This window comes from Novosphingobium fuchskuhlense (assembly GCF_001519075.1).
GTDB classification, from domain to species: Bacteria; Pseudomonadota; Alphaproteobacteria; order Sphingomonadales; family Sphingomonadaceae; genus Novosphingobium; species Novosphingobium fuchskuhlense.
Genome location: NZ_KQ954246.1, coordinates 57,672 through 113,874, shown reverse-complemented (window position 1 = coordinate 113,874; position 56,203 = coordinate 57,672). Strand labels below are relative to the sequence as shown.

Genomic DNA, 56,203 nt, shown 5'->3' with positions numbered 1-56,203 from the left:
TTTCAACGGCACCACCTGGTTCGATCGCACCAACTATTTCGAGACGGTGCCCAAGGCCTCGCTCGACCGCGCGCTGATGCTGGAGAGCGACCGCATGGGCTATCTCCTCGGCGCGGTGACGCAGGAAAAGCTCGATAACCAGCGCGGCGTCGTCCAGAACGAGAAGCGGCAGGGCGACAACGATCCGTTCGGACTGGTCGAGTACGAGCAGTCCGAAACGCTCTATCCCGCCGGCCATCCTTATCACCACAGCACGATCGGCTCGATGGCCGATCTCGACAGCGCCAGCCTCGACGACGTGAAGGGCTGGTTCCGCGACCACTACGGCCCGAACAACGCGGTGCTGGTGCTGGCGGGCGACATCGATCCGGCCACGGCGAAGGCCAAGGTCGAAAAGTGGTTCGGCGGTATTCCGGCGGGCCCTGCGGTCCAGCCGGTCGCGGCCCCGGTCCCGACGCTGCCTGCCCCGATCGCCCGCACGATCCAGGACCGCGTCGCGACCACCCGCATCTACCGCATGTGGGCCATTCCGGGCCTCGACAATCCAGACTACCTGCCCCTCCAGGTCGGCGCGCTGATCCTCGGCGGGCTGGCCAGCTCGCGGCTCGACGATGCACTGGTGCGCACCAGCCAGGTGGCGGTCAGCGCTTCTGCCAACGCCAGCATCTTCGCGCAAGCAGGCCAGTTTGTCATGCAGGCTGATGTGAAGCCGGGCACGGACCCTGCCAAGGTTGGTGCCGCGCTCGATGCGCAGCTTGCGCGGCTGATCCAGGATGGACCGACCGCTGACGAACTGGCCCGCGCCGCCACCAGCTTCACGGCCGGCCAGATCCGCTCGCTTGAATCCGTCGGCGGCTTCGGCGGGAAGGCCTCCACGCTGGCCGAGGGTCTGCTCTATGCCGGCGATCCGGGATACTACCGCAAGGAACTGGAGGACGCCGCGAAGCTCACCCCTGCCGCAGTGCGCGATGCCCTGGCGCGGTGGCTGAAGCGGCCCGCCTTCGCGCTGACGGTCGTCCCCGGTGATCGCACCTCCGGTGGCGAGGCGCGCGGCGGAGACGACGCCCTGCCGGCTGCCGCAGCAGCCAAGACGACTGTCGTGGCAGCAGCTGCGGCGCCCGTTTCGGCCGCCGCAGCGGCAGACCGCAAGTCGATCCCGCCGGCCGGAGATGTCCCCGCGCTGGACTTCCCGTCCATCGAGCGGACCAGCCTCAGGAACGGCATCAAGGTCGTCTTCGCCCGTCGCAGCGCGGTGCCGGTCGTCTCGGTCCGGATCTCGTTCGATGCCGGTTATGCGGCCGATCCGCAGGGCGCGCGCGGCACCACCGCGCTGCTGCTGCGCTTGATGAACGAGGGCACCGCCAGCCTCGATTCCTCCGCACTGGCGCGCGCCAAGGAAGCGCTCGGTGCATCGATCAGTGGTATCGGCATGCCCGATACAACCGCGTTCGAGCTCAATGCGCTGGTCCCCAACCTCGCTCCTTCTCTGGAACTCCTCGCTGAGTACGTCCGCCATCCGGCGCTAGATCCCGCCGAACTCGAGCGTGTCCGGACGCAGCAGCTGAGCGCAATCAAGAGCGAGCTGACCAACCCGGCCGCCCTCGCCACCCGCATGCTCTACCCCGCGATCTACGGCCCGGCGCATCCCTACGGCTATGGCCCCACCGGCACCGGCGACGCGGACGTGGTGAAGAAGCTGACGCGAGCGGACCTCGCCGGTTTCCACGCCCGCTGGCTGCGGCCGGACCGGGCGACGATCTATGTCGTGGGCGATACCACGCTCGACGCTGTCGTCCCGCTGCTCGAGAAGAGCTTCGGCACCTGGCCGGCAAACCGCATGGCCCCGCCGGTGAAGGATTTCTCTGCCGCGATCCCGGTTCCTGCCCCACGCATCATGCTGATCGATCGTCCCGGCTCACCGCAGTCGTTGATCGTCGGCGGCGCGGTTCTGGCTGCCAAGGGCACCGACGACACTGTCACCCTGCGCATCGCCAACGATGTGCTGGGCGGCGATTTCCTCAGTCGCATGAACATGAACCTGCGCGAGACCAAGGGCTGGTCCTACGGCGTCGACAGCGCGATCAGCGACCGCGCCGACCGGCTGATCTTCCGCATCATGGCCCCCGTGCAGACCGACCAGACCGGCCCCTCGATCCACGAGCTTCAGGGCGAGCTGACGCGGTACCTCGGCCCCAAGGGGACGACGGCAGAGGAGACCGCACTCGCCACCCAGGGCAGCGCGCGCGAACTTCCCGGCGCGTTCGAAACCTCGGGCGCGGTGCTGGATGGCATTGCCAAGATCGAGACCTACAAGCGCCCCGACACCTGGTACACCACCCTGCCGACCCGCTACCGGGCGATGACCCCGGCCGATCTCGATGCGGCCGCGCGCAAGGAAATCGACCCGGCCAAGCTGGTCTGGGTGGTCGTGGGCGACGCCGCGAAGGTGAAGCCGCAGCTCGACGGGCTGGGTCTTCCGGTGCAGGTGATCAAGGGGGAGTGAGCCTCCTCGAGGACCGGTGCCGCCCCTGTGGGCGGACCGGTCTTCTGCCCCCCGGTTACGAGGGCTTGGCGACCGGCATCACGCGGAAGGTCACGCTGTCCATCACCGCCACGGCTTTGGCGCTGTCGCGGTCGAAATAGAAGAGCGCCGGCGCCTCGAACAGCACGAGCTGCAGCTGGCCGTGCACGACTGCGGCGGTGGCGATGCCCTTGTAGATTAGGTTGCTGCCGTCGCGCACATATTCATAGCGGATGCGCACAGCATCATTGCCGCCCAGCTTCGCCGGCTCGACCGCGGTCGTCTTGAAGACCACCGCATTGCGCGCCACGCGCCAGGTCCGCTCGACAAGGTCGGGCAGATCGGTCAGCTGCATCGTGTCGGCGAACTTGGGAAGCGGGTTGTCCTTCTTGTTGAACTCGTAAAGCAGCGGCTTGCCGCTCGCGATGTCGCCCGCGACATAGAGTTCGTTGAGCGTAAGCCCGTCGAGCGTCCACTCTTCCGACCCCTTGATCGGGCCGTAGGTGACACGGTTCCATTGCGTCGGCGCCGTGATGACCATCGATGATTTGCCCACGATGATCTGATCGCCAACCTTGACCAGCTTCCAGGCCAGCGCCGGGGTCGCGGCGGCCAGCACCATCGCACCAACCAGAGCCAAACGGACGCGCATCTTCATGCCTTGTCTCCAATCATCATGGCCATCATGGCCCGGTCCGGCGCGGCCGGATTGCGTTCGATGTAGCTGCGCAGATCGGCCTTGCCCTCATCCACACGGCCCAGCTTGATCCGCACCAGTCCGCGCCCGCGCCATGCCTCGGCGGGCGCATCGGACGCGGCAATCGCATCGGCGTAGAACCCTTCCGCCTTTTCGAGGTCGCCGGGCTTGGCGTGGGTGCGATAGAGATCGCCCCGCGCCACAAGCAAAGCGGCAGATCCGGTCTGCTGCGCCAGACTGCCGATCAGCACGTCGCTCGCGCCGAAATCGTTGAGCTTGATCTGGTCGTCAAGGAACCCCGGAAGCCAGCGTGCCAGCGCGGCGCGATACGGTTCACGGCCTACTTCGGCCCCGGGGGCCTGCTTCGCGGCTTCCGCCTCGGTATAGGCAATGCGCTCCGACAGCGAAGGATGGCTGCCGTCGGCCTTGTCATCCTTCAGGGTATGAGACTTGCGCTTGCGTTCAATCGCGGTCGCATCCCACTCCGCACGAAACAGCTTCCACGGTGCGGAAATCTCGCTGAGCGAATAGCCGGCTGCGGACAACCGGGCCAGGCTGTCGATATCCGCCTCGCGCTCCATGTCGCGCGAATAGCCCGAGAGACCGCTGACAATGCCCGGTACGGCGAGCAGTCCGATCCCGGTCAGGGTCAACCACAGCGCTGTGTTGCCCTTGCTCTTCAGCTCCTGAAACCACAGCAGCGCGTGCCGATGTTCGTAGTGGGCAAATTCGTGCCCCAGAACGGCAGCGAGCTGGGCTTCGTTGGTCAGGTGCAGCAACATGCCGCTGTTGATCTGCATCATCCCGTTTGGCGCCATCGAAGCGTTCGCCTCCGGCGTGCGGACAATATAGAGCCTCGCCGCACCGCAGCGCGCTTCGCCTACCGTGCGGCAGAGCACGGAACGGATATAGGCGTGGAGATCCGGATCAGTAATAAGCTGCGGCGAGTTCCTGATCCGCCGCTCTGTCTCGTCGACCTCCATCCACAATCCTCGTTCCTCGTTGCCTTCCGGGGAATAGGGGATCGCGTGGACCGGCGTAGTGACCGGAACGCGGGGAGCAACAGGCGCCTGCTCGGCCAGCGCGGGATGTGCGCAGGCCAGAGCGGCACTCGCCGCGAACAGCAACCGGAAGCGAGTGGCACGCACCGCCGTCACTCACTTCGGAGCGGCAGCGGAGGCACCCGGAAAGGCAGGCTTGCTGCCCGGAAAACCCGCCAACAACTGGCCGACACGCTTGGCCGCGCCCTCTGTTTCGCGGGGATCGCCGCCCATTGCGATGTCGGTATTGAACCAGACGATATCACCAGTCTTGAGGTCGACAAGTCCGGCATAGCCGACATGGATGCCCGTGGGCACATACGCCCCCCACATCGCGGCGAAGATCATCGCGGTCTTGCGGCCGGCGCTGCCGTAGGCATCGTGGGTATAGAAGAACAGGCCATATTCGGCGCCTGTCGCCTCGGCAAACTTGGCCATGCCAGGCCCCAGCGTCCAATCCAGCCGCCAGCGCTTGCCGGGGTTCTCCTCCGTGCGCTCCTCCCGCTTCGTCGGCAGATGGTCGCCTGCGATCCCGTGCGTCATGACCGCGCTCGACACGGCGAGGAAGAGCGCCCTGTGCGAGTCGATAAGCTCGGCGTCCGTGCCCTGCTGATCGCCGAGAAATTCGAGATTGAGGCCCTGTGCGGTGGCCTGCGTCTTCATTTCCGAAGCAATGTTGGTCCGCGCCGTCTGCGTCCATTCGACGTTGGGTTCATCCTGCCCGGCGGCACGCAGCGTGCCGACCTGAACCTCGGGCCGGAAGACGACGATCTTGGGCGTATGGTCGGTCGGGAAAGCGAAGCCTTCCTTCAGGACCGAGCCCGCCTGTGCGGTACCCGCCGCAAAAAGAAGCCCGGCGGCGATCAGACCGCCAACCATTGCACGCATCAGCCTTGTCAGCATCTCTGCTCCCCCGTCCTGAGGAAAAGCTAAACGAACCGAGATGCTTGGCAAGGCGGAATGCATCCAGAACGGCAAGTCCGTGCCAAGACGAAGCCTGTCAGCCGAGCTTCGCCTTCAGCACTTCGTTGACCAGCTGCGGGTTGCCCTTGCCCTGCATCGCCTTCATCGTCTGGCCGACGAAGAAGCCGAACAGCGCTTCCTTGCCGGCCCGGTACTGCTCAACCTTGTCGGAATTCGCGGCGAGCACGGCATCGACCGCTGCCTCGATCGCGCCGGTGTCGGAGGTCTGCATCAGGCCTTCGCGTTCGACGATCACGCCCGCCGCATCGCCGGTTTCGAGCATCTTTTCGAGCACCTGCTTGGCGATGGAACCCGAGATCGTGCCTTTGCCCACCAGTGCCAGCAACGCGCCGCCCGCCTCGGGGCTGACAGGGCTTTCGAGGAGGCCCTTGCCCAGCTTGTTGAGCGCGCCAAACAGTTCGGACGTCAGCCAGTTCGCCGCCTGCTTGGCAACCTCGCTCTCGGGCTTGCCCTGCTGCGTGGCGGTCGCCGCGAGCAGTGCCTCGAACCAGCGCGAGGTCTCGACTTCGGCGGTCAGCACCCCGGCATTGTAGGCCGAAAGCCCCAGCACCGTCTCGTAGCGATGCCGCTTGGCATCCGGCAGTTCCGGCAGGCTGGCGCGGCATTCCTCGAGGAACGCGTCGTCAAGCTCGATCGGCAGCAGATCGGGATCGGGGAAGTAGCGGTAGTCGTGCGCATCTTCCTTGCTGCGCATCGAGCGCGTCTCGTTGCGGTCCGGATCGTAGAGCCGGGTTTCCTGCACGACCTTGCCGCCATCTTCGATGAGGGCGACCTGGCGCTTGGCCTCCTGCTCGACCACGGCCATCACGAAGCGCACGGAGTTGACGTTCTTCGTCTCGGTCCGCGTGCCGAAAGGCTCACCCGGGCGGCGCACCGAGACGTTGACGTCCGCGCGCATCGAGCCCTGGTCCATGTTGCCATCGCACGAGCCGACATAGCGCAGGATCGTGCGCAGCTTAGACAGGTACGCACCCGCTTCCGCAGGCGAACGCATGTCTGGACGGCTGACGATTTCCATCAGCGCCACGCCCGAGCGGTTCAGATCGACATAGGACATCGTCGGGTGCTGATCGTGCATCAGCTTGCCCGCGTCCTGCTCGACATGGATGCGCTCGATGCCGATGGTCTTGGTGCTCTCGGGGTTCTTGTCGTCGAGCTGCACCTCGATCGCGCCCTCGCCCACGATGGGGTGGTAGAGCTGGCTGATCTGGTAGCCTTGCGGCAGATCCGCGTAGAAGTAGTTCTTGCGATCGAAGCGAGACCACTTGTTGATCTGCGCGTTGATCGCGATGCCGGTGCGCACAGCCTGGCGGATGCATTCGCGGTTGGGCACGGGCAGCATGCCCGGCATCGCCGCATCGACGAGGCTGACCTGCGTGTTGGGCTCTGCCCCGAACGCGGTGGCCGCGCCCGAGAAGAGCTTCGCCTGCGTGCTGATCTGCGCATGGACTTCGAGGCCGATCACGACCTCCCATTCGCCGGTTGCGCCCTGGATACGATAGTCGCTCATCTTACCACCACTTCGCCGGACGCGCGGTGAACCCCGCGCGGGCTTCGATCGCGAGACCCGCATCGAGCACGCCCTGTTCGTCGAACGGGCGGCCGATCAGCTGGAGCCCTAGCGGCAGGCCCTGCCGGTCGAGCCCGGCGGGCACCGACATGGCGGGCAGGCCGGCCAGCGAGGCGGGCACGGCAAACACGTCGTTGAGGTACATCGCCAGCGGATCACTCACCATCTCGCCAAGCCCGAAGGCCGCAGTCGGCGCGGTGGGGGCGAGGATGACATCGACGGTCTGGAACGCGTCCATGAAGTCGCGGCTGATCAGCGTGCGGACCTTCTGAGCCTGCGTGTAATAGGCATCGTAGAAGCCTGCCGAGAGCACATAGGTACCGATCAGGATACGGCGGCGCACTTCCGCGCCGAACCCGGCGGCGCGCGTCGCGGCGTACATGTCCTGCAGGCCCGCGCCCCTTGCCGATTCTTTGGGCGGCAGATCGCGCAGGCCATAGCGTACGCCGTCATAGCGCGCGAGGTTGGACGAGGCTTCGGCGGGGGCGATGATGTAGTAGGCGGGGAGCGCATACTTGGTGTGCGCGAGATTGATGTCGACGATCTCGGCACCCGCGTCCTTGAGCCAGGCAATGCCTTCGTCCCACACGCGGGCGACATCGGCGTCCATCCCGTCCATGCGGTATTCGCGGGGGATGCCCACCTTCTTGCCGCGCAGGTCGGCGTTAAGGCTGGCTTCCCATTCCGGCACCGGCATGTCGAGGCTGGTCGAATCCTTGGGATCGAAGCCGGCCATCGCTTCAAGCATGATCGCGCAGTCGCGCACATCGCGCGCCATCGGTCCCGCCTGATCGAGGCTGGAGGCGAAAGCGACGATGCCCCAGCGCGAGCAGCGGCCATAGGTCGGCTTGATGCCCGAGATACCGGTAAAGGCGGCGGGCTGGCGGATCGAACCGCCAGTGTCGGTGCCCGTCGCTGCAGGGGCAATGCGCGCCGAGACCGCAGCAGACGAGCCGCCCGAAGAGCCGCCGGGGGCCATCTGCGCATCACTGCCTTCGCGGCGCCACGGAGAAATGACGTTGCCGAACGCACTCGTCTCGTTCGAGGAGCCCATCGCGAACTGGTCGAGATTGAGCTTGCCGAGCATGCCCGCGCCGGCATCCCACAGCTTCTGCGAAACGGTCGATTCGTAAGGCGGCACAAAGGTGCCGAGGATGTTCGAGGCGGCGGTGGTCTTCGTGCCCGTCGTCGCGAACAGGTCCTTCATGCCGATCGGCACGCCAGCCATCTTGCCCAGCGCCTTGCCGGCCGCGCGATCCGCATCGACAGCGGCGGCCGCTTCAAGCGCCTTCTCGGGCGTCAGCGTGATGAAGGCATTGAGCGCAGGCTGCGCTTCGGCGACGGCTGCGTTGAACGCACCTGCCACTTCGACGGCAGTAAAATCGCCTTTCGCCACGCCTTCGCGGATCGCGGCGACGCCAAGGTCAGTCAGTTCGCTCATCACTCGATCACCTTGGGCACGCCGAAGAAGCCGTGTTCACCGGCAGGCGCGTTGGAGAGCACCTTGTCGCGGACATCCCCGCCGGTCAGCGGATCGGCACCGATCACATCGTCGCGCAGGCGCTGCTTGTTGGGGATCACCGCCGTCATCGGCGCGATGCCTTCGACGTTCACTTCGCCGAGCTGTTCGACCCACGCGAGGATTCCGTTGAGTTCGGGCACCATCGCCGCGATCTCCTCATCGGTCACCTTGATGCGGGCCAGCGAGGCGATCCTGGCCACCGTGGCGGTGTCTACGGACATGGCATTCTTTCGCTAGGAACTGGGCCGGAGAGAGCGGGGCCGCTCCCTCCGGCGAAGTAAGGAACGATCAGGGCTGCGGCATGCTTTCAGCGCCGGCACCGCCCCGCGGGTCGCTGCCGAGCTGCTGCCGTTGCTGGAGCTCCTGGCGGCGCTGCTCGAGCTCGGCCGCGCTCTTGAAATCGAGCAGTTCGACTTCGAAGGTGAGGTCGCTGTTCGCGGGGATCACCACTTCGCCGGTCGAGGGGTTCTTCTGCTCCTGCGCGCCATAGGCCATGGCCGCTGGGATCATCAGCTTGTACTTGCCGCCGCGCTGCATATTCTGCAGCCCCTTGCTCCAGCCCGGGATCACACCGTCGACAGGAAAGGCAGCCCGCTGGGCGCGCTCGAATTCCTTGCCGCTGGCGAGGTGCCCGACATAGTTGACAAGCACGATGTCGCCCGCCGTCGGGGACGGGCCCTCACCGGCCTTGAGCGTTTCAATGACAAGGCCCTGATATCGCACAGCCCAGGCCGCACTCGCCGCAATCAGCAGGGCGAGAATCACGCCGATCCAGATGCGGGTAAGCGATCCCTTGCCGACCGGCTGGAGCGGAACGCGGGTGATTTCCGACATGTCTTCCCCTTTTGCGGAGCCGGCGGAACGGCTCCATGTCATGCCCTGCGCGGACGCCGGCACAAGGCCGGACAAGCGAAAGGGCGCCGCAGATACGGCGCCCTCTTGGCCCAGCCGGACCCTTATCGCAAGAGGCTAAGGGGCAGCATCAAGCGCCCCCGCAGCAGCTTACTTGCCGCCGTCGCGCTCAAGCCGCTTGCGCTCCATCTTGCGGGCGCGGCGGACAGCGGCAGCCTTTTCACGGGCGCGCTTTTCCGAAGGCTTTTCAAAGTGACGGCGCAGCTTCATCTCGCGGTACACGCCCTCACGCTGCAGCTTCTTCTTGAGCGCGCGAAGGGCCTGGTCGACATTGTTGTCGCGAACGAGAATTTGCATAAACCGCTACACCTCAATGCTGATGGCGAGAGCCCGCACGGAGCGGGAGTCACCTTGATTTGTTTCAGGAGCCATCCGGAGATGGCAGAAATAGAAAACGCGCCGAATCCGAACGGATCGGCTCTCCCGCGGCGCCCGCTACCAAAAGCGCCCCACCAAGGCAAGCAATCTCGTGCATTTGAGACAAGGCTGCGTTAGGGGCTTGCCCAATGACAACCGCTATACCTCTGCTTTCCAGTGCCCCCCCGGGTCTTGCCGTCGCCGCGGGCGGCGCGCTTGGCGCATGGCTCCGCCACCAGACCGGCCGCCTTTTCATGGCAGCCTTCGGCCCCGTCGCCGCAAGCGCCTTTCCCTGGGCGACGCTTACGGTCAACGTGCTGGGCAGTGCCGCCATGGGCATCCTCGTCGGCTGGCTGGCGCGCCATGGCACCGGGGGTGAGCCCTGGCGGCTGCTGCTCGGCGTCGGCGTGCTCGGCGGCTTCACGACGTTCTCCTCCTTCGCGCTGGAATTTGCGCTGTTCGTCGAACGCGGTGCGCTGGGGCTGGCGGCAGCGTATGTCACGCTTTCGCTGGTGGCCGGCTTTGCCGCGCTGTTTGCAGGCCTCTGGCTGATGCGGGTGGCGGCATGAGCGGCACCGACATGAACGGCAGCAGCAACGCGGATGATGTCCGCCAGTTCACCGTCGGCAAGGACGATGACGGCGTACGGCTCGACCGCTGGTTCAAGCGCAACCTGCCGGCGGTCGGTTTCGCCACCGTCTCCCGCTGGGCGCGCACCGGCCAGCTGCGCGTGGATGGCAAGCGCGCCGATGTCGATACGCGGCTCGAAAAGGGCCAGATCCTGCGCGTGCCGCCGGGAGGCAGTGCACCTGCCGGGATCAAGGGCACGCGGGTCAGGAAACCGCTGAACGAGGACCAGATCGCTCTTGCCGAAAGCATGGTGCTCACGCAGGACCGCGCCGCCATCGTTCTCAACAAGCCGCCGGGCCTCGCGACGCAAGGCGGCAGCGGCACGCACGAGCATGTCGACGGCCTGCTTGACGCCTATGCAGAGGAAAAGAGCCCGCGCCCGCGGCTTGTCCACCGGCTCGACAAGGACACCTCGGGCGTCCTGCTCATCGCCCGCACACCCGGCAGTGCGGCGTTCTTCTCGAAGCGCTTTTCGGGGCGCAGCGCGCGGAAGATCTACTGGGCGCTGATCACCGGCGTGCCCGATATCAAGGACGGCCTGATCGAACTCCCCCTCGCCAAGCAGCCAGGCACCGGCGGCGAGAAGATGATGGTCGACGAGAGCGAGCACGGCCAGTCTGCCCGCACCCGCTACCGCGTGATCGGCCGCGCGGGCAATGCCGCGTGCTGGGTCGAACTCCAGCCACTGACGGGGCGCACCCACCAGCTGCGCGTCCACATGGCCGCGATTGGTCATCCCATCGTCGGCGACGGCAAGTACGGCGGGCAAGCTGCGTTCCTGACCGGTTCGATCAGCCGCAAGATGCACCTTCACGCGCGCCGCCTGCGGATCGAGCATCCCGAGGGCGACCTCCTCGACGTGACCGCGCCTCTGCCCGATCACTTCGCGGCAACCATGGCACAGCTGGGCTTCGAGGAAGCCGACGGCGACCTTCCGCTGGAACCGGTCAAGCTGATCCCGGACAAGGTGATCGAGAAGCGCGCCGCCAAGGCCCACGCCAAGGAATACCGCAAGGAACGCCGCGGTGAGCGCCACAAGCGCATCGATGCCCCGCCCAGCGGCCGCGCCGCACCGAAGCCGCGCGCGGGTGTGAAGAAGGGCCCGGGCAGCAAGGCACCGACCGGCACCGCGCTCGCCCGCGCCTCGGCCGGGCGCGCCTCGGCTGAACGCAATGCGGCCGAGCGCAGCGCCAATGGCGGCAAGCCCGTGCGCCGTGCACCGGCGCCGGGCAAGAGTGGCGGCGGCAAGCCCCCCGCCGGCAAAAGTGGCACTGGCAGGGGTGGGACAAGCGGGGCGCCGCGCCGGAGCCCGAAGGCCTGATGCATCCCAATCCCGCCTTCCGCAGCGATGACCGCGTGCTCCATGCGGCGCTGATCGAGGAAACCGGCTTCGGCATGGTGTTTCTGACCACGCCGGACGGCCCGCGCGTGGCCCATGTGCCGCTACTGCTGACGGACGCGGGCACGCTGCGCTTTCATCTTGCGCTGGGCAATGCGCTGACCCGCCACCTCGATGGCGCACGGGCGCTCGCCGTGGTGAACGGACCGGACGGCTATATCTCGGCACGCTGGTACGGCGAGCCCGATCAGGTGCCGACGTGGAACTACCTCGCTCTCGAAATGGAAGGCCCCGTGCGGCGGATGGACCGGGACGGCCTCCACGCGCTACTCGATGCGGTTTCCACCCACCATGAGGCGCGCGTGACCGAAGGCATGCCGTGGACCATGGACAAGATGGCTCGGAACAAGCGCGAGCGCATGATGGACATGATCGTCGGCTTCGAGCTGACGGTCGAGGCATGGCGTCCCACGGTAAAGCTCTCGCAGAACAAACCTACCGAGGAGCGGGCGCGGGTGGTCGAGGGGCTGAAGGGCGAAGGCAAGCTCGCCCTCGCCGCACTGATGGAGCAGTTCGGCCAATGACCCTGCGGCTTGCCATCTTCGATTGCGACGGCACGCTGGTCGACAGCCAGGCCGATATCTGTGCGGCGATGGACGCAGCGTTCGAAGCTGCGGGGTTCACGCCGCCCGACCGAAATGCCACCCGCCGGGTCGTCGGCCTCTCCCTGCCCGAGGCCATGCGCCGCCTGCGCCCCGACGCCACGGCAGACGACCATGCGATGCTCGCCCAGCTCTACCGCGATGCCTTCCGCGAGCGCCGCATGGCAGGGCAGGTGGCCGAACCGCTTTATGACGGCATTGCCGGCCTGATCGAAGAGCTGGCGGGCGCAGGCTGGCTGCTCGGCGTGGCCACCGGCAAGAGCGACCGCGGCCTCGCGCATTGCCTTGATTCGCACGGCCTTGCCGGGCACTTCATCACCTTGCAGACGGCGGACCGCCATCCGTCGAAGCCCCATCCCAGCATGATCGAGGCCTGCCTTGCCGAAAGCGGCGCGGCCGCCAGCGAGACCGCGATGATCGGCGATACCGCGTTCGACATGGCCATGGCCGTCAACGCAGGAGTCCGCGCGATCGGTGTGGACTGGGGCTATCACCACCCGCGCGAACTGGTCGAGGCCGGAGCCGAGGCAGTGGCCGGTTCGATCGCCGAACTGCGCCTGCTGTTGAAGGGCATGGAATGAACGAGACCACGGGGAAGGATCCCGCCGCCGTGCGCTTTGCAGTGCTGCAAATGGTGCGGCTTGCGGGCGCCATGCTCGCCTTTGCGGGCGTGCTGATCATTTCCGGAAAGATCGGCTGGATGCCAAAACTGCCCGAAGCTCTTGGCTATGTGCTGGTCGGCGCCGGTCTTGTCGATTTCTTCGCGGCGCCCGTGTTCCTCGCGCGGCGCTGGAAAAGCCGTCCGTGAAGCGGTTCTACAAGGCCGTCACCGTCGCCGCCGGTGGCACCGGCTTCCGGGTCATGCTGGATGGCCGCCCCTTGCGCACCGTCGGCGGGCGCGCACAGATCGTCCCCACCGCTCCGCTGGCAGAGGCGCTCGCCGCCGAATGGTCCGGCCAGGGCGAGGAGATCGATCCCGCCCGTTTCGTTTTCCGCGATCTCGCCGACTACGCGCTCGACGTGATCGTCCCCGGCAAGGCGGCGGTCGTCGACGAGCTTATCCCTTACGCCGAGACCGACACACTGTGCTACCGCGCAGAACCGGACGAAGCGCTCGGCATCCGCCAGCGCGCGGTGTGGGATCCGCTGCTGACCGCCGCCGAAGCGCGCTGGCAGGTGCAATTCGTGCGCGTCGCCGGGATCATGCACCGCCCGCAGCCCGATCAAACGCTGGCCCGCCTGCGCGAGGATCTGGAGAGCCGCGACGGCTTCACCCTCGCCGCCGTGAAGACCACCACCTCGCTCGCCGCCTCGTTGGTGCTGGGGCTGATGGCTGTCGAACCGGGTGCGGATGTGGACGCGCTGTGGGATGCGGCCAATCTTGAAGAGGACTGGCAGGCCGAGCTCTGGGGCAAGGACGAGGAAGCCCAGGCCCGCCGCGCCCGCCGCCATGCCGCCTTCGCGGCTGCGGCCCGCTTTGCCGCGCTGGCGCGGGGCTAGCCCACCCAGTCCGCGACCTCACCCGCTACCTTGTTGGCGGCCTGGTTGAGCGCGGGTCCGATCGCATCGGGTTCTGGATCGACGCCGGACACCGTGCTTTCGAACCGCCGCGTCTCGATCCGGCCGTCAGGTCGCCACTTCATCGCATCGAAGCGCACCACAGCCGAACGGGTCCGGACATCGAAGCCCATGGCGAGCAACTGGCCACCGATGCGGGTGCCGACGGTGCCGCGTTCCGTCTCGATCACCAGACCCTTGCCCCGTGCGCGCAGCGTATCGGCCAGGAGGTGCTGGAACGCCCGGCTGGGCCGCTCGACCCACTGCGCGCCCTTGATATAGGCCACGTTGGCCGCATCGATCTGCACCGGAACGCGCAGCACCGAGACCGAGGCTGCCGCCGAAGGTTCCAGCACCACCGTCGCCTCGCGCAGCGTGCCGCTGCTGGTCGCGCCTGCGGACGGCGCTGCGTCCGACGTGAGCGTGAGGAAGGTGGCGGGCGGCTTGGTGTTGCCGATCCGCACGCAGCCGGAAAGGGCCGTGAGCAGGACGAGCGACAGGGCGCCAAGGACTATGGGGGTGCGAGTCGTGCGGGCGTTCATGGCTTGTAGTCCGGCAGTTTGGGGCTTCCCACGACGCTGGTGATCCCGCGCTCGCCGATCTGGTCGGTCATCGCCCGGATCGAGCGCGAGGTCGCCTCGATATCGCGCAGCGCGGCCTCGAAGGCGGGCAGTGTGCGGTCGTTGAACTGCTTGGCGGCAGGCTTGGCCTCGTTCATCGTCGCCTGCAGCGAATCCGCCGCCGCCTGTGCGGATTTGAGCGTGACGCGCAGCTGCTTGGCAAGGCCATTGGCCGGATCGTTGATCGAGGCATCGGTCGAGCTGGCGAGCCGGTCCACCGTGGCCAGCGTGGTTGTCGCCTGCTGCAATGTCAGCTGCAGCTCCTCCAGCGACTTCTTCACCTCGGGCGAAGCGCTCGCCAGATTGCCGGTCAGCTGGTCGGTATGCGCAAGGATATTGGCAAAAGCCTTCTGGTTGCGATCCGAAAGGACCATCGTCAGCCGTTCGGTCAATGTCGCAATTCGTTCGAGCAGCAGCGGCGTGGTCGAAAGGATCTCGCCCAGCCCGCTGCGCTTGGTCGGGATCACCGGTGCGCCCCCCGGCCCCGGCTCTGCAATCGGCGGTGCCCCCTTGATCGCACCGGACAGCTGGATTGTCGAAACCCCGGTGAAGCTGCCCTGCAGGCTGGCGGTCGTCCCCTGCAGGATCGGCACCTTGCGATCGACCTTGATACGCACGCGGACGAAGCTGGGGTCCTTTTCCCACAGCGTGATTTCCTTCACCTGCCCCACCGGGACACCGGAATAGGACACCTCCGACCCCTTGGCGACGCCATCGACCGATTGCTTGAAGAAGATGTCGTAGTCGTTCTGCTCGTGCTGGCTCAGCCGCGCGATCCAGATCAGCAGCGCCGCGAGCCCCGCCATGAGGAGCAGGGTGACGGTGCCCACCCAGATGTGATTGGCGCGCGTTTCCATCGGCTATCCCTATGCCTGATCACCAGCAGTGCCAAGAGCACCGTTGCGCTTGTTTGCCGCTCCCGCAGCGATACCATGGGCGTCGCTGCGTTCACTGGCAGCCTTGGCGGCACGGCCACGCGGGCCGTTGAAATAGGACTTGATCCACGGATGGTCGGTCGCGATCAGTTCAGGGATCGTGCCCACCGCAATCACCCGCTTGTCGGCGATCACCGCCACCCGATCACAGATTTCGTAGAGCGTATCGAGATCGTGGGTGATCAGGAAAACCGTGAGGCCAAGGGTCTGCTGAAGGCTGCGGATCAGCTGGTCGAACGCGGCCGCACCGATGGGATCGAGTCCTGCCGTGGGCTCGTCGAGGAACAGCAGCTCGGGATCGAGCGCCAGCGCCCGCGCCAGCCCAGCGCGCTTCTTCATGCCACCCGAAAGCTCGCTCGGATATTTGCTCGTCGCCTCCGCCGGGAGGCCCGAGAGCAGCACCTTGTAGCGCGCGATCTCGTGTCGCAGTTCGTCGGTGATCTCGGGATAGAACTCGCGCAAGGGTACCTCGACGTTCTCCGCCACTGTCAGCGTGGAGAACAGTGCGCCGCCCTGAAAGAGGATGCCCCAGCGGCAGCGGATATCGATGTCGTCATCGTCGCGCGCATCGGTGATCGGGCTGCCGAGCACCTCGATCGTGCCTTCCTCGGGGATCTGCAACCCGATGATCGAGCGCATCAGCACCGATTTGCCGGTGCCCGACCCGCCGACAACGCCCAGAATCTCGCCCCGCCGCACATCGAGATCGAGGTTTTCATGGATCACATGATCCCCGAACGCGTTCTTCAGCCCCCGCACGCGGATGGGATGGAGATCAGCCTCGCTCCCCGGCTCGGGCGGTGCGGCGCAGGCGGTCAGGAGCCCGTCACTTTCGGTCATTGGCGGCTCATCCCCAGCCCACTTCCGAAAAGAACACCGCGAAGAAGGCATCCAGCACGATCACCATGAAGATCGCCATGACCACCGCCGCCGTCGTGCGCGTGCCGACCTCTTCGGCGTCGCTCTTCACCTGCAGACCCTGATAGCAGCCCGATGTGGCCACAATCAGGCCGAACACAGGCCCCTTGATCAGGCCCACCCACACGTCGTGCAGCGGCACCACTTCCTGAATGCGCGCGAGGAAGGTGAAGAAGGGAATGCCCAGCGTGAGCGACGACAGGGCCGCACCGCCGATGATGCCGATGGCCGCCGAATAGATGCCCAGCAGCGGCATCATCAGCATCGTCGCGACCAGACGCGGGATGACCAGCGCCTCGATCGGGGAAACGCCGATGGTGCGCATGGCATCGATTTCCTCGGTCAGCCGCATCGTGCCGAGCTGCGCCGCGAAGGCCGAGCCGGAGCGACCCGCAACCATGATCGCGGTCATCAGGATGCCCAGTTCGCGCAAGGACAGTCGCCCGACGAGGTTCACCGTGTAGATCTCGGCGCCGAACTGCTGCAATTGCACCGCGCCTTGTTGCGCGATCACGATGCCGACAAGGAAGCTCATGAGCCCGATGATGGCGAGCGCATTGACGCCCATCAGCTCCATCTGGTGAACCAGCGCCCGCAACCGGAAGCGGCCGGGATGGCGCAGCAGCACCCCGCTTGCCAGCACGATCTGGCCGAGGAAGCCCAGCACGAGGAGCATCCCCTGCCCCAGCCCGGTCATCACCACGCCCACATGTTCGGGCACGCGCAGCAGCACGGGCAGGCGCGGCGCCTCGACCGGAGCGGTGTTGTCATCGACCGCGCTGATGGCCGAAATCAGCCGGTCCGCCTCAGGCGAAGCGCCGATGATCGCTGCGCCGAAACGCTGCGAAAGGCTCCACGCCGTCCACGCGCCCACGGTATCGATGCGGGTGGCGCGGCTGAGGTCGATCGCGGCGAACGGCCCTTCAAGGGCGCGCAGCCGCGTATCGACCGCGCCCAGCGCGGCAACGGTCAACGGGCCGGTCAGCACCAGCGCGGCGCTGCCTTCGGCGCCGGTTTCGGTCATAAAATCCGCTGTGGCCCGCATGTCAGGGGCTTACATGCGGGAAATCGGTAATGGCCGCAAGCGCGCCGCGAGCAGACCGCAGTCCTTTCGCGGGCTTGCAGGCCGCCCTGCGGGATGGCAAGGCCCGCAGCATCATGACCGAAGCGACGATGGAAGAGCAGGAGGGGGCCGCCGGCACCCTTGCCAAGACGTTCGAGCCTGCCGGGCTCGAGGCCAAGTGGTATGCCCACTGGGAAGGCCGCGGGCTGTTCCGCCCCGAGCGCCCCGATGCCGCGCCCTTCACCATCGTGAACCCGCCGCCGAACGTGACGGGCAGCCTCCACATCGGCCATGCGCTCGACAACACGCTGCAGGATGTCGTCATCCGCTACGAACGCCTGCGAGGCAAGGATGCGCTGTGGGTGGTCGGCACCGATCACGCCGGCATCGCCACGCAGATGGTGGTGGAACGCCGGATGGAAGCGAAGGCGGACAAGCGCACCAATTACACGCGCGAGGCCTTCATCGAGAAGGTGTGGGAGTGGAAGGCCGAAAGCGGCGGCACGATCACCGGCCAGCTGCGCCGCCTCGGCTGCTCGATGGACTGGAGCCGCGAGCAGTTCACGATGGACCCGCACTTCACCAAGGCGGTGGTGAAGGTCTTCGTCGATCTCTACAATCAGGGCCTGATCTACCGCGACAAGCGGCTGGTGAACTGGGACCCCAAGCTCAAGACCGCGATCTCTGACCTCGAGGTCGAGGCGCGCGAGGTGAAGGGCCATATGTGGCACTTCAAGTATCCCCTCGCGGGCGGCAAGACCTATACTTATGTCGAGCGCGATGCCGAGGGGAACGTCGTGCTCGAGGAAGTGCGCGACTATATCGCTATCGCCACGACCCGGCCCGAGACGATGCTGGGCGACGGTGCGGTGGCGGTGCATCCCGATGATGCGCGTTATGCCCCCATCGTGGGCAAGCTCTGCGAGATTCCGGTGGGCCCCAAGGAGCACCGCCGCCTGATCCCGATCATCACCGACGAATACCCGGACCCGAATTTCGGTTCGGGCGCGGTGAAGATCACCGGCGCGCATGACGAAAACGACTTCGGCGTCGCGCAGCGCAACGGCATCCCGATGTACCGCCTGATGGACGAGACGGCGGCGATGCGGAGCGATGGCGCGCCTTATGCCGAAGCGGCGGAGCGGGCGAAGGCAATTGCGGCGGGCGGCGGCGCAACCATGGCGGAAATCGACGCGCTCAATCTAGTGCCCGAGGCCTATCGCGGGCTCGACCGCTACGAGGCGCGCAAACGCGTGGTCGCGGATATCGACGCCGACGGCCTGATGATCAAGGTCGAGGACAAGGTGATCATGCAGCCGTTCGGCGACCGGGGCGGGGTGGTGATCGAACCGATGCTGACCGACCAGTGGTATGTGAATGCGGGCGAACTCGCCAAGGCGCCGATGGAAGCCGTGCGCTCGGGCGCGATCGAGATCGTGCCGAAGACCTGGGAGAAGACGTTCTTCAACTGGATGGAGAACATCCAGCCGTGGTGCGTCTCCCGCCAGCTGTGGTGGGGGCACCGGATACCGGCGTGGTATGGCTCGGACGGCCAGTGCTACGTGGCCGAGACCGAGGAGGAAGCACAGGCCAAGGCCGGCGCTGGCGTCGCGCTCTCCCGCGACGAAGACGTCCTCGACACCTGGTTCTCCTCAGCGCTCTGGCCTTTCACCACGCTGGGATGGCCGGAGGCGGATGCGCCGCTGGTCAAGAAGCACTACCCCAACGACCTGCTCATTTCAGGCTTCGACATCCTGTTCTTCTGGGATGCGCGCATGGCGATGCAGGGGATTCATTTCATGAAGGAAGTGCCGTGGAAGCGGCTCTACCTCCATGGGCTGGTGCGCGCTGCCGATGGGCAGAAGATGTCGAAGTCCAAGGGCAACGTGGTCGATCCGCTGGGCCTGATCGACAAGTACGGCGCGGATGCGCTGCGCTTCTTCATGTGCGCCATGGAAAGCCAGGGCCGCGACGTGAAGATGGATGAGCGCCGGGTCGAGGGCTATCGCAACTTCGCGACGAAGCTGTGGAACGCCGCGCGCTTCTGCATGGCCAACGGCATCAGCGGCAGCACTTCGGTGGCTGCGCCAGCTGCGACGAGCGCGGTCAACCGCTGGATCATCGGCGAAGTGGTCGAAACCGTCGCCGCGCTGGATCAGGCGATGGCCGACCTGCGCTTCGATGCCGCCGCGAATGTGGTCTACCATTTCGTGTGGGACCAGTTCTGCGATTGGTACATCGAGCTCATCAAGGGCAGCTTCGACGATGAGACTCGCGCTGTCGCTGGCTGGGTGCTCGATCAGATTCTGGTCATGCTCCACCCCTTCATGCCCTTCGTGACCGAAGAGCTGTGGCACGCGCTTGGGGAGCGGTCTGCCGAGCTGATCGTCGCTCAGTGGCCTGCGCCTGCGGCCAGCGTCGATCCGGCAGCCAAGGCCGAAGTCGAATGGCTGATCGCGCTGGTTTCCAACTTGCGCGGCGCCAAGAACGAACTCGGCATCGCGCCGGGCGCGCGCCTCGAAGCCTATCTGCCCGAACCGAGCGCCGCGACGCGCGCGATCATCGAGAGCAATCCCGCCGCGATCGAGCGCCTCGCCCGCCTCAGCGCGATCCACTTCGCACCTGCCCCGGCAGGCGCCGCGATGCAGATCGGTGCGGGGGATGCGAGCCTCATCGTCCCCCTCGAAGGCGTGATCGACATCGCCGCCGAGAAGGCCCGGCTCGAAAAGGCGCTTGCCGCGTCCGAGAAGGAAGCCAAGGCACTCGAAGGCCGCCTTTCAAACCCGGCGTTTGCCGAAAAGGCCAAGCCCGAAGCGGTCGAGAAGGCCCGCGCCGACCATGCCCATCACCGCGCCGAGGCAACTCGCCTGGCCGCTGCTCTTGCACGGCTCGGATGAGCCTGACGCTTGCCACGACCACGCCGGGGGAGCCGGAAATCTTCCCCTCGCTGCAGGGGGAAGGCCCTTCGGCGGGGCGGCCTTGCGTGTTCGTGCGGCTCTCGCGCTGCAACCTTGCCTGCCGCTGGTGCGATACGGCCTATACCTGGCGCTTCACCGGCGATATCCGCCCGCACCGCGACGACCTGACCTTCGAGCGCAGCGAAAACCAGATCACGCTCGACGTGCGAGAGGTTGCAATGCGCATTCTGGCCCTGCGCCCCACGCGCCTTGTCATCACCGGCGGCGAGCCGCTGCTGCAGGCCCCGGCGCTTGGCCGCCTGATCCCGATGCTGAAGGAAGCTGTGCCCGGGCTGGAGGTCGAGATTGAAACCAACGGCAGCGTGCCGCCGCCGCACTCGATCACCCAGCTGGTCGATCAGTTCAACGTCAGCCCCAAGCTCTCGCATTCCGGCAATGACGAGAGCCTCGCCCTCGTCCCCGCGCTTCTGCGCGAATGGGCGGCGAGCACCAAGGCCTGGTTCAAGTTCGTCGTCGCGGACGAGGATGACGTGAACGAGGTCGCCGAATTGCAGGCGATCTATCACATCCCGGCCGAGCGGCTGTTCGTGATGCCGGAGGGCACCTCCAGCAAAATCCTGCGCGAACGGTCGAAGTGGCTGGCAGGCGCCGCGCTCACGCACGGCTGGCGCTTCACCGACCGGCTGCACATCCACCTTTACGGCGATACGCGCGGGACCTGATCAGAACGGAATATCGTCGTCGAGATCGTCGCCGAAGCCACCGCCCGACGAACCGCCGCCGCCCTGGTTCCAGCCGCCGCCCGAAGACGCGCCGCCCGAGCGGCCACCGCCGCTGCTCGCGCCGCCCTCGTTCCAGCCACCACCCGAGCGCTGGCCACCGCCGCCACCGCCCATGCCGCCGCCACCCGCACCGCCCTGCGGACCGTCAAGCATGGTCAGCGAACCGCCGACGCCGACCGAAATCTCGGTCGTGTAGCGGTCGTTGCCGCTCTGGTCCTGCCACTTGCGCGTGCGCAGCTGGCCTTCGATATAGACCTTGCTGCCCTTCTTCAGATAGCGCTCGGCCACGCCGACCAGCCCGTCGGACTGGAGCACGACGGAGTGCCACTCGGTGCGCTCCTTGCGCTCGCCGGTGGCCTTGTCCTTCCACTGCTCGCTGGTGGCGATGCGCAGGTTGGCGATGCGCCCGCCGTTCTGGAAGCTCTTCACCTCGGGATCCTGCCCGAGATTGCCGATCAGAATGACCTTGTTGACGCTGCCTGCCATTGATTCGCGATCCTGTACCGTGTGAGGCCAAGGCCTAGCCCGTGGCGCTAAAGAGGGCGAGTCCGGCTGCGCCCATTTCCCACACCTAACCCAGACCGAAGGCCACCGCAGTCCAGTAGGTGAGCCCCGCTGCCACATAGGCAAGGCCGAACAGGTAGACGAGCATGAACGCTGGCCATTTCCAGCCGTTGGTCTCGCGCCGGGTCACCGCGATAGTCGACATGCACTGCGGCGCGAAGACAAACCACGCAAGGAAGGCGAGCGCGGTGGCAAGGCTCCAGTGTGTCTTCAACTGCGCGCCGAGCGTCTTGCCTTGCGCCTCGTCGTCGCTAGCGCCCACGGCATAGGTCGTGGCGAGCGCGCTCACCGCCACCTCGCGCGCGGCCATCGCCGGGATCAGCGCCAGCGCGATATCGCGGTTGAAGCCGATGGGTTCGATCACTACCGCAAGGCCATTGGCGATGTGGCCGGCAATCGAGCTGTCGACCTGATCCTGTGGGTTCTCTGCCCGCGGGAGATTGAGCAGCAGCCACAGCACCACCGTGACGCTGAGGATCATCGTGCCCGCGCGGCGGAGGAACACATAGGCGCGCTGCCACAGGCCAAGCGCGAGGTCCTTCACCGTCGGCAGCTGGTACTTGGGCATCTCCATGATGAAGCCGGAGGCCGCACCCTTGGTGACGGTCCGTCGCAGCAGCAGCGCCGCGCCCATCGCGCCCAGCACACCGAAGACATAGAGCCCGAACAGCACGAGGCCCTGCTGGCCGATGCCGGGCAGAACCTGCCTGCTCGGTACGAAGGCGCCGATGATCACGGTATAGACGGGCAGGCGCGCCGAGCAGGTCATCAGCGGCGCGATCAGGATCGTCGTCAGGCGGTCCTTGGGATCGGTGATGCTCCGCGTCGCCATGATTCCGGGCACCGCGCAGGCAAAACTGGATAGGAGCGGGATAAAGCTGCGGCCGGAGAGGCCGACACCGGCCATCGCGCGGTCCATCAGGAAAGCGGCGCGAGCCATGTAGCCGGTCGCTTCCATCGTGAGGATGAAGAAGAAGAGGATGAGGATCAGCGGCAGGAAGACAACCACCGAACCGACGCCCGCGATCACCCCGTCGGTGAGGAAATCGCGCAGCAACGAGGCGGGCAGTTCGCTGCGGACCAGATCGCCGATGCCCGAAAAGGCGTTGTCGAGCCCATCCTGCAGCGGCTTCGCCCAGCTGAACACGGCCTGGAACACCACGAAGAGCAGCGCAAGCAGCACCGGCGGCCCCAGCCACGGATGCAGCAGCACCCGGTCAAGCTGCGTATGGATGCGATGCTGCGCGGTTTCAGAGAGAATCGCACCGCGCGCAATCTGGCGCGCCAGCATACGCCGCTCCGGCGCGGTGACATGCGGGCGATGCGCGGGTTCTGCGTCCAGCGACCGGTCACGCAGCGCCGCGACCGCCGCTGTCAGGTCGGCAAGCCCGCGCCGGCGCACAGCCACGGTGGGGAACACCGGCACGCCGAGCGCCGAGGAGAGGGCCCCGGCATCGATCACCAGCCCATCACGTTCGGCAAGATCGACCATGTTGAGCGCGACAATCACCGGACGCCCCAGTTCGATAATCTCCTGCGCGAAGACCAGATGCTGCTCGAGGTTCGAGGCATCGAGCACGATCACCAGCACATCGGGCTGTGCCTGCCCCGCCATGCGGCCAAAGATCACGTCGCGCGTGACTTCCTCGTCCGGGCTGGAGGGATTGAGGCTGTAGGACCCGGGCAGATCCACAAGTTCGACCGGCTCGCCGCTGGGCAGCAGCATACGCCCCGATTTGCGCTCGACGGTCACGCCCGGATAGTTGGCAATCTTCTGCCGCGCTCCGGTCAGCGCATTGAACAGCGCGCTCTTGCCCGCGTTGGGATTGCCGACAAGCGCGGCGATCATGGTCTGCCGGGTCATGCTGCCGAGGCCGTCCCGCCGCTCGGCATGGTTTCGACCTGCATGGCCCGGGCGTGGACGCGCCGCAGCGCCACGGTCATCCGCGCGATCTCGATGGCGATGGGATCCCGCGCGAGGAATACGCCGCGATAGGCAAGGCGCACCTCGGCTCCCTCCTCGACCCCCAACGCACGGAGTCGCTGCGCTTCCTCGGGCACCAGCGCGCCCCAGTCTGCTGCAATGATGCGCGCGGTCGCGCCGAGAGGGAGTTCATCGAGAGTCACCCCCGGAGCGCTGCCACAGCGACCGAGACATTGCAAGTCATTCGCAATAAGTGAGGCCGATCCCCCGCCCGCGTGAGCGGAGCAAATCAACGGGCGGGATAGCGCAGCCGTCCGAGCAGCCTCGTCACACTGAAGGTCTCGTCGCTAGGTCTGGTGAAGCGCGCCTTGGCCTTCTCGAAGCGCATGATCCCGTCGATCCGGCGGGCGAGGAATGCGCGGGTCTCCTCGCGGTCCTCGCTCTTGTCCTCGGCCATCACAGCAAGGGTCGCGGCATAGATCGAGCCGAGGATCGCGCGCTTGGTATAGTGGTTGTAGTCGGTCGCGGTATCGCCCGCGAGGCGCCACATGGCATCCGCGCTGCGCCACGCCAGCTTCGTTGCCACAGGCACGTTCCAGGGCTTGGCCATCTCGATCAATGCAGCCCGCAGCGCTTCCTCGCGCCCGGCGATCTGGTCGAGCCGGAAGGTGACGAGCGCGGAAATCCGCTCGCGCACTTTCATCGCGCCGAGGTGCTCCGCCGGCAGCGCTTCCGCCATCGCGCGGTCGATGCTGCCCGCCCAGGCGGTGATCATCGCCATGGCGGCAGACTGTCCGCCCTCGCCCTGAAACGCGAAGCGCGCCGCTGCGGGATCGATCCCGACAATCTCGGCCGCTTCGTTCAGTGCAGCTTCGGTCCAGCCGTCGAACGCGGCGGCTTCGGCGATGTGCGGGGCCAGCACGAGGCGCATGTCCTCGAGCGAGAGGTCGGCAGTACCAGTGGCGAATGCAGCGTCGATCATGGCAGGTCCGATCAGAACGAGGGGCCGTAGGTCTTCTTCTGACCTTGTGCGCCGCCCTTGGCAGAGCTGGCGATCTCGTTCGCGACCGCGCTGTCCTTGCCATCAAGCATGGCATAGTCGCGTGCGGAGCGACCCGAATTGTCCGGGCGGTCGGGATTGGCACCTGCCTTCAGCAGCACGCGCACCATCGCCAGATCGCGCCGGTGGACCGCCGTGATCAGCGGCGTCTCGCCGGTGTTGTTGGGTTCGTCCACCTTGGCGCCCGAGGTGATCAGGAAATCGACGCCCTCGATGAAACCGAGGTTGGAGGCCAGAACCAGCGGCGTGGTGCCCTTGGCATCGCGTGCGTTGACGTTGGCCCCATGCGCCACGAGAAACTGCATCCAGGTGAGGTCGCGCCGCCCTGTCACGATATGGAGTCCGCTTTCGCCAGTGCTGACATCGCGGGTATTGACGATCTGCGAGCCCGGTTCGTTGAGCGCGTCAGTCACCTTCTGGCCGTCCTTCTTGCGCACGGCTTCGAGGAACTTGTAGCTTTCCGAAAACTGCGCGTGCGCGGGAAGCGCCGCGCCGAGCGCGCCAAGCAGCGCGGCAGCGGCGGCCACTGCGCGAAACCCGCGCCTCATCCCCGACCAGTCGCTCATCACGTTTGCCCTGTCCTTGTTCATCATGAGCCCGATCTGCCCCCTGTGTGACAGAGTCGCCCCTTGCAAGCGGCTGGTTAGCAGAGCATGAACCGCCGCGCCATGGACCCCAAAAGACCTATCCGGCGCCACCTGCGCGCCGCGCTTGCCGCCTCGGCCCTGCTTGTCCTTTCCGCGTGCGGCGGCGCGCCCGGTGGGGAGCCCCCGCTGAAGGGCGCGGCCATCGGCGGCGATTTCACGCTCGTCGACAAGACCGGCAAGACCGTGCGCGCGGCCGATTTCAAGGGCCGCTACAGCGCGCTCTACTTCGGCTACACGTTCTGTCCGGACGTGTGCCCGCTGGATGTGCAGGTGCTGATGCAAGGCTACCACAAGTTTGCGAAGGCAAACCCTGATCTTGCCGCCAAGGTGGCACCGGTGTTCATCACCATCGACCCCGCGCGCGACAAGCCCGAGATCGTCGGCCAGTTCGCCGCGCATTTCGGCAAGGAACTGACCGGGCTCACCGGCACCGACGCGCAGATCGCGCAAGTCGCCAAGTCCTATGCGGTCTATTACAAGAAGGGCGAAGGGACCGGCCCAAACGCCTACCTGATGGACCACAGCCGCGCTGCCTACCTGATGGGGCCCGATGGCCAGCCGATCGCGCTGCTGCCGGTCGACAAGGACGCGAATGCGGTGGCCGACGAACTCGCCAAATGGGTGCGGTAAAGCCCTGATGCCCGGCTCGCTGCCTTCCTCCGGTCGTTTCTGGGACAAGCCGATCGAGGCGTTGACCCGCGATGAGTGGGAGGCGCTTTGCGACGGCTGCGGCAAGTGCTGCCTGCACAAGCTGGAAGACGAGGACACCGGCGACGTCCACCACACCAATGTCGCCTGCCGCCTGCTCGATCTCTCGACCGGGCGTTGCTCCGACTATCGCCACCGCAAGGCGATGGTGCCGGATTGCCTGCGCCTGACCCCCCGTCTGGTCCGCGACGTGCCGTGGCTGCCGGCAACCTGCGCCTATCGCCTGCGCGCGGACGGCCAGCCGCTGCCGGCCTGGCACTACCTCGAATGCGGAGACCGCGAGGAGGTCCGCCGCGCCGGCCACTCGGTCATCGGCAAGGCGATCAGCGAGGTGCTGGCCGGCCCGCTCGAAGAGCATATCGTGCCTGAGGACTTCGCATCCGGGGTTCGGCGGTGATCTCCCTCCCGCGCCTGCTGGCCCGCAGCCGCCAGCCCGATGCGCAGACGGCAGAGCCTGCCACCCGCATGCTCAAGGTGGGAGACCGCGAGCTTCCCGTTGTCGTTCGGCGCCTGCGCACCGCGCGCCGGATCACTCTGCGCCTCGCGCATGATGGCAGCGAGGCGCGCATCTCGATGCCAGAATGGGGCCGCACCGCCGATGCGCTGCACTTTGCCGAACAGCGCCGCGACTGGCTGGCCGCGCAGCTTGCCCGTATTCCGCCCCCGGCAAAGATCGCGCCCGGCAGCACGCTGCCTTATCGCGGCGAGTTCCTCCGGCTGGAATGGTGCGAAACGGCCAAGCGCCGCCCTGCCCTCGATGATGGCGCACTGGTGTTCGGCGGCCCGCGCGAAAGCCTCGAGGCGCGGTTGCAGCGCTGGCTGGAAGGCGAAGCGCTGCGGCTCGCGGGCGATGATCTGGCGCGCTATTGCGCTCGCGCCGGCCAGCCGTTGCCGAAGCTCGCGCTTTCCCGCGCCCGGCGGCGCTGGGGCAGTTGCAGCAGCCGCGGCGTGATCCGCATCAACTGGCGGCTGATCATGGCCCCGGATTTCGTGCGCCGCTCGGTCGTCGCGCATGAAGTGGCACACATGACCCACTTCGATCACAGCCCTGCCTTCCACGCACACCTCGCCGCGCTGTATGAAGACCCGATCGAGGAGGCCAACCGCTGGCTCAAGGCAGAGGGACGCGGTCTCTACCACCCCTTCGGCTGACTTCGCACGCGTCCGCCACGCCCTCGCCTCGCCCTGGCGCGCCCGGCGACGCGATCACGCGGATGGTGGCCAAAAGTACCATGCTCCCGCGCCGCCACTGGCGCACGGCGTCGTCACACTCTATCTAGCGCGCCATGAAAGAGTTTTTCAGCAACGTCTCTCCGGTGCGCGCCGTCAAGGATCTCTGGCAGATCATGGGTGCGCCGAGCGAGTATCGCCTGCGCTCGCTGGCGCTGGCGCTGCTGGTCACGGGCGGCATCTTTTCGGTAATGTGGCAGCAGGGCGGCCGTGGTCTGCCCCGCCCGCCCGAAGTGATCTATTTCGAAAGCTGGCGCGCCGATCGGACAGATGCCGAGATCATCGCCGGCAATATCGAGGCGACGAGGAAGGCCCGCGCCGAAGCGGCGGAAGAGCAGGCCCGCGCCGAGGACGTGCGCAAGATGTACAAGGCTGTCGGTGCCGCCACCGGGCTGGATACCGAAGCGATGGACCGGCAGGCCAAGGCCGAGCGCGCGGCGCAGGCCCGTGCGGAGGATGCTCGTACCAAGGCCCTGCTCGATCGCCTGGTGGTGAAGCCCGCCGCTGCCCCCAGCCCCAAGGCACCCTGAACCCGGTGGCCTTCAGCGACAACGACTGGCTGGATGCCGCGGCAGCGCTTGCGGCGCGCGGGCGTCCGCTGAGCCGCCCCAACCCCGCTGTCGGCGCGCTGATCGTGAAGGATGGCCGCGTCATCGGTCGAGGCTGGACCTGCGAAGGTGGACGCCCTCACGCCGAAGCGAGAGCAGTGGCCCAAACGCTGGCATTGCCGGGAAATGCCGCACGCGGTGCCACTGTCTATGTCACACTGGAACCCTGCGCGCATGAGAGCGGGCGCGGCCCCGCATGCGCCGACGTCTTGCGGCACATGGGCGTCGCGCGCGTCGTGATTGGCTGTGAAGATCCCGATCCGCGCACCTCCGGTGCCGGCATCGCCAAGCTGCGAGAGGCGGGAATTGCAGCGGAACTGCTCTCTTCGCCTGCTGCCACGCGCTCGCTCGAAGGCTATCTCGCCCGCGCCCGCCTTGGCCGCCCGCACACCACGCTCAAGCTCGCGACCTCGCTCGATGGCTGCATCGCGATGGCGGACGGCACCAGCCAGTGGATCACCGGCCCCGAAGCGCGCGCCCACGGCCACGGCATGCGCGCTCGCTGCGATGCGATCCTCGTCGGCGGCGAAACGTTGCGCACAGATGCCCCCCGGCTCGACGTGCGCCTCCCCGGCCTTGCGGTCCGCAGCCCCGCGCGTTGGGTGCTCACGCGTGGCCCGGTGCCAGAGGGCTGGCAGGCGATTGCCGATCCCGCCGAGGCTTCGTTCGGCGATGCGCAGTATCTCCTCATCGAAGGCGGCGCAGGCGCTGCTGCCGCCTTTCTTGCGGCCGATCGCGTGGACCGCCTGCTGCTCTACCGCGCGCCCATCCTGATCGGTGCGGGCCGGCGCGGGCTCGGTGATATAGGCCTCGGCTTGCTGGGCGATGCGCATGGCCGCTGGTGCCTCACCGATCAGCGACGGCTTGGCAGCGATACGCTGGACGTCTACGACCGCATCCGCTGAAGGAGAGACCCATGTTTACCGGCATTATCACCGAAGTCGGCCGCATCCGTGCCATCGCCACCAAGGGTGATACCCGCGTGACGATCGCCTGCGCGATGGACCCGGCAAAGATCGCGATCGGCGCCTCGATCGCCTGCTCGGGTGTGTGCCTCACCGTCGTCGATCGCGGCGGCGCGCCGGGTGACAGCTGGTTTGCCGTCGATGTCTCGGGCGAAACGATCCGCCGCACCGCCCCGGCGCAGTGGCACGAACACGCCGCGCTCAATCTCGAACCGGCACTGAAGCTGGGTGATGAACTGGGTGGCCACATCGTCACCGGTCATGTCGATGCCGTCGGCCACGTCGTCTCGGTGGACCGCATCGGCGGCTCGTGGCACGTCGTCGTCTCCGCGCCGCAGGAGCTGGCCCCCTATATCGCCGCCAAGGGTTCGATCACCGTCGACGGTGTCTCGCTGACGGTGAACGATCTGGCCGATCAGGCAGACGGCAGCTGCCACTTCATGCTCAACATCATCCCGCACACCGCCGAAGTCACCACGCTGGGGACACTGGCACCGGGCCGCGAAGTGAACCTCGAGATCGACGTGCTCGCCCGCTATCTCAAGCGGATGCAGAGCCTGGCGGCAGCAAGCTGACCGCCCCTCGGTTCAGGCTGCTACATCCCTCAGCGCACTGATGAAGCTCTCGAGATTGCCGGTTGTCAGGCCCGCGATATTCACGCGGCCCGAACCGGCCATGTAAACCCCGTGGCGCTCGCGCAGCGCCATGATCTGCTCGCCCGAAAGCGGCAGCATCGAGAACAGGCCCTTCTGAAGACCCAGCGGCGCCATGTTGATCGGCCCGATCTGCTGCGCGGCGGCGAGACGCTCGCGCACTTCAGCCATGCGCGCGCGCATGGCGGTCAACTCGTCGATCCACTGCGCCGTCAGCGCGGCATCGCCGAGGATGAGCCGGACGGCGGCCGCGCCGTGGTCTGGCGGCATCGACCAGCTCGCGCGGGCGATCGTCGCGCCGTTGGCCATGGCATGCGCCAGCGCCTGGGCATCGCCCGTCACGGCATAGAACGCGCCGACACGGTCGCGGTAAAGCCCGAAGTTCTTGTCGCAACTATAGGCAACCAGCGCTTCCGGTACGGCGGCCAGCACCTTGCGCAAGCCGTAGGCGTCTTCTTCCATGCCATCGCCCAGCCCCTGATAGGCCAGATCGATAAGCGGGAGCACGCCCGCAGCGGCGACCATCGGCGCAATCTCGTCCCACTGTGCAGGGGTGTAGTCGACGCCGGTCGGATTGTGGCAGCAGCCGTGGAGCAGGACGACATCGCCCGGCGCGGCCTCTGCCAGCACGCCGCGCAGCGCTTCCAGATCGGCCGTGCCTTCGTCGGTCATGTGCTTGAAGGTCTTGAGCTCAAGCCCCGCCGCCGCGACAATCTGCGCGTGGTTGGGCCAGGAAGGCGTGCCCATCAGGATGCGCTTGGCGCCCGCACGCGCGGCCACTTCCACTGCGAGCCGCACCGCGCCGGTGCCGCCGGGGGCCTGCATGCCCTCCACCCGCGAACGATCAAACTCGGTGCCGAACACATAAGGGATCAGCGCATGGACAAAACCCATGTCGCCTTCTGGCCCGAGATAGGCTTTGGAATCCTGCGTTTCGAGCAGAACGCGCTCTGCGGCCTTGATCGCGCCGAACACGGGCGTGTCACCCTCGCCGGTGCGATAGACTCCGACCCCGAGGTCGATCTTGGTCGGCCGCGGATCGGCATTGTGGAGCTTGATCAGCGCAAGCAGCGCATCGGCGGGCTGGGCGTTCAGAGTCTCGAGCATGGGCGCGCCTTTGCCCTCAAACCGCCTTGCGCACAAGGGGGCGCGACCTTGCTCAGAACGGGACCCAGTTCTGCGTCCGCCGGAACTTCATGTAACCGCCGTTGACGCCGAGCCGCAGCCCCGCGCCGAAGCGCACCGGGATCAGCACCACGTCCCCGCGGCGCAGATAGCTCACGTTGAAGCCGCCAACGAAGTAGGCCTGCCCCTCTCCGGCGCCATAGCGCCGGAACAGGTCTTCGCTGTCATGCAGGTTGTAGACGAGCACGAAAGTATTGGCAGCGTTGGCACCGACATCGAAGCCGATGGAAGGCCCGGTCCAGTAGACCGGACGTTCACCCTCGATCTTGTGGTGCAGCGTGCCCGAACCATACCGCACGCCGACCACGACGGCACCGCCAGCCTCGCGCCCGGTAATATAGGCATTCGGCTGGCCCTGCTTCTTCAGGATGTCCTGAATCATCAGTGCCAGCCCCTTGGCACCTTTGCCGAACACGCCTTCCGCCGCACCGATCAGGTCGTCCTCGCGGTAGGTGTTGCCATCCGCTGCGGCGCGCGGCGGTGCAGCGGGGACCGACGTCATGCCCGGAACCGGCGGCTCGCTCGCTGAAATGGGCCCTGCTGCGGGCGAGGCAAACCCGGGATCACCCACGCGCGGCGCCGCAGGCAGCGAGGTGGCCGGAGCCGGTTCCCGCGCGGGCGGCGGCGTGGCTGGCGCGGCCTGGAGGTCGCCATCGATCGCTGTGTTGGGATCGATCTGCTGCACTTGCGCCTCGGCGGCTGCGCCAAACGGCAAGGCCCACGCGGCAAGCCCGAACGCGATGCTCTGGAACAGCTTCATTGCACGATTCCCATCTTGCGACCCATTATTGATTGTCTGGCCGGAACTTCTGTCACGCTATCAGACGCTCATCTCTTCATCGGGCACAATGAACCGGCGATGAGCCGAGTCGATTTCGCGCCGAGGCGAATCCGGCGTAGGCCTGACAAATCACCGCACAAAGCTCCAAACGAAGCCCTTGCCGCCCCCCAAGTCCCTCGCTATAGCGCGCCTTCGCCGCTGCGATCCGGAGACGTGGGTGAGTGGCTGAAACCAACGGTTTGCTAAACCGTCGTACTGGTAAATCCGGTACCGAGGGTTCGAATCCCTCCGTCTCCGCCAGGCTTGCTTCCACACAGCACCGCAAATATCCATAAACCCGCAGAAATGCTGGATTTTCTCCATATTGCGCGTCCGCAGTGTTCTATATATGTTCCATCCAATCCCACACCGAGTGTGGGGCTGAGTGTGGGGCTGGAAAGGCAAGCCCAATGGGAAAACTGAGTGCAATCGCGGTCAAAAACCTGAAGGAACCCGGCACCTATTCCGATGGCGAAGGTCTCATCCTCAGACTGGCGGCCCAGGGGCGCGGCAGCTGGCTACTCAGGGTGCAGACCAAAGGAAAGCGGCGGGACATCGGCCTGGGCACGCTCGCCGATGTGAGCCTAGCCCAAGCGCGCGAATCGGCGCGGGATATCCGGAAGCAGATGAGGGCCGGCGTTGATGTCGTTGCCGAACGCAGAAAGGTCGAGGTTGAGATCCCGACATTCCGGGAAGCGGCCAAGATGGTTCATGGCGAGCACAAGGCGGCCTGGAAAAACGGCAAGCACCAGAACCAGTGGATCAACACGCTCGAGACCTATGCTTTCCCGTCGATCGGCGATCGTCTGGTCTCCGAGGTTGAAGGCCCGGCGATCAGGGACGTGCTGGCTCCCATCTGGCTCACCAAACCTGAAACCGCAAGGCGAGTTCGCCAACGGATCGCCGCGGTACTCGACTGGGCCTGCGCCAAGGGCCTGCGCGACACCGAAGCGCCGCTGCGCTCCGTCGCAAGGGGGTTGCCGCGTCAGCCCCGCAAGCAATCGCATCATGATGCGATGCCGTATGGCGATGTTCCAGCATTCATTACCTCTCTTCGCGAGCGGCAGTCGATGGGCCGGCTTGCGCTGGAGCTTCTCATTCTCACCGCCGCCCGCTCCGGTGAGATCAGAGGTTGTGAGTGGAAGGAATTCGATCTCAAGAAGAGGCTATGGACTGTACCTGCGGATCGCATGAAGGCCGGCGTGGTTCATATCGTTCCGCTGTCTGACGCCGCACTGAACGTGCTGGCGCGGGCAGAAGCGCTGAGAGCTCCGGCCAGCGATCTCGTCTTTCCCGGCTCAAATCCCAAACGCCCGCTTTCGGATATGACCTTGCTCAAGATCCTGCGGGACAAGGATCTGCAGGTTACGGTTCACGGCTTTCGTTCATCGTTCCGGGATTGGGTGGCCGAGAAGACGAACTTCCCCGGCGAAGTTGCCGAAGCAGCGCTTGCGCATACGGTCGCGAACAAAGTCGAGGCCGCCTATCGGCGAACCGACTATCTCGAGAAGCGCAAAGCGCTCATGGCCGAATGGGCAAGCTTCTGCATGACTAACGCCGGCAAGAGTTCAGCCAGATCGACAAAGCGCTCCAACGAGCGTGCCAACACGTGATCTCCATGTTGGAAGCGTTGAGATGGCCATCACAGATCGCGCCTGAGTGTTATCACAAATGCCGCCCTGGCCACCTGCAGGCGGATCGGCAGGAGTTGCAATCGCCAGACAAAGATGGAGGATGCTCGGTCCGACCGCATGGGCCAGCCATGAACTTGCTTTGATAGTGCATGGCCGCGCCCCTTCGGCTTGCTCGCCCCCTTGCGCTGTTGCCGATGAAAGAAACTCATGCGAGACCCTGCCCATGCACACCCGGCTCCCGCCGCTGAATGCTCTGCGCACTTTCGATGCCGCCGCCCGCGCCGGCAGTTTTCGCGGTGCGGCCGAGGCACTTCATGTCACGCAGTCCGCAGTCTCGCACCAGATCAAGTTTCTTGAGGACAGCCTTGGCGTGCATCTCTTCACGCGCACGGCGCGGGGCATCGAGCTCTCGCAGGCTGGCGAGGCCTTTCACCGCCATGTCCGGACCGCCTTCGACGCGATCGATCAGGGCATGCGCGCGCTCAATCGCCTGACCCGGCCCGACGACCTGACGATCCAGACCTACTCGACCGTCGCGGTGCGCTGGCTCATGCCCCGGATCGCGAGTTTCCAGAAACGCTGCCCCGGTGTCGTGATCCGGCTGACCACCGCGCAGGATGATCCCGATTTGACTGATGACACTTGCGATGTCGCGCTGCTGATCGGGAAACCACCCGCTGTCCGCGTCCGGACGACCTATCTGTTTACCCCGCGGCTGTATCCCGTCTGCACGCCGCGCCTTGCCGAGACCCTGCACGCTCTTGGCGATCTTGCCGGGCAGGCCATCCTGCAGGTCCACCCATCACGCGGCGATTGGCAGGTCTGGCTGGGCGCGGTCGGACTTACTGCGATCGACCCCGATGCTGGGCTTCGCTTTGACAGCTATGATCACGCGCTGCGTATGGCCGCACGTGGACACGGCGTAGCGCTAGGGATGGAGCCCTATGCCGCCGAGGAATTCGCCGCCGGGGTGCTGGTACGCCCCTTCCCCGAGCATGACGTGAAGCCCGACTTCCATTGGTACATCGCCAGCCCCGAAACACGCGCCGAGGCACCGCATGTCCGCGCGTTTCATGCCTGGATGCGCGAGCAGGTGGAAAACGACCCGGCGCTGGCCGGATTGCGCGAGCCTGCGACATGAGCAACGCTCATATCTGCTGAACCACAAATCGATTGCCATGGCGCGATGCGGGATGCGAGCCTTGCCGAGCTGAGGCTGTCCGGAGGAGAATGTATGGTTGCCGTGTTTCCGACCGCGCGGCTGCGCACTTCGCCCTTCTACGAAGCGACGCTCGCGGAAGGCATGGCCTCCGCCAGCATCTACAACCGCATGATCATGCCCACGACCTACGGCGATCCCGAGGCCGAGTACTGGCGGCTGATCGAAGGCGTCTCGCAGTGGGATGTCGGCGTCGAGCGGCAGGTCGAGCTCAAGGGGCCGGATGCGGGCCGTCTCGCACAGATCCTCACCGTGCGCGATGTTTCGACCTGCAAGCCCGGCCAGGGCAAATATGCGCCGATCTGCAACCATCGCGCCACGGTGATCAACGATCCCATCCTGCTCAAGCACGCCGATGATCTCTACTGGTTCTCGATTGCCGACAGCGACATCTGGCTCTGGGCCAATGCCATCGTCGCCGAACGCAGGCTCGATGTCGCGGTCAGCGAGCCCGACGTCTCGCCCATGGCCCTCCAGGGACCCAAGGCTGAGGATGTGGTCGCCACGGTCATGGGCGACTGGGTGCGCGGCCTCAGATACTTCTGGTTCCGCGATGCCGAGATCGAGGGCATTCCGGTCACCGTCCAGCGTTCGGGCTGGTCGAAGCAGGGCGGATTCGAGATCTACCTGCGCGATGGCCGCCACGGCACGCGGCTGTGGAACATCTTTAAAGAGGCCGGGCAGCCCCACGGCATCGGCCCCGGCGCGCCGACCTCGGCCGAACGCACCGAAAGCGGCCTGCTCTCGGTCGGCGGCGACACCGATGCCGATACCAATCCTTTTGAGGTGCGGCTCGGCAAATACGTCAATCTCGATGTGCCGGACGACACGCTCGGCATCGCCGCGCTGCGCCGCATCGCTGCGGAAGGGCCGCGCCGCCATCAGCTCGGTCTGATCCTCGATGGCAGCTCCCCGGCCCCGCTCGGTTTCGCGCATGAGGCAATCCGGCTGCGCGGCGCGAACGTAGGCGTCATGACCAATTGCGTGTGGTCGCCTCGGCTCAAGGCGAATATCGGCTATGCGCTGGTTGCTGTAGAGGCGCAGGCGGGCGACATGGTCGAGATCATGCGGCCTGCCGGCGTGACCGCAGCGCGGCTGGTGGAACTGCCGTTTCTATAAGGGGCAAGGTCATGCGCGGGCGAATGTGGCGAGGCCTCGCATTGCTGCTTGCGCTGCTGCCTGGTCTGGCGCGGGCCGAGGGCGCACCGACTGTCCGGATCGGCGCTCAGACCCTGATAGGAGTGCGAGAGCCGAACGGGACCGCCTCGTTTCGCGGCATCGCCTATGCGCGCCCGCCGGTCGGGCCGCTGCGCTGGCGGCCGCCCGAGCCCCTCCCCGCTGACGGCGCCACGGGCACGGTCGACGCCGCCCGCTTCGCGCCGGTCTGCCCGCAAGGCGAAGGCAACACGCGCTGGTATCGCCGCGTCGCCGCCGCCATGGGCGCCGATGCGGCGGTCGTTCCCGGTATCGAGCGGATCAGCGAGGACTGCCTCTACCTCAACGTCTGGACGCCTCAGCCGGCCCAAGCGCGGCCCCTGCCGGTCTTGGTCTGGATTCACGGCGGCTCGAACGAGAACGGTTACGCCTACGAGCCAAACTACCGCGGCGACGTGCTCGCCCGGGAAGGCGTCGTGGTCGTCTCGGTTGCCTACCGGCTGGGGCTGCTCGGCTTTTTCGCGCATCCCGCGCTGGGCGCGGACGCGGGCGGGCGGCAGGGCCTGCAAGACCAGATCGCCGCGCTGCGCTGGGTCAGGGCCCATATCGCGGCCTTCGGCGGCGATCCCGCCCGCGTGACGCTGGTCGGCGAATCCGCCGGGGGCATCGATATCGCCGTGCTCGCCACCATGCCGGGCGCGGAGAAGCTGTTTGCCCGCGCGGTGATCGAAAGCGGCTATCTCGCGCCCGATGGCGTGACCACGCAGGCGGAGGCAGAGGCTTTTGCCCGAGGCCTGTTCGATCCGGCGATCACCGCCGAGAGCCTGCGCGCGCTGCCCTGGCAGGCACTGGTCGCGCTGCAGGACGAGAAGCTGCGGGGCCGCTTCCACACCCCCGTCGCGCCATGGCCGCGCCGCAGCCGCGTGCCGCTCCTGATCGGCAGCAATGCCGACGAGTACCGCATGTATCTCCCGGCTGACGAACCCGGCCTCAAGGCTGCGCTGGCGGATGAGCTCACGGGTTTGCCGGCGGCCAAGGCGAAGCTGGTGCTGGCCCTGATTGACCGGCGCGGGGGAAGCCTGACGGACCGCGTCGAAGCGGTGAGTTCGGGCAAGGCATTCCACTGCCCCGCCGCACGCATGGCCGCAGCGACGTCCGCCAGCGGCAAACCTGTCTTCGCCTACCGCTTCAAGCGCGTGCGGCCCGGCGGGCACGGCCTCGGCGCCTATCACGGGGCGGAAATCCCCTATGTCTTCGGCACGGCCGATGCCTGGCTTCCCGCAGCGCCGCAAGACGAGGCCCTAAACCGGCAGATGCAGCAATACTGGCTGAACTTTGCCCGCACCGGCGATCCCAATGGCCCTGGCCTGCCGCGCTGGCCGCGATTCCAGGGCAATCCTGAAGTTCTGAACTTCGGCGCGACGACGGCGGCCGGCAAGATACCGACGATAACGCTCTGCAAGTTGCTTGCCCGATAGGCGCGCGTGGCTGGATAGCCAGCGATGGAAAATGAGATCGCGATAGGGGCTGCAAGGCCAAAATCTGCTAGCACGCTCTGAGCCGTTTGGCGGTGATGGAAGCCTTCAAAGCGTCTCCGTCGTGCTAGTCCGCAGAGCTCGCACCGTCCGACGGCTTGTCACGGTCAGCGCGCAATAGGAAGCGCGCTTCCCGGCCATTGTCGAGCGAGAACATGCCGCCACGCCCGGGAACAGCGTCGAGAAGAAGGGAGCGAGGCCCCCATTTCTCGAGCTGATGAGCCGACATGTAGAAGCGCGTTCCGTCAATCTGACCAATTAATACGTCGTTCGCACCCAGCCGAAACTCTCCGTCAGGAAAGCACATGGGGCTCGAGCCATCGCAGCAACCACCTGATTGATGAAAGATCACTTCTCCATGATCCGCCCTGATCGACTTCAGCAGACTGACAGCAGCAGCTGTCGCACGGATCATACGGGAGTTCCCCTCAGAAAAAGCCAAGCTTCTGCGGCGCATAACTCACCAGCAGATTCTTGGTCTGCTGGTAATGCGACAGCATCATCAGGTGATTTTCCCGGCCGATACCGGACTGCTTGTAGCCTCCAAATGCGGCGTGAGCAGGGTAGGCGTGATAACAATTGGTCCAGACCCTGCCTGCCTTGATGCCACGCCCCATGCGATAGCAGGTGCTGATATCGCGGCTCCAGACGCCTGCGCCGAGTCCGTACAAGGTATCGTTCGCGATCGAAAGCGCTTCGGCCTCATCCTTGAACGTGGTCACGCAGACAACCGGACCGAAAATCTCCTCCTGGAAGACCCGCATTCCATTGTGCCCCTTGAGCACCGTCGGCTGGATATAGTTGCCCCCCTTCAGCGCAGGCGGCACTGACGCTCGACCTCCGCCGATCAGTGTAAGTGCTCCCTCCATCTCACCAAGATCAAGATACGAGAGGATTTTTTCGACCTGTTCAGTGCTGGCCTGAGCTCCGATCATGGTCTCCATATCAAGCGGATGGCCCTGCTTGATCTGAGCAACGCGTGCGAGTGCCCGCTCCATGAACCGGTCATAGATGCTCTCGTGGATCAGCGCACGCGAGGGGCAAGTACAAACCTCTCCTTGATTGAGCGCGAACATGACGAAGCCCTCGATTGCCTTGTCGAGGAATTCGTCGTCCTCTTGCGCAACGTCGGCGAAGAATATGTTGGGCGACTTGCCGCCAAGCTCAAGCGTGACCGGAATGATGTTTTCCGATGCATACTGCATGATGAGGCGCCCAGTGGACGTCTCACCGGTGAACGCGATCTTGGATATGCGCGGCGAACTGGCAAGCGGCTTGCCGGCTTCGAGTCCGAAACCGTTGACAATGTTGATGACTCCTGCGGGTAGGAGATCACCGACAAGCTCGGCCCAGATCATGATCGACGCCGGTGTCTGCTCTGCCGGCTTGAGGACGATGCAGTTGCCGGCCGCGAGCGCCGGAGCAATCTTCCAGGCAGCCATGAGCAGCGGGAAATTCCACGGAATGATCTGACCGACCACGCCGAGCGGTTCGTGGAAATGGTACGCGACCGTCTGGCTGTCGATCTCGGAGAGCCCACCCTGCTGGGCCCTGATGCAGCCGGCGAAATACCTGAAATGATCGATTGCCAGCGGGAGGTCGGCAGCCATGCTCTCGCGTAGAGGCTTGCCGTTGTCCCAGCTTTCCGCTTGCGCGAGGAGCGCAAGGTTCTCTTCCATCCGATCAGCGATCCGGTTCAGGATACCTGCACGTTCCGCCGCGGAGGTGGTCCCCCAGTTCGGGGCTGCGCGGTGTGCAGCATCGAGCGCAAGCTCAATATCCGCAGCATCGGAACGGGCAACTTCGCACAGCACGGTTCCGTCCACAGGTGTCGGGTTGGCAAAGTACCGGCCAGAAGCGGGCGGCAAAAACTTGCCGCTGATGAAGTTCTCATATCGTGCGCGGAACGGATGCTGCGGTGCGTTGGCCATGTTCTTTTTCCTCAGGCCCAGCCGAGCTGCTTGAGCGCCCAGCCATCGTTCCAGATCTTGGTCATGTGGCTGATCTTTCCATCCTTGAACTTCATCACATAAGCATAATCGGAACGTGCTTGCAGACCGGTCGCTGCCACGGGACCATCTGCGCCGTTGTGCGTGCCCGTAAACACGGCGCAGGCAGCGACAGTCGCCCGCTCTGGATCCTCGGCGAACGCGGTCAGATCATAGGAGCCATCGGTCAGCATGGTCAGCAGGCCTTGCATCCAGTCCGCATAGGCGGCGAGCGTGGTGATCTCTGCGATGGCCCCGGATTGCGCCGAAAAGCCAGCGTCGGGATGGCAGTAGGGCTGACATGCTCCCCAACCCTGCCCGGTTTCGCAGGCTTCGAAGAATGCGCGGGCCGTATCGAGATTGCCTGTCATGTGTCGCTTCCTGTCCCATCCAATTCATATATGCATTCGCAGTCATATCAGGAGCCGTGAACCGGCACAAGTTGCTTGCGCAATCGCTGGCGGCTGTCCCGCGATTGCCAAGAAGGGCATGGCAAAGCCCCGGCCGGACAATGACGAGCCTTGCAGGTCAGCTGGGCCTTCAAGCAATAGCTCGCGCTCGCTCCTCGCAAGCGCTTGCGGCGGTCTGTTGAGCTCTGTTGAGCACCGACCTCGCCATACCGCGCCGATGCGGATTATTGGCATGACCTGAATATTTGAATTGACTGCGAATGCATTTTTGCCCTCTAAGTGGGAGCAGAGGATAGCTGAAGGCGCATCTTGTGCTCCGGGCGGCATGGCGGATGGAGGCAGGCAACCTCCGCTCGGGCGCCACTGCGGACATAGCGATCGCAAACGTCCGCATGCGTTGCTGAGGCTGCCCTTGAACAGACAAACGGAGCGAGTCTTTCATGCACGATACAATTCCTCAGCAGGAAGGCAGTTCGCTTGAGGCGCGGATCGTGCGCTATGCGCATCTCGCCCCATGCCGCGATGCGTTCATCGACACACGCTCTCCAGGTTCGGACCAGAAGGAAAACTTCACGATCATCGGCCCCGGGGTGGCCGAGAATCCCAATCAGTTCGTCCACATCACCGAAGCCCACGGCTTCAACATAGGCGGCGCGCGGCAACCACCTGGCTGCCTGAATTCGCAGCATAGCCATGACACAGTCGAAGTATTCTACGTCCACTCCGGCCAGTGGAAATTCATGACTGGCGAACATGCCACAGATGGCGAGGTAACGATGGGCCCCGGCGATCTGATCTCGATCCCGACTGGCATCTTCCGGGGTTTTGAGAACATCGGAACAGAAACGGGCTTTCTTTGGGCCGTGCTCGGTGGCGATGATCCCGGGCATGTCCTCTGGGCGCCATATGTCTTCGAGATGGCCAAGAATTATGGCCTTGTTCTACTCGAGGACGGGACCCTGATCGATGCGGCAAAGGGACAGACGATTCCCCCGAACGCGAGGATCATGCCGGCGACCACTCGCGAACAAGTCGAGAGCATGAGGCTGGTGGGCTCAAGTGAACTCGAGCAATGCGTGCTTCGGCATGGCAGCGCGCGGCCATCCGCCGTGTTTTCCGGCATCAGTGGTGTGACGGATCGCGGACTGGTCGGTGCGGAACCGATCACCTGGCCACACGGTTTTTCGGTGAGCGAGGTTACGCTGGCAGCCAGCGCATATGTCCCTGACCATATCTTTGACGTGCCCGATGTCTGGTTTGTCCAACAGGGAAGCATCGAGATCACAATTGCCGATGAGACACTGAACTGCGGCCCGGGCGATACCATTACGGTTCCGCGTGGCTGCCGTCGCGCCATGCGAAACACCGGCTTGACAGCAGCGATTGTCGTCCAGGTGCGCGGAGGTGACACATTGCCCCGAATGGTGCGGAACTGAGGGTGTGATGAGCGGTCCTCTCGCAGGCAAGCGCGCAATCGTAACCGGCGCAAGCAAAGGGTTGGGACGTGCGATTTGCTTGTCGCTGCTGGACGCCGGAATGCACGTTGTGGGCGTCGCTCGTCCTTCGGCCGAACTGGACTCGGCGCGGGCTGAGTTTGGACCAGCCTTCACCGCATGGCCGCTGGATGTGACAAGTGACGCGCTAATCGAAGCAATCGAGCGGGAGCAACCCTTTGACCTGCTCGTCAACAATGCCGGCACCAATCATCCGCAACCATTTGTCGATGTTGCTGATGAGACGCTTGACCAGTTGCTGGCGCTCAATGTCCGGGCACCGTTCCGCGTTGCCAGAAGCATCGCCCGAGGAATGCCCTCGGGCGGCGTGATCATACATATGACGAGCCAGATGGGCCACGTCGGATCACCCAATCGCACTGTTTACTGTATGACCAAACATGCGATCGAGGGGCTCGCCAAGGCCATGGCAGTCGAGCTTGCCCCCGCAGGAATTCGGGTCAATTGCATCGCTCCGACATTTGTAAAAACGCCCATGACCGAGCGGATGCTGTCCGATCCGTCTTTCGCTGCATTTGTCGATCGGATGATTCCGATGAGCCAATTGGCCAGCCCTGACCAGATCGCTGCCGCAGTCATCTATCTTGCATCCCCGGCCGCCGCGATGATCACCGGGCACAGCCTCGTGATCGACGGTGGCTGGACGGCCCAGTAACGGAAGCTTCACGTGCCCGAATCTGTAACCATGGTCAGCGTGACCGACATAGACACGATGATGAACCCAGGCGCGGAACGGCGCATGGATCTGCCTGGCTTCGATCCGGAGTTCGTCGATTTCCCGCATTATATCATCCGGATAACGGAGCGGATCTGGCATGATCGCGAAGTTGATCTGTGTCTTAAATGGTATGCAAAAGACTGCATCATTCACACGCTTGCCGGACCGATTGTCGGTGCTCAAACAGTTGTCGACAATACCTGGGCGACCCTCCGCGCATTTCCCGATCGCCGCCTCGATGGTGACAACGTCGTGTGGTCTCAGGAAGGGGAAGGCACCTTCCTCTCCTCGCATCTTATAACATCAAAAATGACCAATCTGGGCGAGAGCGATTTCGGCCCAGCCACCGGTCAGCAGGTTCTGGTGCGCACAGTCGCCGACTGCCTGTGCCGCGAGAACCGGGTGGTTGAGGAATGGCTGGTGCGCGACAATCTGGCGCTGGTGAACCAGCTCGGTTTTGATGCGGCGCAGGTTGCGAAGAGGCAGGCAGCTGCGGACAGAGCTGTGGGCACGTCGCTCATCGAGAAGCTCGCGCCTTACTGGTCTGCCGTGTTCGAAGCACCTGATACGCCCGTGCAGACGCCGGCGGCACGGATCGCCACAGAACTGCTTCGCGCGCGCTGGGCGCAGCCGAGCGAGGCCTGCGCCCGAAAGTTGTCCGACTTCCGGCTTAATGCGTGGGTCCCTGGCGGGATCTTCCTTTATGGTCCTGATCAGGCCTGGCAATGGCAACAAGGCATCCGCGATGCCATTCCCGACGCGCATATGCGTTTCGAGCACATTGCAGAAATTCCTTATCTTGGCGACGCGCGGGATGTTGCGGTGCGCTGGTCGCTGTCCGGTCATCATCGCGGAAAGGGGCGCTACGGCAATCCGACCGGTGCGCCGCTGCACATTCTCGCAGTATCGCACTTCCGCATCATCAACGGCCGCGTCCGCGAAGAAGTGACGGTCTGGGATGACATCGCGGTCATGCGGCAAGTCGAAAGCGCATGGCTGCAACCATGAAGGGCGTTTCCCGCATCGTCGATGCCCACCATCACCTGTGGGACCTCGGTGCCGAGCATCGCTATCCCTGGCTCATGAAGCAGAGTGTGGTGCGCTTCTTTGGCGATCCCGCTCCAATTCAGCGCAACTACGGTGTGACCGAATTTCGCGATGATATCGGCGCCTTGCCCATTGTTGCGAGCGTCCACATCCAGGTCGGGGTCGACAGCGGTGACGAGCTCGCAGAAACGCTCTGGTTGCAGGATCAGCACCGCCGGCACGGGCTGCCGAGCGCTATCGTTGCCTTTTGCGATCTGACTGCAGCCCGCCTGCCCCCAAGACTGGACGACCATTGCGCTGCAAATGCCTTGCGCGGCATTCGGCAGATCGTGGGCCGCAGCGCAGAAGAGGATCGTGACTCGGGCAGCGATGCGCTGCTCGACAATCCTGCTTTTCTCGAAGGGCTTATTCACCTTGCGCAGCGCGGTTTGAGCTTCGATCTGCAACTGATTCCTGGGCAGATGGAGCGCGCGGCAAAGCTCCTCAGGAAGGTGCCGAATCTTCGGGTCGCGCTTTGCCATGGCGGCAGCCTGAGCGATTTCTCTCCTGAAGGCAGGGCATGCTGGAAGCGTGGTATCAGTCGTCTCGCCAAACTGCCGAACGTCATCTGCAAGCTGTCCGGCTTTGGCATGTTCGACAAGCGCTGGTCTGCCGACAGCATTCGCGAGCAATTCTATACAGCGCTCGACGCATTTGGCCCTTCGCGCATCGCCTTCGGCTCGAACTTCCCGGTCGACAAGCTCGCCATGGGGTATGGACAAGTCTGGCGCCGATACTTCCAGCTGACCGCCGGGCTTTCCAGCTCCGAGCGGCAGCAGATGTTCCACGATACGGCCGCTGATTTCTACAATCTGCCGCGACAGGCCGAACCAGCCAGAATGATTCTCACGCCCGATCAAGCGTGACAAAGAAAGAAGGACCGTCGATGTCAGAGAAGCTCCTCAAGTCCGCGATTGCGCCGCTCCAGAAGGCACTTTCAGCCGTCGATGCAAAACCGGCGCGGGCCATGCTCAAGACCGTTATGGACGAGAGCGTTGAAATCAGGATGTGCCACCCCTTCGGCGATCTTGTTGGTCCGGCAGCCTTCTTTGATCACTGTCTTGCTCCGCTTCTGAGCGCCATGCCGGATCTGGAACGGCGCGACATGATCGTGGTTGGTGGGACGACACCTGAAGGAAGCGACTGGATCGGCTGCATGGGCAATTTCATGGGGACGCTCGTGGCACCATTCCTCGACATCCCGCCGACCGGGCGTTTGGCACACATGCGTTATCACGAGTTTTTTCGGATTGAACACGGTCGGATCGTCGAGATGCAGGCGATCTGGGACATTCCCGAACTCATGATGCAGGCGGGGGCTTGGCCGATGGCGCCGCAATTGGGTGCCTACCTGTGCACCCCCGCACCGATGAGCGGAGATGGTCTGCGTGTTTCAGGGGATGGCAAAGCCGCACTCGACCATGTCGTCGCCATGCTGGAGGATTTGTGCCGCCATCCGGCCAATCCGGACCCCAAGATCATGCAACTTGAAAAGTACTGGCACCCCCGCTTCAATTGGTATGGCCCAGCTGGCATCGGCACTGCCAGGGGCATTTCGGGATTTCGCAACTGGCACCAGATCCCGTTTCTGCGAGCCATGCCTGACCGCAAACTCGATGCGATGGGTGATCTGATGTCGCACTGGGTCAGCGAAGGCGACTATGTATGCGAAACGGGCTGGCCCAATATGCGCCTGACGCTTTCACACGACGGCTGGATGGGGATTGCGCCGGCCGGCAAAGAGGTTCTGCTTCGCAGCCTCGATTTCTGGCGAGTTGAGGGCGGCCTGATCCGCGAGAACTGGGTGCTGGTCGATTTGCTCGATCTCTACAGGCAAGTGGGCGTAGACGTCCTCGGGCGGCTGCGCGAATTCAACAAGGCCCGCAATCTTGGGATCATTGCGGTGCCTGATGGCATGGATGCCTAAGGCAATGCGTTCATCGTGCGCATGCGAGCAAAGATATCGAGACCCTGCATCTTGAGATACCAGGGTATGTCCATGAATACCCAGTTCTCGGCCAATTTGTCACCGTCGCGGCGGTAGATGTCGACGACGCGCATATCTCCTGGGGTCTGAGATGCAGGGAGACCGAGAAAGCCGCCTGCCGGGCGGTTCGTAAGGTTTGGCCAGCCGAAAAAGCCTGCATAGGAGCCTTCGGCGAAGCGCGCGATGTGACCATTATAGACTTTGTCGGCCAGGCCCTCACGAAACGGGAACTGGTGCTGCGCCTGATAGCGCGTGATCGACATGGTGGCCCCGATGCCGGCAGGGCCATACCACACCATGTCATCATGCCACGTTCGGGCAAGATACTCAGGCGAACAGCGATCGACGCCGCTCCGGTTCAGAGCATCGAGATCGGCGATCATGCGGTTGACCAGTTCCAGGGTCGCAGCGCCCTCTGCCGGGTCACTCTCGCCCCACAGCAGGCCATCATGCCTGCGTGGTCCAGGATAGATGAAATAGCATCCCGTTGCCGGCGGGAGGGGGTAACATCCGGCCTGCTGCATCAGGCCAACCACATCGAAGAAGATCGCGGTCTGGTTTATGCTTTCGTTTCGCACCTCGTGAAATTCGGCAAATCGCAGCGAGGCGATCTTTCCGGTTGCCGGGATGTCCAGCCAGGGCCTGTCGTAGAGGCCCATCAGGTGGCCCATGGAGCAGGTCCAGATGGCGCGTTCATCGCCGGCATCATTGTGTCCAGCGAAAAAAATGTCGCGTCGCCATTGGCGTTTCGAAAATGCGCGCATAAGCGGCTCAAGCACTTGCGCAGCAACCTGATGGGCATCGAGGTCTTCCCCCAGAGGGTAAGTGCCGCGCCATTTGTAGTCAGGTGCAACGTGCGCCTGCAACAGGCTGCCTGCCTCACCCTCGCCTGCAGTATCCAGCATGGCGTGATATGCCAGAACGATCTGCTTGGCTTTGCAAATGCCGGTCATAGCCTAGCCAGATTCCCGGTTGTTGGCGATGACATCAACCAAGGGTCTGGAAATAGGCAAGGAATGCGACGATCAATCCGAACCAGACAAGAAGCCCCCAGACCGGTCGATCAATCCTGCCCGGCACCAAGTGCCAACCGTCCTGCATTTGAGGCAAGCCCTCGCGAATAAACCGAAGCCTTTGGCCGGGCACCGTATACTCATGCCAATCGGATTTGCTGCCATGAAGCATTTGGCTAGCCAGCAAAGTTACGGCGATATTGGCGGAGCCACCAATCACCACATACCAGGGCCAGGCAACATTGACGGGAGCAAGGCCGAGCGGCGGACATCCATAAACCACGATGGCCAGGGTGACGAAGCTCGCAGCAATACCGATGAGCAAACCATCTTCGGTTGTATGCTTGGAATATGCCCCGAGACCAAAGGTCGCCAACTGGGCGCCAACGAAGAAGGAGCCGACTTCGGTCAGTCGTTCAAGAATGGAGCCGCCACTGCCGACAAAGGCATAGGAGATCGGGATCGAGATCACCCCCCACATCAGGGTGAATCCCCGCGACGCCCAGAGATACTGCCCGTCGCTTCCGTTGCGATTGTAGAAGCGCTGGTAGAAATCGGCCACCGAGGTTGTTGCGAGGGAATTGAACGAAGCCGACAAGGCCGACATCGTTGCAGAGAGGATCGCCGCGGCGAGCAGCCCCATCAAGCCCGGAATCTGAAGGCTCTGTGCGTAGATCAGAATGATCTCGTTTGGCTGCTTGAACGGCACCCCCTTGAAGTGAACGTAGAGCAGTGCACCGATGAGAAAGAACAGGAAGTAGATGACGAAGCCGGCATAGCCCATCGTCAAATAGCTCTTTTTCGCATCGCCAATATTCTTTGCAGCAAGAGCGCGTTGCACCATCATCTGGTTCGCACCGTAGACTGTGATGTGATAAAGGGTCATTGCTCCAACGCCGGCCCAGACGGTAGGTGCGATCGTGAAGTCCAGCGCGGTGTTCAGGGCCTGCAGTTTGCCCGCTGCGCGCAGTTGATGCAGCGCTTCATCCAGCGGAGTCGGGCCGTGCAGCAGATTCCACAGGATAACACCGGCACCGGCGAAGAGAATCGTGGCCTGCAGGACATCGGTCCAGATTACAGCCTCGAGCCCGCCGACCATTGTGTAGCCCAGCACCAGAGCGGTGATGATGAGGATGCTGGTGTGGACATCGATGCCGGTGACGAATGTGGTCACAACTGATGCGGCAACTACGATCGAGGCCGATGTGATGACCTGCGAAAACATGAAAATGAGTGCGAGTACCGAGCGCGTTCTCACTCCAAAACGGTGCTCAAGGTACTCATAAATTGATGGCGCGCCGCTGTTGAAGAAGAATGGCAGCAGAACGGTGACCACCACAAACACCACCAGCGGGTAGTTCATGTGGATTGCCAACGCAGCCATGCCCGACCCATAAGCCCAGGCCGGTGCGCCCAGAAATGACAGGGCGCTCACATAGGTCGCGACAACCGAGACCCCTAGCGCCCACCACGGGAGGTTGCGCGATCCCAACTGAAAGTCCGAAGCACTGGCAACGCTGCGGCTTGCAAACAGGCCTATTGCGACAGTGATGCATAGATAGGCAATGACAATAGCCCAGTTCAGCAAACCGAATTCAGCCATGCCATTCCCCTGCCCGCCCCGGACACACCCGGTGCCGTATCACGAAAATCTCCGGGGGCAGCCCTGCGCTGCCCCCGGGAGCCGCATCATCTAGAAGCTTACACCGACCCGAACACCCCAAATGCGAGGGTCGCCGTAGTTCGCCTGGATCGACGCGGTGGGGAAGTTCGCCTCATCAGGCTTGAAAATCACCGAACGCACGAGAACCGCCTTGTTGGTGACATTCTCGACAAAACCTTCGACGGTCAGCCCCTTCGCCTTGTTGCGCCAAGTCAAGCGCAAGTCCAGCTTTGCAAAGGCTGACTGATCCGAACCGGGAAGGTTGTAGTCGTAGCTCCAATATTTGTTCGAGTAGTAGATCTGTGCCATCGGTGTAATGGAGTTGTCGTCATCGATGTCGAAGACATATCCCGTCGTCAGCGTGGCAGAAAGCGTCGGAGCAAGCGCAGGGCGCCAGCCACGCAGCTGAAGGCCAGGTGTTCCTCCTGCCGCGATAATCTGGGCATTGGTGCGGGTGACGTCCTGCCGGCCCTGGTAGTTGCCGAGACCGTTCAGGCGGCTCACAAGGTAGTTGCCGAACTTGGCGTCGAGCAAAGAGACCGAACCGTTGGCAAAGAAGCTCTTGCCGGGACGCCAGTTGAACTCGATCTCGGCACCCTTCGAGTTTATCTCGCCGCCGTTGCTCGTGAACTCGGAGGCAATGCACGAGGCTGGGTTGTTGGGATCAAGGCAGGCTGAAACGAACGACTGGGCCTGCATGTTGCGGTAGCGGTTGACAAACAGCGAACCGTTGAGCGTCAACGTGCGATCAAACAGCTGGGTCTTGAAGCCTGCTTCATAGGCCGTGACTGTTTCCGGTCCAAAAACGGCTGGCGCACCTGCAGCGACGAGCTGCGCGCCATTCACGCCACCAACCCGGTAACCGGTCGATACGTTGGCGTAGAGCAGGATATCGGGTGCCGGCACATATTCGAGGCCGGCCTTCCACAACACCTTGTTGCCGCCGCCGCCATTGGCACCGCCGATGAGCTTCTGGCTATCGTTGTTGTACCGGATCCCGCCGGACACTCGCAGGCCTTCGATTAGCTGAAATGAGCCATTGGCGAAGACGGCCTTGGATTCTGAAACAAAGGAGTCGCGAATGTTGGTGTTGTAACGGGTGTATTTTCCATTGGCGAGATAACCAAAATCATTGATGGACGATTGCCTGAAATAATAACCACCGATCAGCCATTTGAATCTTGTTTCGCCGTTGGATGCCACCCGGAGTTCGGTTGAGTAGCTCTTCTGATCGTTGTCGTAGCCCGCAAAGAAGTTATTGAGCGAATCCTGCCCGTACTGCCCGTAATGATATCCATCCGAATAATCAGGGTCATAATACGAAAGCGAACGGTACTTGTTATAAGCACCAATGAAGCTCACAGTCGCCGGGCCAAAGTCGTAATTGAATTGCAGATTGACATCGTCACCCTTTGCAAGCCCCCGCGAAGGGCCATCGCGCGAAATGTTATAGGGGCTGACATCTGTCACCTTGGAGGCACCGGTCGGGCCTGTCGATGCTGCTGAGTCGGGACCAGGACGGAAGCAATGGCCTGAACGGTACACCGATGTTGCCGAAAGGCCGGTTGCGGTCGAGGGATCGCCAAGGTTTTGGTAGCATCCGATCTGGGTGTAGCCGTAGGGACCATCATTGTTGATGTCGCGATTGTACTTCGTGTAGCGGATCGTGGCATCGAAGGAGCTCGAAGGCTTCCACTTGGCCGTGATGCGTCCGATCTGAACATTCTCATTGCGCAGATCGTCCGAAGGGCCATCGAGGAAAGTGTTTATGATGTAGCCGTCGTGCTTTTCACCGAGAGCCGAAATGCGGATGGCGAATGTGTCGGAGATCGGCAGATTGAGTGCCGCCTCACCACGGATGCGATTGTAATCGCCGTAGGTGACTTGCGCATTGCCGGAAATCCGGTCGAATTTCGGCTCGTTGGAGATGATGTTGATGGCACCGGCAAACGTGTTGCGCCCGTAGAGGGTACCCTGCGGTCCACGCAGGACTTCAATGCGGTTCACATCAAGGTATGCCGCCATGACCTGGCCGACCGTGGCGACGTACGCGCCATCGTTGAAAACGCCGACCACTTGCTGAGCTTGCGGACCGACATTGTTGGTGCGCGCACCGCGAATGGCCACACGAGCTTCAGTACCCGAAAAGCCGATCCGCACACCCGGAACGGCCATGCCGATCCGGGTCGGGTCAACAATGCCGGCAGACTTCAGCGATTCTTCGCCGAGCGCGGTCACTGCAGCAGGGATCGACTGAACATTCTCAGCGCGCTTTGTCGCGGTGACGATAATCTCACCGCCAAACCTTCCATCATCGCCGGACTTCGCCGCGTCCTGCGCTGTGGTCGGCTTCGTCTTTTCCTGCGCTATGGCCGGCGATGCTGCACAAAGAGCGGCAACCGCCACGCCGCTGAACATCAAGCCACGATGCAATTGGGTCATTTTTTAGGCCTCCCCGGCGCTGTCGAATCGCGCGAGATCTTTATTGACTGCGAATGCAATCCGGTGTCAATGCAATTTTGACTGCGAATGCATAATCAGGTTGAAGGCGGTTTCCGCACTTTCAACGGAAGAGCGCTAAGTCACGCTTGATGATGATGGCGTAAGGCTCGTGCGAACCGGCAGGCGAGAACCAGCCGTGGCTGCTGAGGCGGAGCGTATGGGTACCGCCGATGTATTCATGGGGTTTGCAGTATCCGCCACGCCGGGCGATCCGTGCGCAAAGATCATAGTTCCATCTTGGCAAAGAATAATAGTCTCTGTCTGAAAAATGGAGGGCCACTCGCGCAGAGATGAATCTCTCCGCGTAAAAGCCCCCAAGGTCTTGAATCATGGAAGCTACACGAGGATCATGGTTTATTTTATAGCCTTTTGGCTTCACACCTTCCAAAATCGAGAAATTGGCATCTCCCAAATCGGAGACATTTTGGCTTAGACTCCGGTACATCTCCGAGTATCCAGCCACGACAACATCACGCACACTTGCTTCGCCATACTGCCCCTTTTGCCAGGTCCATTCTCGCGGATCCGGCGTTTCAATGCTGTCGCTGGGCCAGCCGAACACGAAGTTGGGATTGACGGTTCCATCTCGCCCCCTCGCTGACCCGGTCCATGTGCCGTCTCCGGCCAGGAAAGCTTCGCTCGATTCTGCCATCGGACGGAAGGTTTCGACCTGGGTAAACCGGTCGGGGAATGTCCCGGACATGATCGAGCCGGCACGCGGGCGGTTGACCACCTTAGACCCATGTCCAGCCACCGCGAGAACCGTCAGCGCCACGTCACCGCCTTGCGAATGCCCAGACACGTAAAGCCGCTTGAGGTTAAGGCTGACCGTGCCAGAATGACGACCATAATCTTGGAAATTCAGCATTTTAATGCTTGAAAGCCCATCAATCAGGTTGAGGCTATCGATCGCATAAAGGATCGGCGCGATATGCGTTGCATTGTCCCAAGCAGCCATCGAAGCGCGCCCGCCCGCCACTTGGCCGTTGACTGTGCCGTGGCCGCGATACCCCGGCGTGACGACAACAAAACCAGCCTTGGCATAGGCATCGATCATCTCTGCGTACATCGAATCTGGTGTGTAGGAGAAATGAAAGTCCTTCGCCGCCTCGTAGCCAACCCATCCGTGGAGGAATACGATTACCGGATAACCGCCAGGCGGCGGCGGTGCATGCGGAACATCTAAGCGCGCATACAGCCTGAGCCCATCGGACTGGTAGCTTGCGAGGACGCTAGAATAGGGGCCTGGACCTCCGCCAAAAAAGCGCTCGGCGTATACTCGCGCGTTCGGTCCGGTCGCAAGATCGGCAAGGATCCGCAAGGTGCTGCCATAATGCCTCGCGCGCAGCGCAGCGATTGTCAGGTCCTTCAGCGATTGCAACCGAACGCCGGCTTCGGCTGGCGCCTGCTTTTCAGCCTTCACCGATGGCGTCACTTCGCGCGCACTGACTACGGTCATTGTGAGCATTGAAGCCACGATCGCTATCATATCCCGCATGGCCAACCCCTTGAACAGCATCGCCAATTCCACTCTGACCGCATGCTACCTAGCGGCCTTTGCACGGCAGGTCGCCAAGACAAAATTGGCTCAGCATGACTGCGAAAGCAAATTGAAATTGCCGCTAAGCGAGGAAGATCTATCCCCAGACCGTGGGCTAGCAATCACTGGGATTCGCAGCCGGAGAGCTGCACGCCACAGCCTTTCGCTGAGAGTAATTGCCTTCGCAGTCATTCAAGCTTAGATGCGGCACATATCGAATCAAACGACACAGGAGACATCTGCTTGGCACGCTTTCTGAAAACCGGCATCACGGAAGACGCCGCAGCTGAGGCAGATGCACAGGTCCGCTCGACCGTCGAAGCCATTATCATGGACATCAAATGCCGCGGTGATGAGGCGGTTCGGGAGTGGTCGGCCAAGTTCGACAATTGGTCACCTGATGATTTCCGACTGTCCCAAGCGCAAATTGACGAAGCCTATGCCGCGCTCGATGCACAGACAATCGAGGATATCCGATTTGCCCAGGCGCAAGTCCGCAATTTTGCGCAAGTGCAGCGCAATTCGTTGCAGGATGTCGAGGTCGAAACGCTGCCCGGTGTGATACTCGGCCACAAAAATCTGCCGGTAAGCTCGGTCGGTTGTTATGTCCCGGGTGGCAAGTACCCCTTGGTCGCCTCGGCACACATGAGCGTCGTCACAGCCAAAGTCGCCGGGGTAAAGCGCGTCGTTTCGGTCGCGCCACCGTATCAGGGCAAGCCAAACCCAGCCATTGTTGTCGCCATGCATATGGCTGGCGCCGACGAAATCTATTGCGTCGGCGGTGTTCAGGCGATTGCCGCGATGGCGCTCGGCACGGAGACGATTGCCCCAGTGGACATGATTGTGGGTCCCGGCAATGCATTTGTGGCCGAAGCCAAGCGGCAGTTGTTTGGCAGGGTCGGGATCGATCTTCTTGCTGGCCCCACCGAGACGCTGGTGATCGCCGACGATACCGTTGATGGCGAACTGTGTGCGGCTGACCTGCTTGGTCAGGCGGAGCATGGCCTCAACTCACCCGCCATCCTGCTGACTAATTCAGAAGGCTTGGCGCAAGACACCCTGGCTGAGATCGAACGTCAACTGACTATCCTGCCAACCGCTCCGATCGCTGCAAAGGCTTGGGCCGATTATGGCCAAGTGATCGTCGCAGACTCCTATGAAGAGATGGTCAGTATCGCTGACGAGATAGCCTCTGAGCACGTTCAGGTCATGACAAAGGACCCTGAATACTTTCTGGATAACATGACCAACTACGGGGCTTTGTTCCTTGGCCCGCGCACAAACGTTTCCTATGGCGACAAAGTGATCGGTACCAACCACACGCTTCCCACTCGCAAAAACGCTCGGTTTACCGGTGGGCTTTGGGTTGGCAAGTTCATCAAGACGTGTACCTATCAGCGCGTTCTGACCGACGAAGCCAGCGCCATGGTGGGTGAATATTGCTCGCGCCTCTGCGCAATCGAGGGGTTCGCCGGTCACAAGGAGCAAGCTGACATCCGGGTAAGGCGTTATGGCAAACAAGAAGCTGTCTGAGGCTATCGGCGCGACTTCGTACGACGTGGCCGAGTTGGCTGGCGTTTCACAGTCCGCTGTTAGCCGTGCATTTCGTAAGGGGGCATCGGTTTCGCCGAAAACCCGCGAGAAGATCATGCGCGCCGCAAAGCAGCTCGGCTACCAGCCCAATGCTTTTGCCCGCGGCCTGATCACCCGCCGCACCAACCTCATCGCGGTCGTGATTTCCAATCTCACCAACCTCAATTATCCTGAGGTTCTGGCTGAACTCACCCAGCGCCTGTCTGCCGTTGGCAACCGGGTGTTGCTGTTCAGCCTAGCTGCCGAATCCGATGTCAACGAGGTGCTCGACCAGATTTGGCCGTACAGGGTAGACGGCGCAATCGTTGCGGCCCGGCTGACTGACGATCAGATTGAGCAATTCAATGATCGGGGCGTTCCGATCATCCTGTATAACCGTGTTGGCGACATGGTGCCTGCGGCCAGCGTCTGCTGCGACTCTGCCTCCGGCGAGCGTGAATTGGTGAAGCACCTTCTCGCCGCTAGGCACCGCCGCTTCGGCATCATCGCGGGACCTGAAGACAGCTATGTCGGTGAAGAACGCCTCGCCTCCGCGCGGCGAAGTCTCGAGCAGGCGGATATCACGCCATTGGTCCATCGCGGCCGGTTCGACTATGATTCGGGCAAGGAAGGTCTGCGCGTATTGCTGGATCAGGCGGGGGGCAAACTCGATGCGGTCATCTGCCTCAATGATGTCATGGCGATCGGCGCGATTGACTGCGCCCGCACTCTTTTCAACCTGTCCATCCCCAATGACCTCTCGATCGTCGGTTTCGACGGCGTAGGTCCCGCAACCTGGTTGGGCTATCGGCTGACAACCATCCGTCAGCCTGTGCGGCGGATGACGCAGGCGGCAGTTTCCATGCTGCTCGAACGCGTCGAAAATCCTGGAATGATTCCGGAGCAGCGGCTTTTTGGCGGCGAATTGCTCACCGGACAGTCTGCACGACTGGGATGAGGCATTGTACGCCTCTCCTGATCCCGGGAAACATGTGTGATGCCCAGATGTGGCGATTTGGTGGAACGGCCATCGAAGCGATGCTGGAGCAGAGCTTCGGACAGCCGTCTGTTCACGTCGATACACGAAACGGGGCATCCCTTGCCGAGATGGCAAGTCGCGCGCTGGACGAGACACAAGGCGCAGTCGTGGCGATTGGCTTCTCGATGGGTGCGATTGTCGCGCTCGAAATGGGTGCTCTGGCACCCGACCGAGTCCGCGGTCTTGTCCTGTGCGCTTACAACGCCGGTTCTGACCTCGCAGCCCGCTCGCCCCATCGGCTCAGGCAACAGGAAACGGTACTTTCCGGCGGACTTGATCGCATCATCATCGATGAGCTCAAGCCCGTCTATCTGGCACCGGCAAACCGCACTAACGAGGCGCTGCAATCCGAAATCCTGTCCATGGCTCGTCGGCTCGGTGCCGAGGTGTTCGTCACGCAAAGCGAAGCTCTCCGCAGTCGGCCGGATCGCATAGCAGCCTTGGCCGGACTGGCCTGTCCAGTGCTTTTCATCGCCGGAGAACATGACACGATCTGCCCGATCGAGTGGCACGAACGCTGGGCGGAGTTGACCCCGCGATCAACGCTCAAGTTGGTGCCGGGTGCAGGCCATATGATCCCGATGGAAGCCCCTCATGCATTCAGCAGAGCGATCGAGCTTTGGATAGCGGACTGTCGTGAAAGGTACCCAACATGGCCCAACGAATCCTGACTACGCACGTCGGCTCACTGCCGCGATCACAAGCCGTGACCGACCTTGTCTTCGCTGCGGAAAGAGGCGAAGCGATCGATCCCCAGACCTTCGACACCACGGTTGCCGCCGCAGTGGACGATGTGGTCAGACGTCAGGTGGGATCCGGCCTGGACATTGTTTCCGACGGAGAAATGGCCAAGATATCCTACGCCACCTACATCAAGGATCGCATAACCGGCTTTGCGGGCGATTCCCCGAGGATCCCACCAGCTGATCTTGAGCGGTTTCCGGGATTCATGGCGCGTCAATCGAAAGGTGGGGGCACGCCAACGTATCGGCGGCCACGGTGCGTTGAGGCGGTCAAGCCCAAGACGCTGGCACCGCTGCATGACGATCTGCGCCGTTTCGAAGCGGCGCTGGAAGCGCATGGGAACCCGGCCGGCTTCATGAACGCTGCCTCTCCCGGTGTGATCGCACTTTTTCAGCCAAATGACTTCTATCCGACGCAGGACGCCTATCTTGAAGCGCTCGCGGAAGCCATGCGCCCAGAGTACGAGGCGATTGTTGCGGCAGGACTGATACTGCAACTTGATAGCCCGGATCTCGGTCTGGGTCGCCATATGATGTACAAGGATCGTAGCGACGAGGATTACCTCCGATTGATCGGCGGGCACATTGAGGCGCTGAACCATGCACTTCGCAATGTTCCTGCAGACCGGGTGCGCATGCACGTGTGCTGGGGCAACTACGAAGGACCGCATTGCTGCGACGTCGAGATGGGTGTCATCCTTCCGACTTTGCTAGCTGCAAAGCCGGTAGGCCTGCTGTTTGAGACATCGAACCCCCGGCATCAGGCTGACTGGACCTACTTTGCCGAAATCGCGAGCACGATACCGGAGGATAAGATCCTAATTCCCGGAGTGATTGATTCGACAACGAACTTTGTCGAACACCCCCGGGTTGTAGCGGAACGGATCGAGCGATTTGCGGGCATCATCGGACGGGAGCGGGTGATTGCGGGCACCGATTGCGGCTTTTCGACGTTTGCCGGTTTCGGCGTGGTCGATCCAGACATCGTCTGGGCTAAGTTTGAGGCGCTGGCCGAAGGCGCCGAGATTGCCAGCACAAGGCTCTGGAAAAAGGCAGCATGATGTTGAAGCAGCGCATCGCAAGCGGCGCCCCCATTCTGGGCACATTCGTGAAAACACCGCACCCTCACGTCGTCGAAGTGCTGGCGAGCAGCGGACTCGATTGCATATGCCTTGATGCCGAACATGCACCGTTCGACCGGCGCGACCTTGACCTGTGCATCATGGCCGCCCGCGCCGGCTCTCTTGCGACTTTGGTCAGAACCCAGTCCAGTACCGCACACGACATCCTGAATGCCCTCGACTGCGGAGCAGACGGTATTGTCGTGCCTCACGTGCGATCCGCCGACGAGGCGAGGTCCATCGTGGCAAGAAGCCATTACGGCCGCGGCGGCGGCCCCACGAGGCGCGGCTATGCCGGGTCTAGCAGGGCAGCAGAATACGGACAGCGCACAATCGCGGACCATATGCGGGCAAGCGCTGAACGCACGGTCAT

General features: G+C 63.8%; 55 protein-coding genes and 1 tRNA gene (2 of these 56 only partly in view). 30 read left to right on the top strand and 26 right to left on the bottom strand.

What is annotated here, in order from left to right; genetic code table 11:
- A protein-coding gene (locus AQZ52_RS14500; RefSeq protein WP_067912478.1) for a M16 family metallopeptidase crosses the window boundary here: on the top strand, window positions 1-2,503 show its 3' portion. It extends 368 nt beyond the left edge of the window; only the last 2,503 of its 2,871 coding nucleotides appear in the window; its start codon lies off the left edge, out of view; the stop codon is at window positions 2,501-2,503.
- Between the two features lie 55 nt (window positions 2,504-2,558).
- On the opposite strand, the gene AQZ52_RS14495 is transcribed toward AQZ52_RS14500, so the two are convergent.
- From AQZ52_RS14495 to rpsU, 8 genes are all read right to left on the bottom strand, one after another.
- Window positions 2,559-3,179, bottom strand: a complete 621-nt coding sequence (locus AQZ52_RS14495; RefSeq protein WP_067912476.1) for a hypothetical protein — start codon at window positions 3,177-3,179, stop codon at window positions 2,559-2,561.
- A complete protein-coding gene (locus AQZ52_RS14490) occupies window positions 3,176-4,366 on the bottom strand; it encodes a M48 family metallopeptidase (protein ID WP_156424968.1) in 1,191 nt (396 codons plus the stop codon). Before AQZ52_RS14490 ends, AQZ52_RS14495 begins: the two co-directional genes overlap by 4 nt.
- A 9-nt stretch (window positions 4,367-4,375) precedes the next feature.
- Window positions 4,376-5,146, bottom strand: a complete 771-nt coding sequence (locus AQZ52_RS14485; RefSeq protein ID WP_156424967.1) for a hypothetical protein — start codon at window positions 5,144-5,146, stop codon at window positions 4,376-4,378.
- Between the two features lie 112 nt (window positions 5,147-5,258).
- Window positions 5,259-6,752: an Asp-tRNA(Asn)/Glu-tRNA(Gln) amidotransferase subunit GatB gene (gene gatB, locus AQZ52_RS14480; RefSeq protein ID WP_067912469.1), complete on the bottom strand. Its 1,494-nt coding sequence runs from the start codon at window positions 6,750-6,752 to the stop codon at window positions 5,259-5,261.
- Window position 6,753: 1 nt separating this feature from the next.
- Window positions 6,754-8,253 (bottom strand): Asp-tRNA(Asn)/Glu-tRNA(Gln) amidotransferase subunit GatA, encoded by a 1,500-nt coding sequence (gene gatA / locus AQZ52_RS14475; RefSeq protein WP_067912466.1) that lies wholly within the window; start codon window positions 8,251-8,253, stop codon window positions 6,754-6,756.
- The gene (gene gatC / locus AQZ52_RS14470; protein WP_067912463.1) at window positions 8,253-8,555 is read right to left on the bottom strand and encodes an Asp-tRNA(Asn)/Glu-tRNA(Gln) amidotransferase subunit GatC; all 303 of its coding nucleotides are present in this window, start codon (window positions 8,553-8,555) and stop codon (window positions 8,253-8,255) included. Before gatC ends, gatA begins: the two co-directional genes overlap by 1 nt.
- 67 nt (window positions 8,556-8,622) lie before the next feature.
- Window positions 8,623-9,168, bottom strand: coding sequence for an FKBP-type peptidyl-prolyl cis-trans isomerase (locus AQZ52_RS14465; protein ID WP_067912461.1), 546 nt, complete (start codon window positions 9,166-9,168; stop codon window positions 8,623-8,625).
- 168 nt (window positions 9,169-9,336) lie between these two features.
- Window positions 9,337-9,543, bottom strand: a complete 207-nt coding sequence (gene rpsU / locus AQZ52_RS14460; RefSeq protein ID WP_054121618.1) for a 30S ribosomal protein S21 — start codon at window positions 9,541-9,543, stop codon at window positions 9,337-9,339.
- A gap of 209 nt (window positions 9,544-9,752) precedes the next feature.
- On the opposite strand from rpsU, the gene AQZ52_RS14455 reads away from it, so the two are divergent.
- From AQZ52_RS14455 to AQZ52_RS14430, 6 genes are read left to right on the top strand one after another with little or no spacing between them, the layout of a single operon-like run.
- Window positions 9,753-10,172 (top strand): CrcB family protein, encoded by a 420-nt coding sequence (locus AQZ52_RS14455; protein WP_067912458.1) that lies wholly within the window; start codon window positions 9,753-9,755, stop codon window positions 10,170-10,172.
- Between the two features lie 11 nt (window positions 10,173-10,183).
- Window positions 10,184-11,554 (top strand): RluA family pseudouridine synthase, encoded by a 1,371-nt coding sequence (locus AQZ52_RS14450; RefSeq protein WP_067914005.1) that lies wholly within the window; start codon window positions 10,184-10,186, stop codon window positions 11,552-11,554.
- Window positions 11,554-12,156, top strand: a complete 603-nt coding sequence (locus AQZ52_RS14445; protein WP_067912455.1) for an FMN-binding negative transcriptional regulator — start codon at window positions 11,554-11,556, stop codon at window positions 12,154-12,156. The genes AQZ52_RS14450 and AQZ52_RS14445 overlap by 1 nt, the downstream gene beginning before the upstream one ends.
- The gene (locus AQZ52_RS14440; RefSeq protein WP_067912452.1) at window positions 12,153-12,815 is read left to right on the top strand and encodes an HAD-IA family hydrolase; all 663 of its coding nucleotides are present in this window, start codon (window positions 12,153-12,155) and stop codon (window positions 12,813-12,815) included. Before AQZ52_RS14445 ends, AQZ52_RS14440 begins: the two co-directional genes overlap by 4 nt.
- Window positions 12,812-13,042 carry a hypothetical protein gene (locus AQZ52_RS14435; RefSeq protein WP_067912449.1) on the top strand — a complete coding sequence of 77 codons (231 nt, stop codon included), beginning with the start codon at window positions 12,812-12,814 and terminating at the stop codon, window positions 13,040-13,042. The genes AQZ52_RS14440 and AQZ52_RS14435 overlap by 4 nt, the downstream gene beginning before the upstream one ends.
- A complete protein-coding gene (locus AQZ52_RS14430) occupies window positions 13,039-13,734 on the top strand; it encodes an ATP12 family chaperone protein (RefSeq protein ID WP_067912446.1) in 696 nt (231 codons plus the stop codon). The genes AQZ52_RS14435 and AQZ52_RS14430 overlap by 4 nt, the downstream gene beginning before the upstream one ends.
- Here the strand turns inward: AQZ52_RS14430 and AQZ52_RS14425 are convergent.
- From AQZ52_RS14425 to AQZ52_RS14410, 4 genes are read right to left on the bottom strand one after another with little or no spacing between them, the layout of a single operon-like run.
- The gene (locus tag AQZ52_RS14425) at window positions 13,731-14,333 is read right to left on the bottom strand and encodes an ABC-type transport auxiliary lipoprotein family protein (protein WP_156424966.1); all 603 of its coding nucleotides are present in this window, start codon (window positions 14,331-14,333) and stop codon (window positions 13,731-13,733) included. The genes AQZ52_RS14430 and AQZ52_RS14425 overlap by 4 nt on opposite strands.
- Window positions 14,330-15,268 carry an MlaD family protein gene (locus AQZ52_RS14420; RefSeq protein ID WP_067912443.1) on the bottom strand — a complete coding sequence of 313 codons (939 nt, stop codon included), beginning with the start codon at window positions 15,266-15,268 and terminating at the stop codon, window positions 14,330-14,332. The genes AQZ52_RS14425 and AQZ52_RS14420 overlap by 4 nt, the downstream gene beginning before the upstream one ends.
- Window positions 15,269-15,277: 9 nt before the next feature.
- Complete coding sequence (locus AQZ52_RS14415) at window positions 15,278-16,186, bottom strand: ABC transporter ATP-binding protein (protein ID WP_082698065.1); 909 nt, start codon at window positions 16,184-16,186, stop codon at window positions 15,278-15,280.
- A 7-nt stretch (window positions 16,187-16,193) separates the two neighbouring features.
- Window positions 16,194-17,309, bottom strand: coding sequence for an MlaE family ABC transporter permease (locus AQZ52_RS14410; protein ID WP_067912440.1), 1,116 nt, complete (start codon window positions 17,307-17,309; stop codon window positions 16,194-16,196).
- A 113-nt stretch (window positions 17,310-17,422) separates the two neighbouring features.
- On the opposite strand from AQZ52_RS14410, the gene AQZ52_RS14405 reads away from it, so the two are divergent.
- Window positions 17,423-20,224, top strand: coding sequence for a valine--tRNA ligase (locus tag AQZ52_RS14405; RefSeq protein ID WP_420806451.1), 2,802 nt, complete (start codon window positions 17,423-17,425; stop codon window positions 20,222-20,224).
- The gene (locus tag AQZ52_RS14400) at window positions 20,221-20,967 is read left to right on the top strand and encodes a 7-carboxy-7-deazaguanine synthase QueE (RefSeq protein WP_067912437.1); all 747 of its coding nucleotides are present in this window, start codon (window positions 20,221-20,223) and stop codon (window positions 20,965-20,967) included. Before AQZ52_RS14405 ends, AQZ52_RS14400 begins: the two co-directional genes overlap by 4 nt.
- Here AQZ52_RS14400 and ssb read toward each other — a convergent pair whose 3' ends face one another.
- From ssb to AQZ52_RS14375, 5 genes are all read right to left on the bottom strand, one after another.
- Window positions 20,968-21,513 (bottom strand): single-stranded DNA-binding protein, encoded by a 546-nt coding sequence (ssb, locus tag AQZ52_RS14395; RefSeq protein WP_067912433.1) that lies wholly within the window; start codon window positions 21,511-21,513, stop codon window positions 20,968-20,970.
- A gap of 85 nt (window positions 21,514-21,598) precedes the next feature.
- Complete coding sequence (feoB, locus tag AQZ52_RS14390) at window positions 21,599-23,455, bottom strand: ferrous iron transporter B (protein WP_067912431.1); 1,857 nt, start codon at window positions 23,453-23,455, stop codon at window positions 21,599-21,601.
- Complete coding sequence (locus AQZ52_RS14385; protein ID WP_067912428.1) at window positions 23,452-23,718, bottom strand: FeoA family protein; 267 nt, start codon at window positions 23,716-23,718, stop codon at window positions 23,452-23,454. Before AQZ52_RS14385 ends, feoB begins: the two co-directional genes overlap by 4 nt.
- Window positions 23,719-23,804: 86 nt before the next feature.
- Window positions 23,805-24,497: a COQ9 family protein gene (locus tag AQZ52_RS14380; protein WP_082698063.1), complete on the bottom strand. Its 693-nt coding sequence runs from the start codon at window positions 24,495-24,497 to the stop codon at window positions 23,805-23,807.
- Window positions 24,498-24,508: 11 nt separating this feature from the next.
- The gene (locus tag AQZ52_RS14375) at window positions 24,509-25,141 is read right to left on the bottom strand and encodes an ankyrin repeat domain-containing protein (protein ID WP_240481676.1); all 633 of its coding nucleotides are present in this window, start codon (window positions 25,139-25,141) and stop codon (window positions 24,509-24,511) included.
- An 87-nt stretch (window positions 25,142-25,228) separates the two neighbouring features.
- On the opposite strand from AQZ52_RS14375, the gene AQZ52_RS14370 reads away from it, so the two are divergent.
- From AQZ52_RS14370 to AQZ52_RS14345, 6 genes are all read left to right on the top strand, one after another.
- Window positions 25,229-25,852 carry an SCO family protein gene (locus AQZ52_RS14370; RefSeq protein ID WP_156424964.1) on the top strand — a complete coding sequence of 208 codons (624 nt, stop codon included), beginning with the start codon at window positions 25,229-25,231 and terminating at the stop codon, window positions 25,850-25,852.
- Between the two features lie 7 nt (window positions 25,853-25,859).
- Window positions 25,860-26,327: a YcgN family cysteine cluster protein gene (locus AQZ52_RS14365; RefSeq protein ID WP_067912425.1), complete on the top strand. Its 468-nt coding sequence runs from the start codon at window positions 25,860-25,862 to the stop codon at window positions 26,325-26,327.
- Window positions 26,324-27,082, top strand: a complete 759-nt coding sequence (locus AQZ52_RS14360) for a M48 family metallopeptidase (RefSeq protein WP_240481674.1) — start codon at window positions 26,324-26,326, stop codon at window positions 27,080-27,082. The genes AQZ52_RS14365 and AQZ52_RS14360 overlap by 4 nt, the downstream gene beginning before the upstream one ends.
- 134 nt (window positions 27,083-27,216) lie before the next feature.
- Window positions 27,217-27,690: a hypothetical protein gene (locus AQZ52_RS14355; protein ID WP_067912423.1), complete on the top strand. Its 474-nt coding sequence runs from the start codon at window positions 27,217-27,219 to the stop codon at window positions 27,688-27,690.
- On the top strand, window positions 27,687-28,673 hold the full coding sequence (gene ribD, locus AQZ52_RS14350) for a bifunctional diaminohydroxyphosphoribosylaminopyrimidine deaminase/5-amino-6-(5-phosphoribosylamino)uracil reductase RibD (protein WP_067913981.1): 987 nt from the start codon (window positions 27,687-27,689) through the stop codon (window positions 28,671-28,673). Before AQZ52_RS14355 ends, ribD begins: the two co-directional genes overlap by 4 nt.
- Window positions 28,674-28,684: 11 nt before the next feature.
- Complete coding sequence (locus AQZ52_RS14345; RefSeq protein WP_067912421.1) at window positions 28,685-29,308, top strand: riboflavin synthase; 624 nt, start codon at window positions 28,685-28,687, stop codon at window positions 29,306-29,308.
- 12 nt (window positions 29,309-29,320) lie between these two features.
- Here the strand turns inward: AQZ52_RS14345 and AQZ52_RS14340 are convergent, their stop codons facing one another.
- Both AQZ52_RS14340 and AQZ52_RS14335 read right to left on the bottom strand, forming a co-directional pair.
- Window positions 29,321-30,493 (bottom strand): amino acid aminotransferase, encoded by a 1,173-nt coding sequence (locus AQZ52_RS14340; RefSeq protein WP_067912418.1) that lies wholly within the window; start codon window positions 30,491-30,493, stop codon window positions 29,321-29,323.
- Between the two features lie 52 nt (window positions 30,494-30,545).
- Window positions 30,546-31,331: a DUF1134 domain-containing protein gene (locus tag AQZ52_RS14335; RefSeq protein ID WP_067912415.1), complete on the bottom strand. Its 786-nt coding sequence runs from the start codon at window positions 31,329-31,331 to the stop codon at window positions 30,546-30,548.
- A gap of 228 nt (window positions 31,332-31,559) precedes the next feature.
- Here AQZ52_RS14335 and AQZ52_RS14330 point away from each other — a divergent pair.
- From AQZ52_RS14330 to AQZ52_RS14310, 5 genes are all read left to right on the top strand, one after another.
- A tRNA-Ser gene (locus AQZ52_RS14330) sits at window positions 31,560-31,652 on the top strand.
- A gap of 149 nt (window positions 31,653-31,801) precedes the next feature.
- Window positions 31,802-33,004, top strand: a complete 1,203-nt coding sequence (locus AQZ52_RS14325) for a tyrosine-type recombinase/integrase (RefSeq protein WP_067912413.1) — start codon at window positions 31,802-31,804, stop codon at window positions 33,002-33,004.
- Between the two features lie 244 nt (window positions 33,005-33,248).
- The gene (locus AQZ52_RS14320; RefSeq protein ID WP_067912410.1) at window positions 33,249-34,166 is read left to right on the top strand and encodes a LysR substrate-binding domain-containing protein; all 918 of its coding nucleotides are present in this window, start codon (window positions 33,249-33,251) and stop codon (window positions 34,164-34,166) included.
- Window positions 34,167-34,259: 93 nt separating this feature from the next.
- Window positions 34,260-35,363, top strand: a complete 1,104-nt coding sequence (locus AQZ52_RS14315) for a glycine cleavage T C-terminal barrel domain-containing protein (RefSeq protein WP_067912408.1) — start codon at window positions 34,260-34,262, stop codon at window positions 35,361-35,363.
- Between the two features lie 11 nt (window positions 35,364-35,374).
- A complete protein-coding gene (locus AQZ52_RS14310; protein ID WP_082698057.1) occupies window positions 35,375-36,877 on the top strand; it encodes a carboxylesterase/lipase family protein in 1,503 nt (500 codons plus the stop codon).
- 124 nt (window positions 36,878-37,001) lie between these two features.
- Here the strand turns inward: AQZ52_RS14310 and AQZ52_RS14305 are convergent, their stop codons facing one another.
- The 3 genes from AQZ52_RS14305 to AQZ52_RS14295 are packed head-to-tail and all read right to left on the bottom strand — an operon-like array spanning window position 37,002 to window position 39,293.
- A complete protein-coding gene (locus tag AQZ52_RS14305) occupies window positions 37,002-37,349 on the bottom strand; it encodes a DUF779 domain-containing protein (RefSeq protein ID WP_067912401.1) in 348 nt (115 codons plus the stop codon).
- Between the two features lie 13 nt (window positions 37,350-37,362).
- Entirely contained in the window at window positions 37,363-38,865 is a 1,503-nt protein-coding gene (gene adh / locus AQZ52_RS14300; protein ID WP_067912398.1) for an aldehyde dehydrogenase, read from the bottom strand.
- Window positions 38,866-38,876: 11 nt separating this feature from the next.
- Entirely contained in the window at window positions 38,877-39,293 is a 417-nt protein-coding gene (locus AQZ52_RS14295) for an ester cyclase (RefSeq protein ID WP_067912395.1), read from the bottom strand.
- Window positions 39,294-39,772: 479 nt separating this feature from the next.
- On the opposite strand from AQZ52_RS14295, the gene AQZ52_RS14290 reads away from it, so the two are divergent.
- Genes AQZ52_RS14290 through AQZ52_RS14270 form a run of 5 tightly spaced genes read left to right on the top strand, consistent with a single transcriptional unit; the run spans window position 39,773 to window position 44,577 of the window.
- Complete coding sequence (locus tag AQZ52_RS14290) at window positions 39,773-40,768, top strand: cupin domain-containing protein (RefSeq protein WP_067912393.1); 996 nt, start codon at window positions 39,773-39,775, stop codon at window positions 40,766-40,768.
- Window positions 40,769-40,775: 7 nt separating this feature from the next.
- Entirely contained in the window at window positions 40,776-41,501 is a 726-nt protein-coding gene (locus AQZ52_RS14285) for an SDR family NAD(P)-dependent oxidoreductase (RefSeq protein ID WP_067912391.1), read from the top strand.
- Between the two features lie 12 nt (window positions 41,502-41,513).
- The gene (locus AQZ52_RS14280; RefSeq protein ID WP_156424963.1) at window positions 41,514-42,572 is read left to right on the top strand and encodes an ester cyclase; all 1,059 of its coding nucleotides are present in this window, start codon (window positions 41,514-41,516) and stop codon (window positions 42,570-42,572) included.
- Window positions 42,569-43,516 (top strand): amidohydrolase family protein, encoded by a 948-nt coding sequence (locus AQZ52_RS14275; RefSeq protein ID WP_205626499.1) that lies wholly within the window; start codon window positions 42,569-42,571, stop codon window positions 43,514-43,516. Before AQZ52_RS14280 ends, AQZ52_RS14275 begins: the two co-directional genes overlap by 4 nt.
- Before the next feature lie 20 nt (window positions 43,517-43,536).
- Window positions 43,537-44,577 (top strand): ester cyclase, encoded by a 1,041-nt coding sequence (locus AQZ52_RS14270; RefSeq protein ID WP_067912385.1) that lies wholly within the window; start codon window positions 43,537-43,539, stop codon window positions 44,575-44,577.
- Here the strand turns inward: AQZ52_RS14270 and AQZ52_RS14265 are convergent.
- The 4 genes from AQZ52_RS14265 to AQZ52_RS14250 all read right to left on the bottom strand — a co-directional run bounded on the left by AQZ52_RS14265 (window position 44,574) and on the right by AQZ52_RS14250 (window position 51,340).
- On the bottom strand, window positions 44,574-45,590 hold the full coding sequence (locus tag AQZ52_RS14265; protein WP_067912382.1) for a nuclear transport factor 2 family protein: 1,017 nt from the start codon (window positions 45,588-45,590) through the stop codon (window positions 44,574-44,576). The two genes, AQZ52_RS14270 and AQZ52_RS14265, sit on opposite strands and share 4 nt — an antisense overlap.
- 34 nt (window positions 45,591-45,624) lie before the next feature.
- Window positions 45,625-47,253, bottom strand: coding sequence for a sodium:solute symporter family transporter (locus tag AQZ52_RS14260; RefSeq protein WP_067912377.1), 1,629 nt, complete (start codon window positions 47,251-47,253; stop codon window positions 45,625-45,627).
- Window positions 47,254-47,343: 90 nt separating this feature from the next.
- Window positions 47,344-49,755 (bottom strand): TonB-dependent receptor, encoded by a 2,412-nt coding sequence (locus AQZ52_RS14255; RefSeq protein WP_082698052.1) that lies wholly within the window; start codon window positions 49,753-49,755, stop codon window positions 47,344-47,346.
- Window positions 49,756-49,876: 121 nt separating this feature from the next.
- Complete coding sequence (locus tag AQZ52_RS14250) at window positions 49,877-51,340, bottom strand: alpha/beta hydrolase (protein ID WP_156424962.1); 1,464 nt, start codon at window positions 51,338-51,340, stop codon at window positions 49,877-49,879.
- 258 nt (window positions 51,341-51,598) lie between these two features.
- Between AQZ52_RS14250 and hisD the strand changes: the two genes are divergently transcribed.
- The 5 genes in view from hisD to AQZ52_RS14225 are tightly spaced (at most 32 nt apart) and all read left to right on the top strand, a layout consistent with a single transcriptional unit that may run on beyond the window.
- Entirely contained in the window at window positions 51,599-52,888 is a 1,290-nt protein-coding gene (gene hisD / locus AQZ52_RS14245) for a histidinol dehydrogenase (protein WP_067912370.1), read from the top strand.
- A complete protein-coding gene (locus AQZ52_RS14240; RefSeq protein ID WP_082698049.1) occupies window positions 52,866-53,885 on the top strand; it encodes a LacI family DNA-binding transcriptional regulator in 1,020 nt (339 codons plus the stop codon). Before hisD ends, AQZ52_RS14240 begins: the two co-directional genes overlap by 23 nt.
- A gap of 32 nt (window positions 53,886-53,917) precedes the next feature.
- A complete protein-coding gene (locus AQZ52_RS14235) occupies window positions 53,918-54,637 on the top strand; it encodes an alpha/beta fold hydrolase (protein WP_169793753.1) in 720 nt (239 codons plus the stop codon).
- Entirely contained in the window at window positions 54,619-55,770 is a 1,152-nt protein-coding gene (locus AQZ52_RS14230; RefSeq protein ID WP_067912360.1) for a cobalamin-independent methionine synthase II family protein, read from the top strand. The genes AQZ52_RS14235 and AQZ52_RS14230 overlap by 19 nt, the downstream gene beginning before the upstream one ends.
- Window positions 55,767-56,203, top strand: the 5' portion of a protein-coding gene (locus AQZ52_RS14225) for an HpcH/HpaI aldolase family protein (protein ID WP_205626498.1). 328 nt of this gene lie beyond the right edge of the window; only the first 437 of its 765 coding nucleotides appear in the window; its start codon is at window positions 55,767-55,769; its stop codon lies beyond the right edge, outside the window. Before AQZ52_RS14230 ends, AQZ52_RS14225 begins: the two co-directional genes overlap by 4 nt.

Bases quoted from the DNA above. Each gene is read 5' to 3' on its own strand.
- gatB (WP_067912469.1), bottom strand. From the start codon at position 6,752: ATGAGCGACTATCGTATCCAGGGCGCAACCGGCGAATGGGAGGTCGTG.
- AQZ52_RS14320 (WP_067912410.1), top strand. From the start codon at position 33,249: ATGCACACCCGGCTCCCGCCGCTGAATGCTCTGCGCACTTTCGATGCC.
- AQZ52_RS14255 (WP_082698052.1), bottom strand. From the start codon at position 49,755: ATGACCCAATTGCATCGTGGCTTGATGTTCAGCGGCGTGGCGGTTGCC.
- AQZ52_RS14380 (WP_082698063.1), bottom strand. From the start codon at position 24,497: ATGATCGACGCTGCATTCGCCACTGGTACTGCCGACCTCTCGCTCGAG.
- AQZ52_RS14465 (WP_067912461.1), bottom strand. From the start codon at position 9,168: ATGTCGGAAATCACCCGCGTTCCGCTCCAGCCGGTCGGCAAGGGATCG.
- AQZ52_RS14405 (WP_420806451.1), top strand. From the start codon at position 17,423: ATGACCGAAGCGACGATGGAAGAGCAGGAGGGGGCCGCCGGCACCCTT.
- AQZ52_RS14270 (WP_067912385.1), top strand. From the start codon at position 43,537: ATGTCAGAGAAGCTCCTCAAGTCCGCGATTGCGCCGCTCCAGAAGGCA.
- AQZ52_RS14355 (WP_067912423.1), top strand. From the start codon at position 27,217: ATGAAAGAGTTTTTCAGCAACGTCTCTCCGGTGCGCGCCGTCAAGGAT.
- AQZ52_RS14445 (WP_067912455.1), top strand. From the start codon at position 11,554: ATGCATCCCAATCCCGCCTTCCGCAGCGATGACCGCGTGCTCCATGCG.
- AQZ52_RS14375 (WP_240481676.1), bottom strand. From the start codon at position 25,141: ATGAGCGACTGGTCGGGGATGAGGCGCGGGTTTCGCGCAGTGGCCGCC.
- rpsU (WP_054121618.1), bottom strand. From the start codon at position 9,543: ATGCAAATTCTCGTTCGCGACAACAATGTCGACCAGGCCCTTCGCGCG.
- AQZ52_RS14435 (WP_067912449.1), top strand. From the start codon at position 12,812: ATGAACGAGACCACGGGGAAGGATCCCGCCGCCGTGCGCTTTGCAGTG.
- AQZ52_RS14410 (WP_067912440.1), bottom strand. From the start codon at position 17,309: ATGCGGGCCACAGCGGATTTTATGACCGAAACCGGCGCCGAAGGCAGC.
- AQZ52_RS14455 (WP_067912458.1), top strand. From the start codon at position 9,753: ATGACAACCGCTATACCTCTGCTTTCCAGTGCCCCCCCGGGTCTTGCC.
- AQZ52_RS14315 (WP_067912408.1), top strand. From the start codon at position 34,260: ATGGTTGCCGTGTTTCCGACCGCGCGGCTGCGCACTTCGCCCTTCTAC.
- AQZ52_RS14260 (WP_067912377.1), bottom strand. From the start codon at position 47,253: ATGGCTGAATTCGGTTTGCTGAACTGGGCTATTGTCATTGCCTATCTA.
- AQZ52_RS14295 (WP_067912395.1), bottom strand. From the start codon at position 39,293: ATGACAGGCAATCTCGATACGGCCCGCGCATTCTTCGAAGCCTGCGAA.
- AQZ52_RS14420 (WP_067912443.1), bottom strand. From the start codon at position 15,268: ATGGAAACGCGCGCCAATCACATCTGGGTGGGCACCGTCACCCTGCTC.
- AQZ52_RS14305 (WP_067912401.1), bottom strand. From the start codon at position 37,349: ATGATCCGTGCGACAGCTGCTGCTGTCAGTCTGCTGAAGTCGATCAGG.
- AQZ52_RS14440 (WP_067912452.1), top strand. From the start codon at position 12,153: ATGACCCTGCGGCTTGCCATCTTCGATTGCGACGGCACGCTGGTCGAC.
- adh (WP_067912398.1), bottom strand. From the start codon at position 38,865: ATGGCCAACGCACCGCAGCATCCGTTCCGCGCACGATATGAGAACTTC.
- AQZ52_RS14340 (WP_067912418.1), bottom strand. From the start codon at position 30,493: ATGCTCGAGACTCTGAACGCCCAGCCCGCCGATGCGCTGCTTGCGCTG.
- AQZ52_RS14335 (WP_067912415.1), bottom strand. From the start codon at position 31,331: ATGAAGCTGTTCCAGAGCATCGCGTTCGGGCTTGCCGCGTGGGCCTTG.
- AQZ52_RS14285 (WP_067912391.1), top strand. From the start codon at position 40,776: ATGAGCGGTCCTCTCGCAGGCAAGCGCGCAATCGTAACCGGCGCAAGC.
- feoB (WP_067912431.1), bottom strand. From the start codon at position 23,455: ATGACCCGGCAGACCATGATCGCCGCGCTTGTCGGCAATCCCAACGCG.
- AQZ52_RS14370 (WP_156424964.1), top strand. From the start codon at position 25,229: ATGAACCGCCGCGCCATGGACCCCAAAAGACCTATCCGGCGCCACCTG.
- ssb (WP_067912433.1), bottom strand. From the start codon at position 21,513: ATGGCAGGCAGCGTCAACAAGGTCATTCTGATCGGCAATCTCGGGCAG.
- AQZ52_RS14310 (WP_082698057.1), top strand. From the start codon at position 35,375: ATGCGCGGGCGAATGTGGCGAGGCCTCGCATTGCTGCTTGCGCTGCTG.
- AQZ52_RS14415 (WP_082698065.1), bottom strand. From the start codon at position 16,186: ATGACCGAAAGTGACGGGCTCCTGACCGCCTGCGCCGCACCGCCCGAG.
- AQZ52_RS14425 (WP_156424966.1), bottom strand. From the start codon at position 14,333: ATGAACGCCCGCACGACTCGCACCCCCATAGTCCTTGGCGCCCTGTCG.
- AQZ52_RS14345 (WP_067912421.1), top strand. From the start codon at position 28,685: ATGTTTACCGGCATTATCACCGAAGTCGGCCGCATCCGTGCCATCGCC.
- AQZ52_RS14265 (WP_067912382.1), bottom strand. From the start codon at position 45,590: ATGACCGGCATTTGCAAAGCCAAGCAGATCGTTCTGGCATATCACGCC.
- AQZ52_RS14450 (WP_067914005.1), top strand. From the start codon at position 10,184: ATGAACGGCAGCAGCAACGCGGATGATGTCCGCCAGTTCACCGTCGGC.
- AQZ52_RS14240 (WP_082698049.1), top strand. From the start codon at position 52,866: ATGGCAAACAAGAAGCTGTCTGAGGCTATCGGCGCGACTTCGTACGAC.
- AQZ52_RS14485 (WP_156424967.1), bottom strand. From the start codon at position 5,146: ATGCGTGCAATGGTTGGCGGTCTGATCGCCGCCGGGCTTCTTTTTGCG.
- gatA (WP_067912466.1), bottom strand. From the start codon at position 8,253: ATGAGCGAACTGACTGACCTTGGCGTCGCCGCGATCCGCGAAGGCGTG.
- AQZ52_RS14235 (WP_169793753.1), top strand. From the start codon at position 53,918: ATGTGTGATGCCCAGATGTGGCGATTTGGTGGAACGGCCATCGAAGCG.
- AQZ52_RS14275 (WP_205626499.1), top strand. From the start codon at position 42,569: ATGAAGGGCGTTTCCCGCATCGTCGATGCCCACCATCACCTGTGGGAC.
- AQZ52_RS14495 (WP_067912476.1), bottom strand. From the start codon at position 3,179: ATGAAGATGCGCGTCCGTTTGGCTCTGGTTGGTGCGATGGTGCTGGCC.
- AQZ52_RS14365 (WP_067912425.1), top strand. From the start codon at position 25,860: ATGCCCGGCTCGCTGCCTTCCTCCGGTCGTTTCTGGGACAAGCCGATC.
- AQZ52_RS14290 (WP_067912393.1), top strand. From the start codon at position 39,773: ATGCACGATACAATTCCTCAGCAGGAAGGCAGTTCGCTTGAGGCGCGG.
- gatC (WP_067912463.1), bottom strand. From the start codon at position 8,555: ATGTCCGTAGACACCGCCACGGTGGCCAGGATCGCCTCGCTGGCCCGC.
- AQZ52_RS14400 (WP_067912437.1), top strand. From the start codon at position 20,221: ATGAGCCTGACGCTTGCCACGACCACGCCGGGGGAGCCGGAAATCTTC.
- AQZ52_RS14325 (WP_067912413.1), top strand. From the start codon at position 31,802: ATGGGAAAACTGAGTGCAATCGCGGTCAAAAACCTGAAGGAACCCGGC.
- AQZ52_RS14230 (WP_067912360.1), top strand. From the start codon at position 54,619: ATGGCCCAACGAATCCTGACTACGCACGTCGGCTCACTGCCGCGATCA.